The sequence below is a fragment of the Ferrimonas sediminicola genome, assembly GCF_005116715.1.
Lineage (GTDB): Bacteria > Pseudomonadota > Gammaproteobacteria > Enterobacterales > Shewanellaceae > Ferrimonas > Ferrimonas sediminicola.
In genome coordinates, this window is record NZ_SWCI01000001.1 from 566,039 (window position 1) to 621,583 (window position 55,545).

The following is a 55,545-nucleotide window of genomic DNA, read 5'->3' on the forward strand; positions in this document are numbered from 1 at the left end:
GAATCCCCATACCAGTACTGCCAGTGCCATGGCGATCAGGGCAAAGGTTTTGCTGTCATCGAAGGTGCGCTCATCCGCTCTGAATTGCTTGGCCAGTTTGAACAGGCCGAAGAAGCCGCAAAAGGTCAGGGTTGCCTCGATGATGATGATGGAGATAAAGCCCACCATGTGGATGGAGGGGGCGGTGATGGCTCGCCACATGATGTTGGGGCTGTTGTAGGTTGTGTCCATGGAGAATACATGGCGAACGAATTGCAGGTTGGACTCGGCGTCGGTGATGTTACCCAGGCAACCGATGGCGGCAATGGTCGTTACCGTCAGTACGATCATCATGCTGAAGAGGCGATAGGCGTAAGTGGTGTTAAACATGGGATACTCCTTGTTGAATAGTCGCAGCCACTATCGGCCCCTTTCGCTGCGGGAGATAGGTTGTCGGCGGGCATCTGAGAGTGGGCTGGAACAATTTCACCGTGATACGACTTTTTTTCGATTTGCCAAGAGATAGTGGGATCCTGGCACAGCTTGAAGTTGTGCGATGAAGGACTGCATCAGCGTGGCAAACAGGCCGTGAGTTACCGATTACAGCTGGGAAAGGGCAGATTCGATATGGGCGTGGGATGAGGCATCCAGTGGATGGCGCCACCTAAGGGTGTTGATCGCTTCGAAGAGCATGGTGTACAGGGGGAGAGGTTTGAGAGAGGGGTGCTCGTCACCGAGGATCGGTGTCGAGGAGAAGGCCATGGCGCCCCGTTGGATACAGAGTACGGTGTTCCGGCACAGGCTGATCTCCTTATCATGGGACAGCAACTCCCCCTGAAGCCTGGCCCGCTGTAAAAAACGGTTCGTCGCTTGACAGAAGGGGGTCAGTTGAGACTGCAGTTGATACTGACGCTCAGGGGATGCCTGCGCCGTAATTTGCGGGAGCTCCGCCAGTACCGAGAAGCCGGTGCTGAACCTGTTGGCGGCAATAAAGGGGATAAGGGTCAGGGCCAGCCAAGTCTCGGCGGGCTTGAGATTCAGACAGATTACCGAGGTGTGCATCACCAGCTGACGCTTGGTTTCTTTGGCCATCAAGGCGAGAAGCAGGTCCTCCCTGTTGGTGAAGTGGGTGTACAGGGCTCCCATACTGCAGTTGGCTCGCTTGGCGAGTTGGGAGAAACGAAAGGAGATCAGTCCCTCCTCTTTCAGCAGCTGAGCTGCCGCATCCAGCAGTGCCTCTTCCCGCTTCAGGTATTTCTCTGTCTTCTCCCGCATCGAACAATTGCCCCGTGAGTGATGGCCTACTCAATGATCGCAGATTTGCAGGCCGGGTTCAGAGGGGAGTCGGTGCCGGATTCACATTTCGCAACAACAAATCGAAAAGAACTCGGATTTTCTCCTCAATCGGTGAGCCTAAGTGGGTATCTGCCCCGTGTTGGGCAGCACCTCCAGAGCGAAAAAAGCCAGACTGGGGTAAGCGGAGTTAGGTGAAGCGGCCGGTGATGGAGGGGCTGTTCCGGGCGGCGAAGGTGGGGGTCGCCCAGGCCTCTGGCCGAGCGCGCAGCGGCTCCAAAACGAGAAAAGCCCCGCTCGGAGAGCAGGGCTTCAGGATGTGGTCGGTGATAGAGGATTCGAACCTCTGACCCTCTGGTCCCAAACCAGATGCGCTACCAGGCTGCGCTAATCACCGACAAATTTGTGTTTCGTTCTGGGTTGTTTGGGACCAGCTCTGGTCCTGCTCTTTCCCAAAACCGGGGATGCGCTATCAGGCTGCGCTAATCACCGATGTCGTTTCGTTCGCTAACCGAACTCAACGGCGGCCTATGATAGCGATTTTGGCTCGATGCGCAAGGGTTGTTTGTGGATATCGGGCTAAGTGGCGAATTTAACGTCCAATGTTTTTCAACCGTTAACGCTATATTTCATTGTGGAATTAAAAGTTCCAAACCGATTCTTTGTGGTTATTAAAGGGGGGGCTAAGCTGGTCGGGTATTGCAGAGGGAGAGCGTGGTGAGCCTGATATCTTTACCTAACCGAATCGGCCGGGTGGCCATCGTTGGCGCGGGTCCGGGGGACCCGGAGCTGCTGACCGTCAAGGCGCTCGGGCTGATTCAGTGCGCCGACGTGGTGCTCCATGATGCCCTGGTGAGTGAGCCGATCCTATCGCTGATCCATCCGCAGGCCGAGCGGATCGCCGTGGGCAAACGTTGTGGCCGCCACTCCATGTCCCAGGAGGAGATCAACCGGTTGCTGGTGGCTAAGGCCGCCTCGGGTGATCGCTCGGTGGTGCGGCTGAAAGGGGGGGATCCCCTGATGTTTGGCCGGGGCGGAGAGGAGATGCAGGCCCTGCGTGAGGCGGGCATCGACTACGAGGTGGTGCCGGGCGTTACCGCGGCCACCGCCTGTGCCTCCTATGGTGCCATCCCGTTGACCCACAGGACCCTCTCCCGGGGGGTTACCTTTGTCACAGGTCATGGCATGGGCGGTGAGCCCATCGCCGACTGGCACAGGCTGGCGCTTAGTCATCACACCCTGGTGATCTACATGGGGGTGGCGCGGGCCGGGAGCATTGCCGCCGGCCTGATGGCGGGAGGACTGAGCGCGGAGACCCCGGTGGCCATCGTCAGCCGTGCCAGCCAACCCCAGCAGCAGGTGGTGACCGGCCGCTTGGCGGGGCTCGAGCAGTTGGCGAAGGATCCCAGGGTGCAGACGCCCGCGGCCTTGATTGTCGGCGAGGTGGTGTCGCTGCACCACTCCCTTGATTGGTTCAGCGCCGACCTACTGGGGAGTGAAGTCGTCCAGCAGCAGTTTGGTTAATGCCGCGCAGTACTCCTCGTTGGCGGGCTCGGTGATCAGCCGGGCCAGTTCATCCCCCACCTGGGTAAAGCGGTAGTACCTCAGTCGAAGTCGTCCGCTCTTGGGGAGAAACGTCATGTTGTGTCCCTGGCAGCGGATCACCAGAGGGTGCTTGGGGGGGAGCGGGCCGGTTTCCAGTTCGGTGGCAAACAGCAGGCCGAGATCTCGCAGGGTGAGGATGGCGGAGTAGGGCAGTCCCTGACCGGAGAGGTTGAGGCTCTCCTGGCGGGCGGAACTGAGGCCACCGAAGCCCGCTTCGCGACGGTAGCCCGTCACCACCTTATGGCTGGGATCGCCATTGAGTTGGCAGGAGAGGGTCACGGTTCGGGCAAACTGCATCGCTTCCCGCTGGGTCATCCCCTTCAAGGTCTCCAGAGTCCGCAGTCCGAAGCTGCCCGGAAGGCTGAGTTCAGTGGCCAGGATCTGGGCCCAGAGCTTCTGCATGCTGGGGTGGTGGATCTGCTCGGCCAGCTGGCAGAACTGGAACTGCCAATCCGGATCCAGCTCCTTGTTGCTTACCGCGTTCCCCGCTAGGCCGATCACCTGTTTAATCACCGATTCCAGGTTGAGCTGCCTCTGCTCCTGCCAGTTCTTCAGTCGCACCTCGGTGCGTTGCGCCAGGGCACCCGAGGTGTCTGCGTCATTGCCAGTCAGGCCGATGCGTCGGGCCAGGGTCACGGCTTGCTGTCTCGCGGTACGGCTGCCCTCACGCTTTGGCGGAGCGGCGATGATCTTGTCAGTCATAGGCTCTGGTCTGTCTGGCGGGGAACAGGGCGCCCCAGCGTGTTTCGTTACCCGGTGCCGGTGCCGCCGGCAGACTCAGGGCGGCCAGCAGGGAGCACAGGCCGATCCCTGCCCCAATATAAAACACCAGGGCCGGAGAGTGTAGCCACATCAGCCCCAAGATTGCCGGGATGATGACTGCGGCGATGTGATTGATGGTAAAGCTGATTCCTGCAGTGGCGGCGATCTCGTCAGGGTCGGCGATCTTCTGGAAATAGGTCTTGATGGCGATGGCCAGGGCGAAGAAAAGGTGATCGATGACGTAGAGGCCCGCCGCCACCGTCGGGTGCTCCACATTGGCGTAGCTGACGAACACCACAATCAGGCCAAGGTACTCGACCATCAGGGTGCGGCGTTCGCCGATGCGGCCAATCCATTGACCGATACGTTTGGCAAACATCAGGTTGAACAGGTAGTTAATCAGGAACAGGGCGGTGATTTCGGCCACGGTGTAGCCGAACTTCTCCACCATCATAAAGGCGGCGAACACCATGAAGATCTGCCGGCGGGCTCCGGAGAGCAGGGTCAGCAGGTAGTAGAGGCTGTAGCGTTTGCGCAGCAACAGCCGCTTCTGTTGGGGAGCCTCCTCATGAAACTGGGGGAAGCGCACCAGGCAGTAGAGCGCCAACAGCAATCCCACCCCGCCCACCAGGGTGTAGACCCACTGGTAGGGCAGGCCCAAGGCGCTCATCAGCAGCCAGATACTGGCGTACCCGAGCAGGGCGCCTGCCGCCTTGACCGACAGCGCCTGTCCCATAAAGGCGGCGGTCTCCCCCTTGGGCAGCCACTGCAGGGTCAGGGACTGATTACAGGTCTCATAGTAGTGGAAGCCGATGGACATCAGCACCGTGGTGCAGTACAGCCCCAGGACCGAGGGAAACCACCCGGTCAGCGCGACGCCACCACAGAGCAGCAGCAGGCTGATTAGGGCAAAGCGCTGCTCCTTGATCACCAGCAACACCAGGATGGCGGTAAAGGCCAAAAATCCGGGCACCTCCCTGAGCGATTGCAGCATGCCGATCTCCTTGCCGGTAAAGGCGGCCACCTCAACCACGAAGTTGTTCAGCAGCACCTGCCAAACGGCAAAGACCAGGGACATGACGAAGGTCATCATCAGCAGCAACTGGGGGCGGGTGGGAGTCAAAAGTGTGAGTCTCATCGGCAATGGGTGGAGGGATCTATCCTAGGCGGTCGATGCGACTGGAACCAAGTCTTTTTTTAATTTGCTGAAAAGTAACATAAATTTGGATGTTGTGCGATCCAGTTGTTGCCTTGGCGTGGCGGGTTTGTCATCCCCCCCTCGTCGCGCTAGCATTAGGGGTATGAGACGCCTGATGCTCGCCCTTATCTCAACGCTGCTGTGCGGGTGCCTTGCTACCCCGACAGTTGCGCCAACGGCTCCCGTGCTGATGGACTCCGCCTTTACCCCAGTGGCGGGGGCGGTGACTGTTGAGCAGCTGTTCGCCCTGGATCCGGAGATGCGCCAGTTTACCGTCAAGGCGGGACGCGCCGGCAACAGCGACGCCACTCGCATCGAGAGGCTGGTGGAACTGGTGAGTGTCAAGCGGGGGTTCGAATACGACAACAGTGCCACCCGGGTTGCCGCGGAAACCTTCAGACTCCGCGCCGGAAACTGTATGTCCCTGGTGGTGATGACCGCCGCCCTGGCCAGGGAGCTGGATCTGGGGGTGCAGTATCAGTTGGTGAAATCGCCTCCCATCTGGGACCGGCGCGGAGGCATCTACCTGGTCAATGACCATGTGAACATCAAGCTGGAGCCGGGTCTGGGCTCCAGTGACTGGTCGGTGGTGGGGGGCAGCGGCCGGGTGATTGACTTTCTTCCCGGCAGCCAGGTACGCGGCTACCGTATCGTTCAACTGTCCGAATCTGAGATGCTGGCTCGCTTCTTTAATAACTTGGCGGCAGAGCACATGGTGGATGGCCTCCCGGATCACGCCTATCACTATCTGAAGCAGGCGCTGGCGCTGGATCCCACCATGGGCGCCGCCTGGAACGCCCTGGGGGTGCTCTACCGGCGCCAGGGACTGGAGAGGGAGGCCGAGCAGGTGTACCGCTACGTGATGGCGCTGGATGAGGACCCCTTCCACAGCATGCATAACCTGTCGATTCTGCTGGCCTCCCAGGGACGGCTGACCGAGTGGGCGCAGCTCCATCGCCAAATTGAGCTGAACCGGTTGCAAAATCCCTTCTATTATTACGATATGGCGGAAGCGTCCTACAACCGAGGCAACTTTACCCAGGCCCTAAGCCAGTACCGCAAAGCGGTGAAACTCGCGGACTACCATCACGAGTTCCATTTCGGGCTTTCCAGGGCCTACTTCCAACTGGGTCAGCTGGACGACAGTCAGCGGTCCCTCACCAAGGCCATGAAGCTGGCGCCCCGCAGCGACAAGGAGCGCTACCAGCTGAAACTCAGGGCATTCAACCACTAGGGGCGATGGCCCGGGGTCTGATCACCGAAGACAGACCATAAAAAAGGTTGGCCTTGGCCAACCTTTTTCTGCTGCCTGATGACAGGCTCAGTTCTGTTCCTGGTAACGCTTGGCAGAGGAGAGGATCTCCTCGCGGGCGGCGGCGGCGTCGGCCCAGCCGTCCACCTTCACCCACTTGTTGGGCTCCAGCTCCTTGTAGCGCTCGAAGAACTGGGTGATCTGAGCCTTCAGCAGGGCGGGCACGTCATCCACGTCCTGGATGTGATCGTACTCCTGGGTCAGTTTGCTGTGGGGCACGGCGACGATCTTGGCGTCTTCACCGGACTCGTCGGTCATGTTCAGCACGCCAACGGGGCGGCAGCGAATCACCGAGCCGGGTGCCAGAGGGTAGGGGCTGGGTACCAGCACGTCTACCGGATCACCGTCCAGGCTCAGGGTCTGGTTCACATAGCCGTAGTTGGCGGGATAGAACATGGGAGACTTCATGAAACGGTCCACAAACAGGGCGCCGCTGTCCTTGTCCACCTCGTACTTGATGGGGTCGTGGTTCGCCGGGATCTCGATGATCACATAGATATCGTCCGGAAGAGATTTACCCGCGGGCACGTGATTCAGGCTCATAGATTTTTCCTTAAACAGCCAGTGTGTTGATTGGGTCAGCCTTCGCTGTGGTAGCGCAGACAGGTGTCCACTTCATCTTTCGAGCCCAGGATCACCGCCACCCTCTGGTGGATCTGATCCGGTTGAATCTCCATGATGCGCTCATAGCCGGTGGACGCCTTGCCACCGGCCTGCTCCACCAGGAAGCTCATTGGGTTGGCCTCGTACATCAGACGAAGTTTGAAGGGTTTGGTTGGGTTCTTGGTGTCCTGAGGGTAGGTGAACAGGCCTCCTCGGCTCAGGACCCGGTGGACATCGCCCACCATGGCGGCGATCCAGCGCATGTTGAAATTGCGGCCCCGGGGGCCCTCTTTGCCCTGGACCAGGTCGGCGATGTAGCGTTGCATCGGCGCCTGCCAGAAGCGTTGGTTGGACATGTTGATGGCAAACTCGCCGGTTTCGGCCGGGACCTCGACACGCTCTTCGACCAGGATGAACTCGTCGCTATCGGGATCCAGACTGTACATCCGGGTCCCCTGGCCGGTGGTCATCGCCATCACGGTAGCGGGACCATACAGCATATAGCAGGCGCAGTTCTGACGGGTGCCCGGCTGCATGAAGGCCTGCTCGTTCACCTCACCCTCAGGGGCGGGCAGTACCGAGAAGATGGTGCCCACCAGAGAGTTGATGTCGATGTTGGAGGAGCCGTCCAGGGGGTCGAAGCACACCAGGTATTGGCCGTTGCCGTTGGCGGCCACCACCTCGGTCTCCTCTTCGGAGGCGATCCCCTTGACCAGCGGGTTGGCGGCCAGCTTCTGTTTGATCAGGTCATTGGCGATGATATCCAGCTTCTTCTGGGTCTCCCCCTGAACGTTTTCGGTTTCTGCAACGCCCAGCACTCCTGCCAGGGCGCCGCCACGGACCAGTCGGCTGATCTCCACGCCGCACTCGGCCAGGGTCAGAATCAGTTGTTGTAGCTCGGAAGTTAAGCCCTGTTGAATCAGGGACTCGTGTAGGCGTTGCATGCAGGGTCCTATCTTAATGATTGGCTGGATTAATTAACCGGCAATGATAGCGAAAAATGTGACGAGATGCAGCGTTAAACGCCGCTTAAGAGGGGACTACAGCGCGGTCTGCCCGAAAAAACCGAGCGAGTGAATTCTATTCGCTTGAGGCGGATAACAGTTTTGTTTATAACAGGTCGCCTAGGGATGGAAAGCCGGGTGATTGAGCACCGAAGAGAAAAGACACAACGAATTAGAATAGGGGTATGCCATCGTGTTTGGGAAAGCCAATAAGAAGAGCCGCTCCGGACTGACCTATTTCGCCCAATCCAGCCGACTGGAGGGCAGCCTTCACATCGAAGGGGACTGCGTCATTGACGGCCACATAGACGGGGAGCTTTCTGTGACCGGACTGGTGGTGGTGGAGAGTCAGGGTGAGATTCATGGTCGGGTAGTGGCTGACCAGCTCCAGGTGGAGGGGCGGGTGGAAGGCCGGGTTCAGTGTCAGAGGCTGACCATCAGCGCCACCGGTACCGTCGAAGGGGAAATTGTTACAGATAAAATCGAGATTTTTAACGGCGGTCAGTTTATCGGCACCCGGGTTAAAGAGGGGCCAAAGCTGCTGGAGAACAAGCAGGAGGAGGCCGAAGAGGTCTGATATCCTGCGTGAACCACCGGCATCCTCTGCGCCCCCCCGAGGGGGGCGGTTTGTGATTCCTACCGGTTTTGTGGACAATCCTGCCATTCAACTCTGCAGGATGACAGACCATGAAACCATTGATTCTGGCCGGGCTGACCCTGGTGTCTGCCCTGGCCCAGGCCCAACCGCTGACCCTGGAACGGATCGTCAGTGAGCCGGCACTGGCCGGTTCCCAGCCCTTCAAGCCGGCCCTCTCCCCTGACGGAAAACGGGTAACCTGGTTGGCTCCCCGTGAAGATGACATCGATCGCTTCGACCTGTGGCAGTACCGCCTGGACAACGGCCAGCGCAGCCGTCTGCTGGATTCAACCCTGTTCGAAGAGGGGGAGCTCTCCGAGGAGGAGAAGGCTCGCCGCGAGCGTCAGCGCATCTACGGCAAGGGGCTGCTGGAATATGACTGGGACAGCCAGGGCAAGGCGTTGTTGTTCCCCATCGGCGGTGACCTGTGGCTCTTCCGCCTGGATGAGGCCAAACCCCGTCAGTTGACCCGCACCGAGGCGTTTGAAACCGATGCCCGCTTCTCCCCCAAGGGCAATTACGTCTCCTTTATCCGCGATCAGGACCTCTACGTGATTGATCTGGCCAGTGGCCAGGAGCGGCGCCTGACCACCGGCGGCGAGGGTCCCATCAAGCATGGCATGTCCGAGTTTGTCGCCCAGGAGGAGATGGACCGGATGAGCGGCTACTGGTGGGCGCCTGATGAGCACGCCATCGCCCTGCTTGAGGTGGATGAATCCCCGGTGGAGCTGGTGATTCGCAACGAGATCTACGCCGATGGCATCAAGCTCACCGAACAGCGCTACCCCTATGCAGGCAAGGCCAACGCCAGGGTGCGGGTGGGTGTGGTCAGCCTGAATGAAGGCAACCTGGCCTGGGTACCCGGGGCCGAAGACAAGGGCGGCTACCTGCCCAGGGTCAACTGGCGCGCCGACAGCCGGGCCCTGACCTGGCAATGGCAAAGCCGGGACCAGCAGACCCTGCAGCTGTGGCAGTGGCTGCCGCAGTCCAACAAGCGCAGCCTGCTGCTGACCGAGACCAGCGACAGCTGGGTCAGTCTGGCCGATGACCTGCATTTCCTGAAGCAGCGCCCCGGGTTCATCTGGAGCTCCGAGCGCAGCGGTTTCCGCCACCTCTACCTGATGGATGCCGGCGGCAAGCTGGTGCGTCAGCTCACCGAAGGTGACTGGGCGGTGGACGCCCTGGAAGCGGTAGACGAAGCCGGTGGCTGGGTCTATTTCAGTGGCCGTAAGGACACTCCCGTCGAGCGTCACCTCTACCGGGTCTCCCTGGACGGGGGCAGGGTGGAGAAACTCAGCCGGCGCCAGGGTTTTCACGCCCCGGTGTTCAGCAAGGATGGTAGCGTCTACCTGGATCACTTCTCCTCCAACCGTCAGCCGCCCCAACTGAGCCTGCACAAGGCCAGTGGTGAGCGGGTCACCTGGATCGAGGAGAACGCCATCGACAAGGACCACCCGCTGGCCAGCTACTGGGCAGGGTGGACCCAGCCACAATACGGTACCCTCAAGGCGGACAATGGCATGACCCTGCACTACCGTCTGTTCAAGCCCCAGGTGGAGCCGGGCAAGCGTTACCCTGTGGTGGTGCGGGTCTATGGAGGCCCAGGGGCGCAAACGGTGAAAGACGCCTGGAGCCGCCACGATTACTTCACCCAGTACCTGGTGCAGCAGGGCTACGGGGTGTTCCAGCTGGACAACCGCGGCTCCACCGCCCGCGGCCACCAGTTTGAGAGCCAGATCTACCGTCACCTGGGCAAGGTGGAGGTTGAGGATCAGATCACCGGGGCTAAATTCCTGCGCAGCCTGGACTGGGTCGACGGGGATCGCCTGGCCATCTACGGCCACAGCTACGGCGGCTACATGGCGCTGATGGGCCTGTTCAAGGCGGGGGAGTATTTCGCCGCCGGTGTCTCCGGTGCCCCGGTGACCGACTGGAGCCTGTATGACACCCACTACACCGAACGTTACCTGGCCCACCCGGCGGACAACGCCGAAGGCTATAAGGTGTCGGCGGTGTTCCCCTATGCCAAAGATCTCGAAGGCCAGCTGTTCGTCTACCACGGCATGGCGGACGACAACGTGCTCTATCAGAACTCCACTCAGCTGTACAAGGTGCTGCAGGACGCCGGCAAGCTGTATGAGTCCAAGGATTACCCCGGTTCCAAGCACTCGATGCGCGGCAAGAGCGTCGGCCTGCACCTGATGGCCACCATCGAGGACTTCCTCAACCGGCGCCTGTAACGATGGGACAAAAGAAGCCGCCGAAAGGCGGTTTTTTTATCGCTGCTGATGGACCTGGCGGCGTGTCTTCCACCAGCGCCATCCCAGAGGCAGGATGATGCCTGCCACGGCCAGGTGGCAGGAGACCAGGGCCACTGGCGGCGGCAGAAAGATCAGGATGCCCACAAACAGGGCGAGGCCAATAAAGGGTGTCCACCAGGGGCCGGCAAACAGGAACACCATCAGCAGATAAGGAGCGATGAGCGCCATCAGCCCGGTAAAACCGTAAAGCAGGGCCAGGGTGGTGCTGTCCATCGCCGTGTCTGCCCTCAGAACATCAGCATGCGGTTGCTGTAGAGGATCAGTCCAATCAGGACCACGGGCAGCAGGTTGGCCAGCAGGGAGAACACGCCGCTGCTGCCCGCACCTTTGCGCAGGGCATTGAGGCTGCTGCCAATCCCCATCAGGTTGACCACGAAGCCGAGCATGGCCACCACCAGGGCGGCGATCATCGCCCATCCACCGGCACCGCCCATCATGTTGGCCACCTCCTCGGGAGTCTGGACGAAGACATAGGGGGCAAAGGCGACGAAGAAGGCGGCCAGGTACAGGGCCATGGCGATGCCGAAACGTTTCAGGCCGTGGTTGGTGGGGTTCACAGATCTCTCCCGCTGCTGAAAATCGAAAAAGCCGGGGCAGTGCCCCGGCTTTTTTAACAGGTAACTGAAGGGTTTATTATGCCTTGCGCAGGCTCACCATGACAACGGCAACCGCAGCCAGCACCAGGCAGTACCAGGCGTTGGACACCACCACCAGGGGGGAGAGTTTGAAGGTGGCGCCGGTCAGCAGGGCCTGAGCACCCCAGGGGATCAGACCCTGGGTGATGCAGGAGAAGATATCCAGCATGGAGGCGGCACGACGCTTGCGAACGCCGTGGCGCTGTGCCAGATCCTTGGCCACGGAACCGGTGATGATGATGGATACCGTGTTGTTGGCGGTGCACAGGTTGGTGGCCGACACGATGCTGGCCATCCCCAGCTCGGCGGCGCGGGGGGACTGCTCCTTCTTGCTGAAGCGGGCGATGGCGGCGGCGGCGTTATTGGCCAGCCAGTTGAGGCCACCCTGCTGCTTCATCAGGGCGGCCAGGCCTCCCACCAGCATGGAGAGCAGGAAGATCTCCTGCATGCCGGTAAAGCCGGCGTAGACGTCCTTACCCAGCTGCATGGCGCTGTACTCTCCACCGGCGATGGCGCTGACGCCAGCCAGCAGGATGCCGGCAGGCAGCACCAGGAACACATTCACACCAGCCACGGCCAGCACCAGGATGGTCAGGTAGGGCAGTACCTTGATCAGATCGTAGCTGCCTGCTTCCACGGCGCTCTGACCGGAACCCAGTACCAGGAACAACACGAAGGTGATGGCGGCGGCGGGCGCGGAAACGCGGATGTTTTCGCGGAACTTGTCCTTCATCTCACACCCTTGGGTACGGGTGGCAGCGATGGTGGTGTCGGAGATGATGGAGAGGTTGTCACCAAACATGGCGCCGGAGATCACCGCACCGGCCATCAGGGCTGGATCGATGCCTGCCTGCTGGGCGATGCCGTAGGCCACCGGCGCCAGGGCGCCGATGGTGCCCATGGAGGTGCCCATGGAGGTGGCAATGAAGCCGGCGATCAGGAAGAAGCCGGGCAGCAGCAGCGAGGCGGGGATCAGGGTCAGGCCCAGGGCCACGGTGGCGTCCACACCGCCGGTGGCCTTGGCCACGGAGGCAAAGGCGCCTGCCAGCAGATAGATCAGGCACATGGCGATGATGTTGTTGTCGGCGATGCCGGCAATAAACTGATCCAGGCTCTTGTCGATGGCCTGGCGGGCCAGGGCAAAGGCCAGCACGATGGCGGGAAGGATGGCGATCACCGGGGAGAGCTGATAGAAGGCGAAATCCGCCCCCAGGCTTTGGTGATAGAGGCCGGCACCCACGAAGGTGGCCAGGAACAGCAGCAGCGGAAGCAGGGCAACGGCGGAGCTGCTCTGGGGCTGGGCGGCGGTAAGGGTTTGGGACTGACTCATGCTATCTCTTATCTCTTGCAACCTGCGGCCATCCTGGTCTGCGGCGTGAACTCGACACCCCATGTCGAGTGGGCAATGGCCGCATTGTGTCGGATCTCCGCAACTGTGTCAATCTAGACGTCTAGACGTTTTGATGTTTTTGCATCTTGGTGGCCATAACTGATTGTTTTTGCCGCCATGGAGGCGCAGAAGGTACACTGACGCCAGTTTGATATCGGGATCTCGCCATGCACGTTCATATTCTGGGGATCTGCGGCACCTTCATGGGCGGCATCGCCCTGCTGGCCCGCAGTCTCGGCCATAGGGTCACCGGCAGTGACGCTAACGTCTATCCACCCATGAGCACTCAGCTCGAAGAGCTGGGGATCGAGTTGATCCAGGGTTTTGAGCCTGACCAGCTGGAACCGGAGCCGGACATCGTGGTGATCGGCAACGCCATGAGCCGGGGCAACCCCTGTGTGGAAGCGGTGCTGGATCGGGGGCTGAGATACACCAGCGGTCCCCAGTTCCTGTCGGAGTTTGTTCTGCCCCAGCGCTGGGTGCTGGCGGTTGCCGGCACCCATGGCAAAACCACCACCGCCTCCATGCTGGCCTGGTTGCTGGAGGACAACGATCTGGCTCCCGGTTTCCTGATTGGCGGGGTGCCACGGGAGTTCGGCGTGTCCGCTCGCCTGGGCGAGACCCCCTTCTTCGTGGTGGAGGCGGATGAGTACGACACCGCCTTTTTTGATAAGCGCTCCAAGTTTGTCCATTACCGTCCCCGTACCCTGGTGATGAACAACCTGGAGTTCGATCATGCCGACATCTTCTCTTGTGTGGCGGACATCCAGCGTCAGTTCCATCACCTGATGCGCACCGTGCCCGGCAGTGGCCAGGTGATCTGGCCCCAACAGGATGCCAATCTGGCCCAGGTGATCCAGATGGGATGCTGGAGCGAACAGGTGGTGATCGGCGAAGGAGGCTGGAAGGCGGTGATGCTCACCGACGATGGCAGCCGCTTCCAGGTGTGGCTGGACGGAGAGATTCAGGGGGAGGTGAACTGGGAGCTGATCGGCGAACACAACATCAGCAATGCCCTGGGCGCCCTGGCGGCGGCGCGCCATGTGGGGGTGCGCCCCGCCGACGGCATCGCCTCCCTGGGCCGGTTCCAGGGGCCTAAGCGGCGCATGGAGCTCAGGGGCGAGGCTAACGGGGTGCGGGTCTACGACGATTTCGCCCATCATCCCACTGCCATCCAGACCAGTCTGGCGGGGATGCGCGCCAAGGTGGGCCGCGGCCGGGTACTGGCGGTGCTCGAGCCCCGCTCCAACACCATGAAGGCCGGGGTGCACCAGGCGACTCTGGCGGCAGCCCTGAAGGACGCTGACGAGGCCTTCCTGCTGCAGCCGGAGGGGTTGCAGTGGGATCTGGCCGCCGCCATGGGGGACGCCCCGGTGCCGGTAACCCTGTCCGCCAGTGTCGAGGCGCTGGTGGCGGAACTGGTGAAGGGGGTCCGGGCGGGCGATACTGTGGTGGTGATGAGCAACGGCGGTTTTGATGGCATCCACGGCAAGCTGCTGAGCGCACTGGAGGCGCTGTAATGAAAAAGTGTGATCAAACTATCACTTTGGCCTTTACCGGTGCCTCCGGTGCCCCCTACGGGCTGCGGTTGCTGGAGTGTTTGCTACAATCCGGCCGCAAGGTATTTGTGATGATCTCCGCGGCCGCCCGGGTGGTGTTCGTTGAGGAGCAGAAGTTTGCCTTGCCGGGTAACCCCAAAGCCTGCGGTGACCTGCTCCGGGCCCATTTCGGAGTCAGCGAAGAGCAGCTGCAGGTGTTTGGCAAGGAGGAGTGGTTTTCACCGGTGGCGTCCGGATCCGCCGCTCCCCGGCAAATGGTTATCTGCCCCTGCTCCACCGGGACCCTGGCCGCCGTGGCCAGCGGTATGAGCAACAACCTCATCGAACGGGCCGCAGACGTGGTGCTCAAGGAGCGGGGCCAGCTGATTCTGGTGCCCCGTGAGACGCCATTTCACGCCATTCACCTGGAGCATATGCTCAAGCTGAGCCAACTCGGTGCCACCATCATGCCGGCGGCGCCAGGCTTCTACAACCAGCCCAAGTCCATAGAGGATCTGGTGGACTTTATGGTGGCAAGGATTCTGGATCATCTGGATATTGAACATCAGTTGTTGCCCCGCTGGGGCTATGGCAACCCTACAGACCCAAACAGAGAATAACTATGAAGCATACCCTGGAAGTGATGATCTCCGAGGCGGAGATCAACCAAGCCCTGGACAAGATGGCCGAGCAGATTAACCGGGACTACGCCGGTGTAGACTCCCTGCTGGTGGTGGGCCTGCTCAAAGGCTCCGTCATCGTCATGTCGGATCTGGTTCGCCGCCTGGACGGCAACGTCCATCTGGATTTCATGACCGCCTCCTCCTACGGTGAGAGCACCGAGTCCAGCGGCGACGTGAAGATCGTCATGGACCTGGCTCGCTCCATCAAGAACCGCCACGTGCTGGTGGTGGAGGACATCATCGACACCGGCCGCACCCTGTCCAAGGTGTTGGCGCTGCTGAAGTCCCGCGAGCCTGCGTCCCTGGCCATCGCCTCCTTCCTGGATAAGCCCAGCCGCCGCCTGGTTGACGTGGAGGTGAAGTACGTCGGTGTGGCCATTCCCGACGAGTTTGTCGTCGGCTACGGCCTGGATTACGCCGAAGCCTACCGTCAGTTGCCCTACATTGCCAAGGTGATCCCCGCCGAGGAGTGATTCCGGCCGCTGACTGACTCAAGGGCGCCCCGAGGCGCCCTTGCTGTATCTGCTCACTGTCTAGGTGAGTTTTACCGACAAACTCGCTTCGCGTAATCGCTTTTATCTTTTGGTGGCGGGGGTATAATGGCGGCCTGATCAGCTTGGAGCCGACCATGACCCAGCGCGTGCCAGCACTCGAAATTACCGACCTGAAAAAGACCTATCCCGGCGGAGTCAGAGCCCTGAAGGGGATCAACCTCTCCGTCGAGGCTGGGGATTTCTTCGCCCTGCTCGGCCCCAATGGCGCCGGCAAGTCCACCACTATCGGCATCATCAGCTCCCTGGTGAACAAGAGTTCGGGCTCGGTCAAGGTGTTTGGCCATCCCCTCGATACCGAGCTGGAGGCGGCCAAACGCCACATCGGCCTGGTGCCCCAGGAGTTCAACTTCAACCAGTTCGAGACGGTGAAACAGATCGTCGTCAACCAGGCTGGCTACTACGGCGTACCCCGGGCCCTGGCCGAGGAGCGGGCCAGGGAGTATCTGACCCAGCTGGAGCTGTGGGACAAGCGCGACACCCCGGCCCGCAACCTCTCCGGGGGGATGAAGCGCCGACTGATGATCGCCCGGGCACTGATGCACCACCCCAGGCTGCTGATCCTCGATGAGCCCACCGCCGGGGTGGACATCGAGATCCGCCGCTCTATGTGGGAGTTCCTGCGCCGCATCAACGGCCAGGGGGTGACCATCATCCTCACCACCCACTACCTGGAGGAGGCGGAGATGCTGTGTCGCAACATCGGCATCATCGACAAGGGGGAACTGGTGGAGTGCACCTCGATGAAGGCGCTGCTGGCCAAGCTCAGCGTGGAGACCTTCATCCTGGATCTGGCGCCGGGCAGCCCCGCTGCGGATCTGACCCCCTTTCCCTATCGTCGTCTGGACGCTCACACCCTGGAGGTGGACGTGGCCAAGGACGATGGGCTCAATGCGGTGTTTACCAAGCTGACCGAACAGAGGATCGAAGTGCTGTCCATGAGAAATCGGGCCAACCGGCTGGAGGAGTTGTTTGTCTCCTTGGTGGAGAATGGCCGTAAGGAGGAGCAGGCGTGAGTCACCCCCATTACATCGCCTTCAGCAGTCTGCTGCGCAAGGAGATCACCCGTTTTTCCCGCATCTGGGTGCAGACCCTGGTGCCGCCGGCGATCACCATGACCCTCTACTTCCTGATCTTCGGCAACCTGGTGGGCAGCCGCATCGGTCAGATGGGCGGCTTCAGCTACATGGAGTTCATCATGCCCGGATTGATCATGATGTCGGTGATCACCAACTCCTACTCCAACGTGGCCAGCTCCTTCTACAGCGCCAAGTTTCAGCGCAACATCGAGGAGCTGCTGGTGGCGCCGGTGCCCAATGTGCTGATCATCCTTGGCTACATCGGCGGCGGTGTGGCCCGCGGCCTGTGTGTCGGCGCCATCGTCACCGCGGTGGCGCTGCTGTTTGTCGATATTCAGGTGCACAACCCCTGGGTGCTGGTGTCGGTGGTGGTACTTTCGTCGGTGCTGTTCTCCCTGGCGGGGCTGCTCAACGCCATCTTCGCCAACAGCTTCGACGACATCAGCATCATCCCCACCTTCGTGCTGACGCCGCTGACCTACCTCGGCGGGGTGTTCTACTCCATCAGCATGTTGCCGGGGTTCTGGCAGGGGGTGTCCAAGCTCAACCCCATCGTCTACATGATCAACGCCTTCCGCTACGGTTTTCTCGGCAGCAGTGACATCGGTCTGGGCAGCGCCTTCGCGGTGATCCTCACCTTTGTGGCCCTGTTCTTTGCCATCGCCTACCACCTGATCAACAAGGGGACCGGCCTGCGTCATTGAGACTGGCCAGCGGCGGCTTCGGCTGCCGCAACCCCGTCGACCTCTGTTTGGGACCCTCTATGTACGACGCCAACTCCCGCAGCATCCTCTCCAACCAGCCCGGAGTCCATGAGCGCCTGCCGGCCCTGGTGCGCAAGCACCTGGCCGGCCCCTTCAGGAAGCCGTTTCACGACGCCACCCTGGAGACCTTCTACCGGATTCGCGCCTGGATCCGGGCCGATGGCCGGCCGCTGATCTTCGACTCCTGCTGCGGGGTGGGGGAGAGCACCGCCAATCTGGCCGGGCGTCACCCCGGGTCACTGGTGATCGGCATGGACAAGTCGGCCCACCGCCTGGGCAAGCATGAGGGCTACCGTCAGGAGGCGGACAACTACCTGCTGGCGCGGGTGGACCTCAACGACTTCTGGCGGCTGGCCGCGGCGGACGGCTGGCGCCTGAGCCATCACTACCTGCTCTATCCCAACCCCTGGCCCAAATCCGCCCACCTGCAGCGTCGCTGGCATGGGGCGGCGGTGTTCCCCTACTTGCTGATGCTGGGAGGTGATCTGGAGATGCGTTCCAACTGGCCCCTCTACCTGCAGGAGTTCGCCCAGGCCCTGAGCCTGGCCGGGATCGCTGCCCAGGTTGGCCCCCTGGCATTGGATGGGGAGGATCTGACCCCCTTTGAGCGCAAATACCGCCTCAGCGGTCAGCCCCTGTACCGGCTGACGGCGGATCTGAAGGAGTTTACTCTGCCCTGGCAACAGAGTTTGCACCTGCCGGCGGATCCCGCTAAAAGTTAGCCGGATTCGCTAATATCGGTCACTTGCCCTTGTTATCAATCTGTTTAAGTCTATGATTTTACATAGACACGGTTCTGGCATGGCTTTCGCAGACCCCTCCCTGAGAGGAGCGGTAACCCGGAAGGAGCAGCGTGATGAGCAGAGTGCAGCAGAAGTGGTTGGTGATCGGCGTTGGCATGAGCCTGGTGGTGGCCTCGGAGGGGGCGATCCTGTGGCTGGCAAGTCTCTGAGTTTCGGCTCCGTAGCGCGGGATGCCTAGGCGTCGACCCATAAAAAAGCGCCGCACCGGGCGACGCATTTCTGACTGGGGGTGATCCTGAGGATCAGGCCGCCTGGGTCGGAATGACGTTGGCGGTGCCCTTGATGTCGTTGTCCTGGTTGAGGTACACCAGCTGAGGCTTGTGTCCCTTGGCTTCCTCATCGTCCATCACCACGTAGGCACAGATGATCACCCGGTCCTGGGGCTTGGCCTTGTGGGCGGCTGCGCCGTTTACGGAGATGATCTTGGAGCCTCGTTCGCCACTGATGGCGTAGGTGCTGAAACGCTCACCATTGTCGATGTTGTAGATCTCAATTTTCTCGTACTCGAGAATGCCGGCGGCGTCCAACAGATCCTGATCGATGGCGCAGGAGCCTTCATACTCCAGCTCCGCGTGGGTAACGCGGGCCTGGTGCAGCTTCCCCTTCAACATGATACGTTGCATCTAGTTATTCCCTAATTACTTCTGGGTAAGATCCAGCCCCGAAGGGCGAACCGTCTACTTCGCCGCAAGGGCGATGGCTTGTCGGCCAGCACTCAGGGCACGACGACGCCCGGGAAAGCCTGTTCCCCTAGCGTCGCCGGGCGTGTTGAGTCAGGTTGTCACACCTTTTTAACCTGAGCACTATAGCCAAATCAGTCGGCCAGATCCACCCGCAGGTTGTCGATTAGCCGCGCCCGGCCCAGCTGGGCCGCCGCCAGGATCACCAGCTCCGAATCACCGGAGACGGCCTTATCCAGGTTGTGGGCGTGGCAGATGTGGATGTAATCGGTGCTGAAACCGGCGTTGTCCAGGCGCTGGGCCGCCTGCCGCTCCAGCTCGCCGAAGGCGATCCCCTGGTGCAGCTGCTCGGCCATCCAGTCCAGGGTGCGCTTCAGTTCCGGTGCCCGCTGGCGCTCCTCGGCGGTCAGGTAGCCGTTGCGAGAGCTCAGGGCCAGGCCGTCACTGGCGCGCACGGTGTCTATCCCCAGGACCTCGACGGGCATATTCAGATCCCGCACCATGGCACGGATCACCGCCAGTTGCTGGTAGTCCTTCATGCCGAACAGGGCCAGGTCGGGTTGTACCAGGTTGAACAGCTTGCACACCACGGTGGCGACGCCGCGGAAATGGCCGGGACGGCTCTCACCGCAGTAGCGCATGGAGATGCCGGGCACTTCCACGTAGGTCTGGTTTTCCAGCCCCTGGGGGTAGAGCAGATCCGGGGTGGGGGTGAACAGCAGATCGGCGCCCAGCTCAACCAGGGCCGCCTGATCCTGCTCCAGGGTGCGGGGGTAGGCGGCGAGGTCCTCGCCGGCCCCGAACTGCATCGGGTTGACGAAGATGCTGACTACCACCCGCTCCGCACGCTGCTTGGCCTCTTTCACCAGCAAAAGGTGACCTTCGTGTAGATTGCCCATGGTGGGCACAAAGGCGACGCTCTGGCCCTGGCTTCGCCACTGCTTCAGCTGTTGATGCAGCCGATGGATGTCACTGATGGTTTGCATGGGCTCTCCTTACTCGAAACCGTGTTCCGCGGCGGGGAAGATCCCCTCCTCCACCTCACGGACAAAGGCGGCGGCCGCCGCCTGGATGGTGCCGTGTTCCGTGATGTAGTTCTTGGAGAACTTGGGGATGTAACCACTGGTGATCCCCAGCACATCGTGCATCACCAGGATCTGGGCGTCGGTATCTGGACCGGCACCGATGCCAATCACCGGGATACTGAGGCTTTCGGTGATGTGACGGGCCAGGGCGCTGGGGATGCACTCCAGTACCAGCAGGCTGGCGCCGGCCTGTTCCAGGCCCTTGGCCTGCTCGAGGATCCGGTTGGCCTGCTCGCTGTCGCGGCCCTGGACCTTGAAGCCACCGAACTGGTGGACCGACTGCGGAGTCAGCCCCAGATGAGCGCAGACGGGGATGCCGCGCTCGGTCAGGCCACGGACGGTGTCCAGCAGCCACTCTCCCCCCTCCAGCTTCACCATCTGGGCGCCGGCCTGCATCAGGGCGGCGGCGCTTTCGAAGGCCTGCTCACGGGTGGCATAGCTCATGAAGGGCATGTCGGCGATGATCAGCGCCTTTTGGGCGCCGGCGCGGACACAGCGGGTGTGATAGGCGATCTGCTCCACTGTGACCGGCAGGGTATCCCGGTGGCCCTGAAGGACCATGCCCAGGCTGTCGCCCACCAGCATGACCGGTACGCCTTGGGATTCGAACGTTGCCGCGAAGCTGGCGTCGTAGGCGGTCAAGGAAGCAAATTTTTTCCCCTCTTGCTTCCACTTTTTGAGGGTGGCAGTGGTGATCGCTTTCATCAGATTGCTCATCAAATGCTCGATGTTGGATCGGAGTTTATATTCTAATGACGGCCCGCTTGCAAATGAGAAGGCTGTTAAGCTGGGCTGTCACCGCCTGAAAACAGGAGAAAATCCGGTTTTCTGTAAAGGGTCTGGGGAGGGCAGGCGGCCAGTAGGGTGGTCAACTGCCGGCCGTCGGCGAAGCGGTAGCCGGGATCGATCTCGAACAGTGGCAGCAGCACGAAGGCGCGCTCCGCCACCCCGTAATGGGGGAGGGTGAGGCGCTCGCTGTCGAGGCACTGATGGCCGTAGCCGATGATGTCCAGGTCCAGGGTACGGGCGCCCCAGCGCTCGTGCCGCTCCCGCCCGTGGGCCAGTTCGATGACCTGCAGGGCGTCCAGCAGCGCCAGGGGGGCCAGTTCGGTGTCGATGGCCGCCACGGCGTTGCAGTAATTCGGTTGTTGCATTCCCGCCATCGGCGGGCTGGTGTAGAGGGAGGAGGCCCGAACCACCCGGGTGCCCGGCAGACGGTGGATCGCCTGCAGGGCCGCGGCCAGGGTGGCCGGGGAGTCGCCCAGGTTGCTGCCCAGGGCGACGATGGCGCGGGTAGTCATCAGGCGTCCGGCTTACTCTGGCCGGCGGGCTTGCGCCGGCGGGGGCGGCGACGGCGGCGCTGGCCCCCGTCGGAGCCCAGGTTGCGTACCATCAGTCGACGGGCCTGGTCGTCGCCGTCCACGAACTTGGTCCACCAGCGGGCCAGTTCGGCCACCTCGCCACCCTCGGCTTCGCCACGCAGCACCAGGAAATCGTAGGCAGCGCGGAATCTGGGATGCTCGAAGGCGCGGAAGGCGCGGGCGCCGGAGCGTTTCTCCAGGCGGGACTGCATCTGCCAGATCTCCTGGGCGGGAGTGGAGAAACGGCGCGGCATGGAGATGGTCTTGCTCTGGGCGCTGACCACCTCGTTGCAGGCGGCGATCATGGCGTCGTAGTGACTCACCCCTTTGCTGGTGCGCTTGGCCATGAGGCTCTGCATGGGATACCACAGCATGGCCGCATAGAGGAAGGCCGGGGTCACTGGCTTGTCGGCGTTGACCCGGTCGTCGGTGTTGCGCAGCACCGCCTCCACCAGGCTGATGATCTTGTCGCTCTCCTCGCCGTTCATCATCTTGTCCTGCATGGGGAACATCGGGGCGAACAGGCCGAACTCGCGCATCATGCGGAAGTTTTCCAGGCCCTTACCGGACATGAACAGTTTAAGGGTTTCTTCGAACAGGCGGGCGGCCGGGATGTCGCCCAGCAGGGGGGCCATCTTGTAGATGGGCTTGGCGGCACTGGGATCAAGGTCGAACTCCAGCTTGGTGGCGAAACGGACCGCCCGCAGCATTCGCACCGGATCCTCGCTGTAGCGCTTGGCGGGATCGCCAATCAGGCGCAGGCGTCGCGCCTTGAGATCTTCCATGCCGCCGAAGTAGTCGCGAATGCTGAAGTCGCTGATGTCGTAGTAGAGGCCATTGACGGTAAAGTCGCGGCGTTCTGCATCCTCGTCGATGCTGCCGTAGACGTTGTCCCGCAGCAGGCGGCCGCTGTCGTCCTGCTTGGCGTGCTTGCTCTCCTCCTCGTGGTGGCCGCGCAGGGTGGCTACCTCGATGACGTCACGGCCAAACAGGATGTGGGCCAGGCGGAACCGGCGGCCCACCAGCCGGCAGTTGCGGAACAGGCGGCGCACCTGTTCCGGGGTGGCGTTGGTGGCCACGTCGAAATCCTTGGGCTGGTGACGCAGCAGCAGGTCGCGGACACCGCCACCCACCAGATAGGCGTCATACCCCGCCTTATGCAGTCTGTAGAGCACCTTCAGGGCGTTTTCGCTGATGTCTGAGCGTGACACCCCATGGGTCTTTCGGGGGTAGCTCTGCAGCTCGGGTTCTAACTGGATCTCTTGTTCCCGACTAACAAGTTTTTTCGCCAGTTTGGTCAGACGCTTAAGAATGGTACACCTCGACTGAATTTCAGGCTGTAAGGGTTGAAGGTATTATCGGCGCGCCATGATACCCCATCCCTGTCGAAATGATAAGCCGTAGCGGCGTTGTGGGCATGGAGGCGGTGCTCAGGCCGGCGACAACAGGATCTTTCTCTCCCTGGGCAGCCGTTCGAGGGAAAACTGGTTCACTGCCCAGGTCAATTGGGTGGCACAGGGCGCCCCGGACAACTCTGGCTCGGGTGCCAGTCCCAGGAAGGTCAGCGCCTGGCTCAGGGTACGCTCCGGGTTGTCCCGGCCGATGGCGGGGGCGTGGTTCTGCTTGGAGAGCTTGTTGCCGTCCGCCCACACCGCCAGCGGCAGGTGCAGGTAGTCCGGGGTCATCAGCCCCAGGATCCGCTGCAGGGTCTGTTGGCGCACCGTGGTCTCCAGCAGGTCGTTGCCGCGCACCACCTCGGTGATCCCCTGGAAGGCGTCATCGACCACCACCGCCAGCTGATAGGCATAGAGGCCGTCGCGGCGGTGGATGATAAAGTCTTCCTCGGCGAAACCGGTCTCTGTGGTGATCGGCCCCAGCAGCCTGTCCTCGAAACCGGTCACCCCATGGTCGTTGACCAGGCGGGTGGCGCAGCCGTTCCCCCGCAGTTGCCGGTGGCGGCAGTGGCCGTCGTAGAGCCCCCCCAGCTGTCGGATCCGCCTGCGCGGACAGTCACAATAGTAGGCCATCTCCTGCTCCATCAGCCGCTGGAGGGTGTCGTCATAGGCTTGATGGCGCTGGCTCTGGTAGAGGACGTCATCATCCCAGGTGAGGCCGAAGCGCTCCAGGGTACGCAGGATGTCGTCGGCGGCACCGGCCATCTCTCGGGGGGGATCGATATCCTCCATGCGCAGCAACCACAGGCCCTGCTGGCTGCGGGCCCTCAGCCAGCTGCCCAGAGCAGCCACCAGTGAGCCAAAGTGAAGTGGTCCGGAGGGGGATGGGGCGAAACGCCCGATGTAGTCTGTCATGGTGCTCTGGAATGGAAAACGGGAGCCTGGGCTCCCGTTTAGTCTGTCGGCTTAGCCGGCCATCTGTTTTTCTTTGATCTCGGCCAGGGTCTTGCAGTCGATGCAGAGGTCGGCGGTGGGGCGCGCCTCCAGTCGGCGAATGCCGATCTCGACTCCGCAGGACTCGCAGAAACCGAAGTCGTCCTCCTGGACCTTGATGAGGGTCTTTTCGATCTTCTTGATCAGTTTACGCTCACGGTCCCGGGTGCGCAGTTCGAGGCTGAACTCCTCCTCTTGGGCGGCGCGGTCCACAGGGTCAGGGAAGTTGGCGGCTTCGTCCTGCATGTGGTTCAGCGTGCGGTCTACCTCTTCACGCAGCATGGTTCGCCAGCCTTCAAGGATAGCCTTGAAGTGCGCCAGCTGCTTCTCGTTCATGTACTCCTCACCGGGCTCTTCGCGGTAAGGCTCCACATTGGCGTAGGCGAGTACACCGATCTTTTTCGCTTTGCCGTCCGGCATCACGCGTCTCCTGTCATTTCCAAGCGCGAGGCGTTCCTCAGAAAAAGTGGGCGGTATCTATAGCAGATCGCAGTTACCAAAGCAAACAGCGTCCGAACTTTCATACTGCTCCAGTTCCATTTTACCCGTATAACACCATTCATTAACCCTGACAAGCATTAGTCACAGGGTGAGATGCACGGGCAAAGGCCTCATCACAGTTATGCCGTCGGGAGAGATCTCGGTCCCTACGGCGTAGAACTCCACCCCCCGCCCGGCGGCCTCTCGGCACAGTGCGGCGTAGGCGGAATCGATATGATCTGCCGGGGAAACCTGGTCGATGCCGGTGTGCTGAACCAGAAACAGCAGGGCGGCCCGGTGACCCTGATCCAGCATCGCCATCAGCTCGCGAAGATGCTTCTGTCCCCGGGCGGTGACCGCATCGGGAAAGTAGCCCAGGCCCTGGTGCAACAGAGTGCAACTTTTTACCTCAATGTAACATGCTGGTTTACGTTTATCCTCCAGCAGCAGATCAATCCGGCTGTTCTCGACCCCGTAACGCACCTCCCTGCGCAGAGAGCCGTAGCCATCCAGTTCGGCGAGGATGCCCCTCTCCACCGCTTCCTGGGCCAGGGTGTTGGCGTTGGCGGTGTTGATGCCGATGAAGTGGCCGGCGGCGGTCTGGGTCAGCTCCCAACTGCAGGGGTATTTGCGCTTGGGGTTGTCCGAGGTGCTGTACCAGACGGTGTCCCCCGGGGTGGCGCAGCCGGTCATGGCGCCGGTGTTGGCGCAGTGCAGGGTGAAGACGCTGCCGTCCTCAAGCTCCACATCGGCCAGGAAGCGCTTGTAGCGCCTGATCAGGGTGGCGGATTTCAGCGGCGAGGTGAATTTCATCGGTGCTCCTCGATGTCAAACAGCGCATCGAGACGGAAGGTCTCGATGGGGTGGCCCGGGCTCTGGCTCACGGCCACCATCTTGGCTGCCACCTGATCACCAAGGATGGGACGGTAGCGGCGCAGGCCAGGAAGCCGGCACAGCAGCGGCATCACCAGGGCCGCCAGGGTTTCCCCCGGGCGGAAATCGCTGCGCTGCCCCAGCAGCAGCGACGGCTGGAACAGGCTGATGCGGTTAAAGGGCAGGGATTGGACTCTCTGCTCCAGCTCCCCCTTCATCTTCAGGTAGGGGGATCGGGAGTGGGCATCGGCGCCGCTGGCGGAGACCAGCAGGTAGTGGCCAACCCCCTGCTCCGCGGCCAGTTCGGCGATTCGCCACTGGTAGGTGACATCCACCTTGCGCTGGGCCTGGATCGACCCCGCCTGTTTCTTGGTGGTGCCCAGGCAGGAGAACAGCAGGTCGCCCCGCATCAGCTCGCCGTACTGGCTGAGGTGATCGAAGTCGATCACCCGGTTGTCCACCTTGGCACTAGGGTGAGGAGCCGGGCGGCGGGTGAGGGTGCGGATCTGGTCGATATTGGGGTGTCGACTCAACCGGTCCACCAGGGCCCGGCCGACCACTCCGGTGGCGCCGACGACGACGGCGGTTTGGCTCATGACTCAATCCTTAAGCAATTCCCGGCGGTTACGCCGGATGGGCCACAATGATACACTGCTACGGACAACAAAATGCAAGGGAACAACGCATGAGCAACTTTATGAAAGTGGTCCTGACCCAGGACAGTGCCCCCGCCCACTGGGGCGAAGCCACGGTGAGCTTCGAAGGCGATACCGCCCGGATCCATCTGGGCGAGGACGATCTGGCACGTCAGGTTCAGGGTGCCGCCCGCAAGTTGACCGGCCAGGGAGTCCGCCGGGCCGAGCTGAGCGGGGAGGGGTGGACCCCAGCCCTGCAGTGGCACTTCGCCAATGGTTTCCAGACCGCCAAACTGGATGCTGAGATCCGTTGGGCCGACGAGGCCGAACAGCTGGAGCGGCAATGGCAGTCCGCCAACTGGCTACGTGAGCTGGTGAACATGACCCCGGAGGACCTCAGCCCGGAGGCCCTGGCGGATCGGGTGGCCGAGAAGCTGACCGGCCTGGCGCCGGACAAGGTCAAGTCCAAGCAGTGGGTGGGGGAAGCCCTGCTGACCGCCGGCTGGGTGGGGATCCACGGTGTGGGCCGAGGCTCAGAGCGTCCTCCGGTGCTGCTGGAGCTGGATTACAACCCGACGGGTGACGCCCATGCCCCGGTGGAGGTGGCGCTGGTGGGTAAGGGGATCACCTTCGACTCCGGTGGTTACAGCCTCAAGCCCAGTGCGTCCATGGTGGCGATGAAGTGCGATATGGGCGGTGCTGCCACCGTGGCCGGAGCCCTGCACCTGGCCATCAGCGCCGGCCTGGATAAGCGGGTGAAGCTGTTCCTCTGCTGCGCCGAGAACCTGGTGTCTGGTCATGCCTATAAGCTGGGCGACATCCTGACCTACAAAGATGGTACCAGCGTAGAGATCGTCAACACCGACGCCGAAGGTCGCCTGGTACTGGCCGACGGCCTGCTGGCCGCCAACGAAGCGGGCGCCAAGCGCATCATCGATGCCGCCACCTTGACCGGCGCCGCCATGGTGGCAGTGGGGGACGACTACAACGCCCTGTTTGGCTTGCACGATGGTGCCTGTGGTGATGCGCTGGCCGCCGCCGAAGAGGTGGATGAGGGACTGTGGCGCCTGCCCCTGGCCAAGTTTCACCAGTCCAAATGTCCCTCCGCCTTCGCCGATACCGCCAACTCCAAGGCGCAGAAGGGCGGTGGCTTCGGTGGCGCCTCCAACGCCGCCGGCTTCCTCAGCCGCTTCGCCGGTGAGCCGGAGCAGGGCTGGCTGCATTTTGACCTGTCCGCCTGCTACTCAGATTCCGCCAACGGCCTGTGGGCCGAAGGGGCCACCTCCGTTGGGATGCTGACCCTGGCTCGATTGCTGAAGTAGCTCGGCCGGCACCACGACGCCCCGCCCTGTGCGGGGCGTTTTTTTGGGGTGTGTCTCAGGTGGTGCAGCCGGCGATGGCCAGCCTGAGATCCGGGCAGCACTCAACCCGGTTTCGACCATTCTGTTTCGCCTGATAGAGGGCCAGATCCGCCGCGGTCAGCAGTCGGATGGCATCGGCGTTCTCCGCATTGCAGCCGGCGACGCCGATGCTGACGGTGAAGGTCAGGGGAGTGGGGGGGGAGCGATCCTGTTCCGGCATCTTGACCCTGAGGTTGGCAATCGCCTTATGCAGCCGATCGGCCAGGGCCCGGGCTTCGCTGCCGCTGGTGTTGGGCAGTAGCACCGCCACCTCCTCACCGCCGTAGCGGGCGACAACATCGGCGTTGCGGGTGTGTTGAACCAGCAACTCCCCCAGTGCCCTGAGTACCTCATCGCCCACAGGGTGTCCGTAACGATCGTTGATCCCCTTGAAGTGATCGATATCCAGCATCATCAGGGTCAGGGGGCGCTGGGCCAACCGGCACGCCAGCACCTCCTCGCCCATGCGCCGGTCCAGATAGCGACGGTTGAAGATCCCCATCAGCGGGTCGGTGATCGCCTCTTTTTGCAAGCTGTAGACCTGCTGCACCACCTTAGTGGTCTTCAGAGACAGGGTGCAGACCAGCAGCACGAAGATGGCCCCGCCAAAAAACACCGTGGGCACCAGCATTTGGGTCCAGCCCCAATAGTTGCCCCAGTGAAGCAGGCTGAAGCAGGTATAACCCAGGATGAACATCAGGATCAGCAGGCGAAGAAACTGCCAGCGGCGGTGGAGCTGTCGATTGGGGAGGCGCTGCAGCAGCTCTCCCACCTTAACCGAAGCGATGGCGAGCATGGTGATTCCCAGGATCACCATGGTGTTGCCCATCAGGGGAAACAGTGTGCTCATCTGTGTGGCTCCGTCCTAGGGCACTGCCCTCCTGAATCCATCGTCCGTAAATTAAGTATTTGATTCTGTTAAACCGTTCACATATGTAAAGAAATTAATTGGGGCTGTGAACCCGGTCAAATGAGACCCTGAGCCAGGTGAGAGCCTGTCACGTTTCAGGGGCCTGCCAGCGTACCAGGGGGCTGTAGATCAGCTTGCCCATATCCCGGTGGGAGCGCATCAGCTGAATTTCGCTCAGCGCCAGGGTGACCGGAGCGGGCGGTGGCAGTTCGGTGATCTGGTGGACGCCGCGGAACAGGGTGACGTGGGGGCGAAAAGGGGCCCGGTGGCTGTGCAGGCCGTGCTGAGCGGCGTCCCGCCGCATTCGGGCCGCCAGCTGAGTCAGGGCGAGGGGGGACTGTTCACAGCCAAGGCATACGACGCCGGCCTTGGGAAAGTGCAGATAGCGGTCCAGGACCAGCTGCAGCCTGGGTACCTCCATATCCCGCCAACGTTCGATGAGCGCCTCCTTCTGCTTCTGGGTCACCTGCCCGAGGAACGCCAGGGTCAGGTGAAAGTTGGCGGCGGGCACCACCCGGCCCAGCTGACCCAACTGGGCCTGGTGCTTGATCAGGGCCATCTGGCTGCTGATGCCGATGGGCAGGGCGAAAAACAGTCGTTCGGCCATGGTGCTCTTCGATTGGACTCGGTTGAGGCCAGTATATGCCCCCGATTGGGGGAAAGCGACCATCCCCTTGGCCCGTCAGTGGCGGGCGGGTACACTGTGGCCCTTTACCCTAATGAGGAACGCCGTCCCCTTGTCCGCGCTGCCCATTGAGGAGGTGTTTGGCCCGTTGCGCCAGGCCCTGGCCTCCCACAACCAGATCATCCTCCAGGCTCCGACCGGAGCCGGTAAGTCCACCGCCCTGCCGCTGGCGATGCTGCAATGGCCTGAGATCGGTGGCCGGATCCTGCTGCTGGAGCCCCGGCGCATCGCCGCCCGGGCCATTGCCCGTTATCTGGCGGCGCAGCTGGGGGAGAGCGTCGGTCAGACCGTGGGGCTGAGGGTGCGTGGAGAGACCAGGGTGAGCCCGCAGACCCGGCTGGAGATCGTCACCGAAGGGGTGCTGACCCGGCAGATTCAGGGGGATCCCGAGTTGGCCGGGGTGGCCCTGGTGCTGTTTGATGAGGTCCACGAACGCCACCTGGCGACGGATCTTTCCCTGGCCCTGGCCCTGGAGGTTCAGGGGGGACTGAGAGAGGACCTGACCCTGATGCTGATGTCCGCCACCCTCGAGGGGCAGCAGTTCGAGCGTTGCCTGACCGAGGCGGCAAAGATCAGCAGTGAGGGGCGCAGTTACCCGGTTTCCCTGGAGTACCAGCCGGTGCCTCATGGGGAGCCCTGGGTCAACCACACCGTGGCCCAGATCCGCCGTCAGCTGAATCGCCGCGAGGGCAACATCCTGGCATTCCTGCCGGGGCAGGGGGAGATCCGCCGGGTCCAGGAACAGCTCCAGGAGGGGCTGCCCGCTCGGGTGCGGCTCTGTCCCCTCTATGGCCAGTTGTCCCCCAAGGAGCAGGATGAGGCGATTGCCGCGCCACCGGCCGGCTGGCGCAAGGTGGTACTGGCCACCAACATCGCCGAATCCAGCCTGACCATTGATGGCATCTCCGTTGTGGTGGACGCCGGCTGGCAGCGCCAGGCCCGCTGCAACCTGCGCAACGGCCTGACCCGGCTGGAGACGGTGCGGATCAGCCAGGGGGCGGCGGCCCAGCGCAGTGGCCGGGCCGGACGCCTGATGGCGGGGCACGGGGTGCGGCTGTGGAGCGAGGCGATGCAGCAGGGGTTAGCGCAGAGCGACACCCCGGAGATCCTGGGCGCCGATCTGACCCAGCTGGCCCTGGAGCTGGCGGCCTGGGGTTGCCGGGAGGCCGACGAGCTCAGCTGGTTGAACGACCCGCCGGCGGCCGCCATGGCCCGGGCCTGGAGCCTGTTGCAGCAGCTGGAGCTGGTGGATGGCAGCCATAAACTGACCCCCTTGGGCCGCCAGGTTCACCGGCTCGGCAGTGATCCCCGTCTGGGACATATGCTGCTTAAGGCCGCTGAGCTTGAGAGGGGGCTGGGGGTCCCCGGGCTGCAGAGTCTCGCCTGTGAGTTGGCGGCGCTGCTGGAGGAGGCCGACCCCCTGCGTGGTCGTAGGCCTGGGGTGGATATCGAGCTGCGCCTGGGCAGGCTGTCGGGACCGGCCCGGCAACAGGCGCAGAAGTGGCGCAGCCAGTTGGGGTGCGCCGATGCCGTTGCGTCCGGCGAATTTGCCGGGCTGTTGCTGGCGCTGGCCTACCCTGACCGCATCGCCCAGGCTCGGGGACGGGATGGCCGCTATCAACTCAGCGGCGGCAGTGGCGCGGCCCTGCCCGCCGACGATCCCTGGCAGGGCCGGGGTGAGCTGTTGGTGGCCGCCCAACTGTCCGAACGCCAGGGGCAGGGGGATGCACTGATCCATCTTGCCGCCCGGGTGGAGCTCTCCCGCCTGGCAGGGGCACTGCCTTACCTGTTTGAGACCCGCCGGGCTCAGCACCTGGATGGCAAGAGTGGTGAGTTGGTGGCGGAGAACCGGCAGATGCTGGGTTGCCTGACCCTGGCGCGCACGCCGTTGACCGACATCAGTGACGAGGACTATCGTCAGGCGTTGCTGGAAGCGGTGCGCCGCCAGGGATTGTCGTTGCTGCCCTGGAGCGATGCCGTCGACCAGTGGCGCCTGCGGCTGGCCCACGGACGCCGGCTCTGCCCCGACCTCGGCTGGCCGGATCTGAGCGACCCGGCCCTGCTGGCGGGGCTGGAGAGCTGGCTGGGGCCCTACCTGGATGGCTTCAAGCGCGTGGCACAACTCAAGAGTCTGGACCTGAAAGGGATCCTCCAGGCACAGCTGGACTGGTCCCTACAGCAACAACTGGATGAACTGCTGCCTACCCACTGGCAGGCCCCCACCGGAAGTCGGCTGAAGTTGTGTTACCACCCCGGCGGGGTGAAGCTGGCCGTGCGGGTGCAGGAGATGTACGGTGAGGCCGCCACCCCCAGGCTGGCCAGGGGGCAGCTGCCGCTGACCCTGGAGTTGCTGTCACCGGCCCACAGGCCGCTGCAGGTGACCGAGGATCTGGCCGCCTTCTGGCAGGGAGCCTGGAACGAGGTGAAGAAGGAGATGAAAGGGCGTTATCCCAAGCATCTGTGGCCCGATGACCCCGCCAACACCCAGGCAACAAGAGTGACCAAGAAGAGGATGCAACAGAAGTAGATGGCCAAAAACACCACATCCCGCCCCGCCAGCAAGGGGACGCGCACTAAGGCACCCGCCCGGAAACGATCCGCCTGCAAGCCCAGGTCAAAGCGCTGGGGCGGGCGGCTGCTGGGGATGACCCTCGTGGGGCTGCTGCTCCTGAGCGGCATTACCGCCGCCTACTGCGTCTACCTGGACCAGATCATCGCCGACAAGTTTGAGGGCCAGCGCTGGCACCTGCCGGCCCAGATCTATGCCCGTCCCATGGCCATCTATCCTGGGGCGCCCATCACCCATGCCCAACTGAAGCAGGAGCTGGCGCTTCTGGGCTACCGCAATACCGGCCATCCGCAGCGGGAGGGGGAGTTTGCCGTGGCCAAGGAGCGGGTCGAGCTGTACAAGCGCGCCTACGATGGCCCTGGGGGCTTCGAGCCGGCGCAGAAGGTGATGATCACCTTTAGTAATAACCGGGTCTCCCGGCTGCAGCGATCCAGCGATGGCCGTGACCTGGGGTTTGTCCATCTGGAGGCGTTGCTGCTGGATCGCATCGTCGCCGGTGATCGGGAGGACCGGCTGTTCATCCCCAGGGAGCAGATCCCGGAGAGCCTGGTCAATGCCCTGCTGCGTACCGAAGACCGGGAGTTCTACCACCATCACGGTGTGGCTCCGTTGGCCATTGCGCGGGCGCTGGTGGTCAACCTCAAGGCGGGCCGCACGGTTCAGGGGGGATCCACCCTGACCCAGCAGCTGGCGAAGAACTTCTTCCTGACCCGCGAGCGCTCCCTGTGGCGTAAGGTGCGAGAAGCGTTGATGGCACTGATCATCGATTATCGCTACGACAAGGACACCATCCTGGAGGCCTATCTCAATGAGGTCTACATGGGCCAGGATGGCAGCATCGGTGTTCACGGCGTGGGGCTGGCGGCCCGCTTCTACTTCCACCGTCCCATCGAAGAGCTGACCATCGGCCAGCAGGCCACCCTGGTGGCGATGATCAAGGGGCCCAGCTACTACAACCCCTGGCGCTTTCCCGACAGGGTGGCTCAGCGCCGGGACCTGGTGTTGAAGCTGATGCTGGAGGAGGGGTTGATCTCCCGCGCCCAATATCAGCAAGCGGCCGGGCAGGGGCTGGGAGTACGCAGTGCCAAATCCCGCCAGCGCCACCGGGTACCCGCCTTCATGCAGCAGGTACGCCAGGAACTGGCGAGCCGTTACGGACCCCAGACCCTGAAGCGTTCCGGCCTGAAGATCTACACCACCCTGGATCCCCTGGCCCAGCGCGCGGCCGAGAGTGCGGTCAGTCAGGGGGTGACGCAGTTGAGCCGTGACCGCAAGGATGACCGCCTTCAGGGGGCCATGGTGGTGGTGGACCGCTACCAGGGCGGCATTCTGGCGATGGTGGGTGACAAGGATCCCGATTTCAAGGGGTTCAACCGGGCCCGGGATGCCTACCGGCCCATCGGCTCTCTGGTCAAACCCTTTGTCTACCTGAGCGCCCTGGCTCAGCCTCAGGCCTACAACCTGGCGACACCGGTGAAGGATGAACCCATCACCCTGAAAAGCAGTGGCGGTATCACCTGGTCCCCGAAAAATAATGACAAGCAGTACCGCGGTCAGGTGTCCCTCTCCGAGGGGCTGGTACGTTCCTACAACGTGCCGACGGTCAACCTGGGGATGAACCTGGGGCTGGAGGCGGTGATGCAGACCCTGGAGGACGCCGGGTGGCGCGAGCCGATCAACCCGGTGCCCTCCCTGCTGCTTGGGGCGATGGAGGGGTCTCCCCTGGCGCTGGCCCAGATCTACCAGACCCTGGCCAATGGCGGCCGTCTCCAGCAACTGCACTCGGTGCGCCATGTGCTGGATCAGGACAACCTGCCGCTGGCGGAACACCGGGAGCGCAGCCGTCAGGCCCTGCCGGAAAGGGCGGTCTACCTGGTGAATAACCTGTTGACCCAGGTGGTGGCGCGGGGGACCGGCCACCGACTGGGACAGGCGTTCCCCGGGGTCACCCTGGCGGGGAAGACAGGCACCAGCTCCGATGGGCGCGACGCCTGGTTTGCCGGGTTCGATGACCGGGATGTGGTGATCACCTGGGTGGGCCGGGACGACAACGGCGCCGCCAACCTCTACGGATCCAGCGCGGCCCTGCCCCTGTATCGAGGCTACCTGGCCCAGCGGGATCCCCTCTCTTTGGTGTTGACGCCGCCGGAGGGGACCCTGCAGGGGTATTTCAATGACCGGGGAGTGGCGGTGGCCGAGGATTGTCACGGTGCCAGGGCGATGCCGGCGGATGCCGTCAGCTGGCCCAGTCCCTCCGGTTGCGATGGTGCCGGACGGGAGAAAAACTGGCTGGAGCGGATGCTGGGGTTCTAGGTGGGATCCCCGGCTGGCGGATCGGGCAGTTTTCTGCGCAGATCCTGCTCGACGATCGCCAGGGCCCTGAGGGCCATGGCGGGGTCAATGTCGTTACTCTCCAGCAGGTAGATCAGGTCCACCGCCAACTTAATCTCCTGGGGGGCGTCTTCCAGCGACATGGTGCTCTCCTATGGGGATGAACCCCTATTGTACGTGCAGTCGCGGTTCGGCAACAGCCCGGTGGCGACTACCAGGGGATCGGCTCGCCCCGCCAGTCCAGGTAACTCAGGGTGCCGTCAGGCACCAGGTCGTCGGTGACTTGGCGCAGGTGGCGGGCGGCCAGCTCCGGGCTGTGCAACTGCCCGGGTCTCAGTCGCCGCTGGAAGGGCTGGGACAAAGGGGTGTCCACGGTGCCCGGATGGTAGGCCACCAGTTTGACCCCCTTGGCCCGTCGGGCCGATTCGATAGCACAGCACTGCAGCAGCTGGTTGAGGGCTGCCTTACTGGCCCGGTAGCCGTACCAGCCGCCCAACTGGTTGTCCCCGATGCTGCCTACCCGGGCACTGAGAACGGTCACCACCACCCTGGGGTTGTCTCTCAGCAGCGGAATCAGGTGGGTCAGCCACAGCATCGGCACTATGGTGTTGCTGTGCATCAGCCGGGAGAGTGACGACTCACACACCTGTTCCAGCGCTTTCTCCGGGGACAGCTCATGGTCGTGAAGGCGACCGTTGCACAGAGTCACCCGGGTGACTTGTGCCGAACTGGGGCGAAGCTGCTCGGCCACCGCCGCCATGGCTGCCGGGCTGTAGTCGCAACTCAGCCAGGTCAGGTCGGGATGGGTGAAGGGGGCCGGCGTCGTGCGGCTGATGGCGATCACCCGGGTTTGTGGCAGCACCATCCCCTGGCGCACCAGGGCCTGCCCCAGGCCACCGCCGGCGCCAATCACCAGCTCCAGGCTCACCGATTCTGCTCCAGCCGGCACTGGCCACGTTCGCAGGGGGACAGGTCAAAGAGCCAGGCGGAGATGCGATGGCGGTGGCGGGCAAAGTGGCGGTAGCCCAGATCGGACAGCGGCCGCAGCGGCGGCCAGTGCAGCCACGCCACCCAATGACCTCGGCCTACCCTGTCCCAGGCGGCTAGGGTGACCTCCAGGCCGGTCAGCAGCCGTCCCCGCTCATCCACCCCGTGCAGTACCCTCTGGCACTGGGAGGGGGCCACTTGGAGAAAGCGCGGATGCCAGCTGGGGTCGTCAATATCCTCGAACGCCAGCCGGTTGAGCCGGTCCCAACGCCGCAGGTGATCTATCTCCCGGCGGCATAGGGGGCAGTGGTTGTCGACAAACAGGGTGAAGGGCATGGGCGCTCCCGATTCCAGAGAGGATGGTTCTCTCTGGATACGGAGCGCCTGGCCGGCCCGATCAGAGCAGATGCTGGGCGTGGAAGCGCAGATGCTCCTCCATAAAGCTGGCAATGAAGTAGTAGGAGTGGTCATAGCCGGGCTGGTGGCGCAGCACCAGGGGGTAGCCGCTGATCTCGGCGGCGGCCTCCAGCGCCTCGGGTTTGAGCTGCTCCGCCAGGAATTCGTCGGACTCGCCCTGGTCCACCAGGGTGGGCAGGAACCGCTCGGACCGCTGCATCAGCACGCTGCTGTCATGGGCCTGCCAGGCTTCCAGGCCGCTGCCCAGGTAGGCGTCGAACGCCTTGCGCCCCCAGGGGCAGTTCACCGGGTTGGTGACGGGGCTGAAGGCAGAGACGCTCAGGTAGCGTTCGGGGTTTTTCAGGGCGATCATCAGGGCGCCGTGGCCCCCCATGGAGTGGCCGCTGATGGCCCGCTGGTCGGTGACCGGGAAGGTGGCTTCCACCAGCCCGGGCAGCTCCTCGACCACGTAATCGTACATGCGGTAGTGGCGGTTCCAAGGGGGCTGGGTGGCGTTGATGTAGAAGCCGGCGCCCTGGCCGAGATCATAACCGGCATCGTCGGCCACCCCATCGCCCCTCGGGCTGGTGTCTGGGGCGACAATGGCCATCCCCAGCTCGGCGGCGATGCGCTGGGCCCCCGCCTTCTGCATGAAGTTCTCATCGGTGCAGGTGAGTCCGGACAGCCAGTAGAGTACGGGAACCGGGTTGGCCTCACTGGCCTGGGGCGGCAGGTAGATGGAGAAGGTCATGGTGCAGTTAAGGACGTCGGAGCGGTGGCGGTATCTCTTGTGCCAGCCACCAAAGCTCTTGTTAACGCAGATGTTTTCCAGGTTCATTGGGCTCTCTCTATGGCACAAAGCCCGGCCCCGACAGGGGCCGGGCCAGGCGTTTAGTTGTCGAAGTGGATGACGCTGCGGATGCTCTTGCCTTCATGCATCAGGTCGAACGCGTTGTTGACCTCTTCCAGACCCATGGTATGGGTGATGAAGTCATCCAGTTTGAACTCACCGCGCAGGTAGCGCTCCACGTACTCGGGCAGTTCGGAACGACCCTTGACGCCGCCGAAGGCGGAGCCTTTCCATACCCGGCCGGTGACCAGTTGGAAGGGGCGGGTGCTGATCTCCTGGCCGGCACCGGCGACGCCGATGATCACCGATTCCCCCCAGCCCTTGTGGCAGCACTCAAGGGCGCTGCGCATCACATGGACGTTGCCGATGCACTCGAAGGAGTAGTCCACCCCGCCGTCGGTCATCTCGACAATCACCTGCTGGATCGGCGTGTCGAACGCCTGGGGATTGATGCAATCGGTGGCCCCCAGCTTGCGGGCCAGCTCGAACTTGCTCTCATTGATGTCGATGCCGATGATGCGGGAGGCGCCGGCCATCTTGGCGCCGATGATGGCGGACAGGCCGATGCCACCCAGGCCAAAGATAGCCACGGTCGCCCCCTCCTCCACCTTGGCGGTGTTCATCACCGCCCCCATGCCGGTGGTGACGCCGCAACCCAGCAGGCACACCTCCTCCAGCGGAGCGTCCTTGTTGACCTTGGCCAGGGCGATCTCCGGCAGCACGGTGTACTCGGAGAAGGTGGAGGTGCCCATGTAGTGATAGATCGGCTTGCCATCCACAGAGAAGCGGGTGGTGCCATCGGGCATCAGCCCTTTGCCCTGAGTCTCGCGGATTTTCTGGCACAGGTTGGTCTTGCCGGATCGGCAGAATTTGCATTCGCCGCACTCAGGGGTGTACAGGGGAATGACGTGATCGCCCACCCGGACGCTGGTGACCCCTTCGCCCACGGACTCGACGATGCCGCCGCCTTCGTGGCCGAGAATGCAGGGGAAGATCCCCTCGGGATCGTCGCCGGAGAGGGTGAAGGCATCGGTGTGGCAGACGCCGGTGGCGATCATCTTGATGCGGACTTCGCCCCTCTGCGGGGGCATCACCTCGACGGTCTCCATGGAGAGGGGTTGGCCGGCGGCCCAGGCCACGGCGGCTTTACAGCGGATGGTTTGTGCAGTCATGGACTCTTCCTGTATGTCGGTGGGCACACCGGATGTGTGCTCAGATGGGCCCAGTTTAATCCTTGCCTTGAGGTTGATAATCCGCCAATTCATAAAATCACTTTTACTTATATGTAATAATTGGCGGATGAAACAGCGACACCACCGGCAGTATAGTCAGCCACGGCCGGGGGCGGGCTACGGGGATTGGGGAGAGTGCGATGAGCGAGTGGGCTGGAGTCAGTGAGTTTGTGGCGGTGGCGGAAACCGAGAGTTTTACCGCTGCCGGAAAGCGGCTGGGGATCTCCACCGCTCAGGTGAGCAGGCAGGTAAGTGCCCTGGAGGGCCGGTTGGCGGCCAAGCTGCTCTATCGCACCACCCGCAGGGTATCGTTGACCGATGCAGGCCGCACCTACTACCAGCACTGTCGCCAGGTACTGGAGGGGCTGGCGGAAGCGGAGCGGGCGGTGACCCAGCTTCAGGACACCCCCAGGGGGGTGCTGAGGGTGACCGCGCCGGTGACCTATGGCGAGCGTACTCTGGCTCCGCTGATCAACGACTTTGCCCTGCATTATCCGGACCTGGCGGTGCAACTGGTGCTGACCAACCAGAGGCTGGATCTGGTGGAGGAGGGGATCGATCTGGCCATTCGCCTGGGCAGGCTGGAGGACTCCAGCATGATGGCCCGTCGGTTGGCCAGTCGAAGCCTGCATGTCTGCGCCGCACCGCAGTATCTGGCTACCTATGGTGAGCCCCACTGCCTGACCGAGCTGGACCGGCACCGGTGCCTGGTCGGGACCATGGAGTACTGGCGCTTCCGCGAGGATGGGCGTTCCCGCAATGTGCGGGTCAGGGGCAGGCTGCGCTGCAACAGCGGTTGGGCCCTGACCGATGCGGCGATCAAGGGGCTGGGGCTGGCACAACTGCCCGACTATTACGTCAGGGAGCACCTGGCCAGCGGCCGGCTGGTGTCGGTACTGGATCACCTGGGCGAGCAGGGGGAGGGGGTCTGGGCGCTCTACCCCCATAACCGCCACCTCTCCCCCAAGGTGCGCCTGCTGGTGGATCATCTGACGGCGTCCCTGGCCGAAGCGCCGGATGGACAGGCTTCAGTCTCGGATGAATAATCCGACGGTGAATGCCCCTTGAGATCGGGACTCGGCGGGATATGATTCTGGGAAAGAATCTGATAGGGAGAGAGCCATGGCTTGCCATCGTATTGAGGAGTTGCTGGAGCTGCTGGCGCCGGTGTGGCAGAAGGAGCAGGAGCTGAACCTGATGCAGATGCTGCAGAAGATCGCCGACCAGGCGGGATTCAAGGGGCCGCTGACCGAGCTGACCGACGACATGCTGATCTACCAGCTGAAGATGGGATCCGCCGACGAGGGGGCGATGATCCCCGGTATCCAGAAGGACTACGTGGAGAACTACGACTGGAAGGCGGCGATCCTCAAGGCCAGGGGCATCGACGAGGAGTAAGCGCCCGCTCCGGTGCAGAGACGGCAGCCCATGGGCTGCCGTTTTTTGTTGGCGTAAAGCACTGCTTAACAAGATGATCTTCTTGCTGTTGTCAGGACTAAAGGGCAAGATGTTGCCCCTGTGATGCGCCATTGTTGCGCATTTTGGGGCGTACCATCACCCGGGTGAGTGGCCGCCCCGCTCTTCGGCCGCCATCTGTCCTGGCCGGCCTTCGCAACATGACAAGGAATTTGAATGCGAATAGCCAAGCTGCTTGTGGGGGTGCTCCTCACTCTTACCCTGGCCGGCTGCGCCAATACCAAGCTCAGTGCCAACAGGCTGCCCAAGGGGGTGAAGGTCAACAAGTCGGTGGTGCTGCCGGTCACCGTACCCCTGGCCTACTATCTGCCGCCGGCGGAGCTGGCCAACCGCTTCTATCTGGACTCCTGGAATGTCTGGCTGGAGCCGGGCAAGGCCCTGGAGGGCGGTGTCAAGGACGCCTTTGCCGCCTACTTTTCCGATGCCAGGCCGCTGGATCGGGATTCGGCGCTGCCCTATGGGCTACTGATCGACATCGATCCCAAGTGGCAGTTTGATGGTGGCAAGATCACCATGGTGCTGACCTACAAGGTGTATGATGCCGGGCATCGGCTGCTGAGAGAGGGCAGTCAGTCGCACTCGGCCTCCATGGGCAGCATCGGCAATGAGGCCGCCTGGTACAATGCCACCCTGAGGGCCAGCCAGCGGATGGTGGTGGATCTGCTGAATACCATCAAGCCCGACGCCCAAAGCCTCGTCGCCCGCCGTCCCATGAGCGAAGCGGATCCGACGCTGTTGGTCAACATGAAGGAGCCGGTGGCCACCGGCACCGGTTTCTACATCAATGCTCAAGGACAGGCGTTGACGGCCGCCCACGTCCTCAGGGAGTGCATGGTGGCCAAGGTGATCGTCGGTGAGCATGAACAGGATGCTCGCATCAGCGCCCGCTCCCCGCTGCTGGACCTGGCGGTGGTTGACACAGGTACCCGCACCCGGAATTATCTGCCGCTCCGCCGTGACACCGAGTTGTTGCTGGGGGAGCCGGTCACCAACGTGGGCTATCCCCTGCAGGGGATCCTGGCGGCCTCCCCCAACCTGACCCGGGGCAATGTCAGCTCCCGCACCGCCCTCAAGGGCTCGGTGGGGCTGTTCCAGTTCTCCGCGCCGATCCAGCCCGGTTCCAGCGGTGGTCCCGTGGTCTCCGATGGCGGTGAGCTGCTGGGAGTGACCGTCAGCACCATCAATCCCGCCAAGCTGATCGAATCCGGAGTGCTGCCCCAGAACGTCAATTTTGCCCTAAATGCCCGCTATGTAGAGAGGTTTCTTACCAAGCATCAGATCCCCTTTGTCCAGCGGCAAGCCAATCTGCAGGGGGATATCCGGGTGGCCAACCAGGCCGCACTCTCCTCTGTGATCAAACTGGTCTGTTACCAATAAGGAGGGAGTATGAGACACCTATTGATTGCCCTGGCCATGGCGGCACTCTCCGGCTTGGCCCCCGCCCAGGGGCGGGAGCTGCCCCCGATGATGTACCTGACGTCGCTGAACCTGGATAGCCTGCTGGAGAGCCTGAAGCAGAAACCGGAGTTCGCCCGGCTCAATGGTGAGCTGATCGGCAGTCCGCTGCGGCTGGTGGTCAGCCATGAGTTCGAGATGACCGCCGGCGGCTCCGCCGCCGGACTGACTTCGGCGATGCTGGCGGGGGGCTCCCTGGGCCTGCTGCCCGTGGTGACCAACAACGATCTGGTGATCACCTACGACATTCGGGTTCACAACCGCAGTGTCAGCAAATACCGCTTCCGGGAGAACTTCACCGAGGCCAAGAACATCTACGCCAATCAGGGCAATACCGCCCTGGCCAAGGAGGCGGCGGCCTGGGTGCTGACCACGGTGGATCCCTTCCTGGAGCAGATGAACGCCGATCCCAAGGTAGCCGAGTTGCTCGAGGAGTATCGGTTCTACTTCGGCGATCAGCCTCAGCCCTGAGGCTGGGCAGGCGCTGAGCAAACGGCAGGGGGAACGCCTCTGCCGTTTTTGCTTTATGGGGGGGGCTGATACACTGGCGTGATAACCCCAAGGAGACAGTAGGACCCATGCAAGGAACCCTGAAGAAGATGAGCAGCCGCCTGGCGGGCGTGGTGGAGTATGACCTGAGGCTGGGGGAGGAGAGCCTGCCCCTGAACTCCTACATCGGCAGGCACCTGACCCTGGAGTATACCGGCAGCATCTACTGCGACGCCTGTGGCCGCAAGACCAGCAAGAGTTTCTCCCAGGGACACTGTTTCCCCTGCATGAAGAAACTGGCCCGCTGCGACATGTGCATCATGAAGCCGGAGACCTGCCACTTTGCCGCCGGCACCTGCCGCGAGCCCGAGTGGGGCGAGGCCCAGTGCATGGTGCCCCACTACGTCTACCTCTCTAACACCTCCGGACTGAAGGTGGGGATCACCCGCCATACCCAGCTGCCCACGCGCTGGATCGATCAGGGCGCTACCCAGGGGCTGCCGATCCTCAAGGTGCGCAGTCGCTATATCTCCGGCCTGGTGGAGGTGGCCCTGGGGGAGTTTATCGCCGACAAGACCAACTGGCGGGCGATGCTCAAGGGCAACAACGAGGCTCTGGACCTGCGCGCCCAGGCCCACTGCCTGCTGCCTCAGATTCAGCAGCGCCTGCAGGCGATCACCGCGGAGTTCGGCGAGGACGCCATCGAGGTGCTGGACGAACCTGTGGTGGAGATCCACTACCCGGTGACCGAGTTCCCCGCCAAGGTCACCACCTTCAATTTCGACAAGACCCCCAGGGTGGAGGGGACCCTGCTGGGGATCAAGGGGCAGTACCTGATCTTCGACAGCGGGGTGATCAACTTGCGCAAGTTTACCGGTTACGAGGTCCGGCTCCTCTAAGCTGGGTCTGTTGACGCCGCCGCTACTTACCATTCCTTACACAGTGGCAGGCGATTTCATTGCCAAAGTAATTGATTTTAATCGGGCTTTATCTGAATATCGTGGGGACAACGAGTTCGGGGGCGGAGAGGGCTCCGCCCTGTCTTTTCAAGGAGTAGAACATGAAGAAGATGGTACTGGCCGCCCTGGTGGCGTCTCTGCCCATGGCGGCTTCCGCCAACTGGATTGTCGGTGCGGAGTATGCCCAGATGTCCGACGATGACATTGATCTGGGGGCGCTGGTGATCAATGCCGGTTTCCAGCATGATTATCAGAACGGCTTCGTGGTGACCCCCTCCCTGCACCTGGGATTCGGGGTGAAGGATGACTCTTTCGGCCCAGTCGATGTGGATCTCAACAGCCTTTACGGCGTCGAGGTTCGCGGTCAGTTCAACTTCGAACAGGGCGCCTATCTCTACCTGGCGCCCCGTTACACCAACTTCGATGTGGAAGCGGAGTTGGCCGGTAACAAGGCGAGCGAGGATGACTGGCAGTTTGGCGCCGCCGTGGGCCTGGGCTACCAGTTTACCGATGCCATGGCCGCCGAGTTCGGCTTTACCTCCTATGAGGATCTGGACCAGTGGTCCCTGGGGCTGCGTTTCAATTTCTAAGCCTCCGCAGCCACAAAAAAGCCGCCCATTGGGCGGCTTTTTGGATCATGGGCACCTCAGTCCTCGAAGGTGGCGTCCCAGTCACCGTAGTTCTCGTCGCCGGCGTAGATGGTCAGCTCGGGCTTGCTGCCCAGGGCGGCCTCGATGATCCCCGCCAGGCGTGCGGCTTCCTGCTCCACCTTGGCGTCCTTGGTGTAGAAGTGGATCGCCACGTGGTACTGGTTGTTGAAGTAGGCCAGGAAGGTGCCGACGTTGTCGTTGGCGGCGGCGAAGACCGCGTCATCCAGTTTGTCGAACTGTTCCAGATCGGCGGCGAAGCGGATGTGGATGCAGGTGGAGGCAAACTCGCCGATGCCCATCTTCTTCAGGTGACGGGGCTTGTGGTGGCGCTTCACTTCGGGTTTGGCAAATTCCGCGACTGGGATAATGTTCATGGGGCCTCTCTTCTGGGCACGGGAAGTTGAATTAGGGATCGCCTTGCGATCGGGTCGCTACTTTAACCAAGCTGGGGCCCGCAGGCAAGCGGCCCAAGGGGAAAGGCCGGGGCTTGCCCCGGCCCCTGGGCTCAGTTGAGTTCGGAGAAGAGCCGGGTCTGGAAGCTCTTCTCGCAGAAGTGGCACTTGAGGGTGGTGCCGGTGTGTTTCTCGGTGACGTAGAAACGGGTGGCCACGGTCTCGTGGCGGGTGATGCAGTTGGAGTTGGGGCAGCGCAGCACGCCGCCGATGGCATCGGGCAGCTGTACCTTGTACTTGTTAACCACCTTGAAGTCGCTGATCTCGTTGATGGTGGCTTCGCTGGCAAACAACGCCAGCTGGTTGGCCTGCTCCACGGTAAACACCGTGTTCTCCACCTTGATCAGGTCCTTCTTGCTGCTGTCGCCGCTGCGCAGGTTGAGGCCGACGGTGATCCTCTCATTCTTGTCGGTGAGCTGGAAGAACTTGAGGATGCGCACACCCATGCCTGCGGGGATGTGGTCGATGACAGTACCTTGCTCAATGGCTTCCACTTTCAGCTTGTTCTTGGACATGGTTTACAGCTCCTCCTTCAGCACCAGGGCCAGCAGTGACTGGCGGGCGTAGACACCGTTCTCCGCCTGCTGGAAGTAGTAGGCGTAGGGGGTGTGGTCCACATCTGTGGTGATCTCGTCGACGCGGGGCAGCGGATGGAGGATCTTCAGGTTCTCTTTCACCCCCTCCAGCATGGCCGCGGTCAGCACGTACTTGGACTTCATGTGCTGATATTCGGTGGGATCGAAGCGCTCCTTCTGCACCCGTGTCATGTAGAGCACATCCAGTTCCGGCAGCACCTGGTCCAGGTTTTCGACATGGGTAAATTGGATGCCGGCCTCGCTGAGCTCCTCACACAGATAGTCGGGCATCCTAAGGGCCTCTGGAGCCACAAAGTAGAACTGGCAGCCGAACAGGGAGAGGGCCTGGGCCAGGGAGTGGACGGTGCGGCCATACTTGAGATCGCCGACGAAGGCCACTTTCAGCCCCTCCAGGGTGCCCTGGGTCTCGTAGATGGAGAACAGATCCAGCAGGGTCTGGGTCGGGTGCTGGTTGGCGCCGTCGCCACCGTTGATCACCGGTACCGAGGAGTACTCGCTGGCCAGGCGGGCGGCACCCTCCTGGGGGTGGCGCATAAAGAAGGCGTCACTGTAGGAGGAGATCACCTGCACCGAGTCCGCCAGGGTCTCCCCCTTCTGGGCCAGGGAGGTGTTGCCGCCCGAGTCGAAACCGATCACCGTGCCGCCAAGACGCTGGACGGCGGTCTCGAAGGAGAGTCGGGTGCGGGTGGAGGCTTCGAAGAAACAGCTGGCGATTACCTTGCCGGCGAGCAACTGGGGTCTGGGGTCCTGCTTGATCGATTGGGCGGTGGAAACGATCAGTTCCAGTTCGGTTCGGGACAGGTCCGCAATAGAGATGATGTTCTTGTTATAGAGAGGGTTTGTCATGCTGATTCCCTAGGTATCGGCATTCACCGACGTGCCTGCAGGCCAGGCACAGCCGGAAGGCGATTATAGCAGCGTTCAGGGTTTAATCACACACCTCTGTGTCCCTTTCAGACCAGTTTAACCGTTTCATAAGCTCGGAATTTCTCTCGACGGCTGTGGTGAGCAGGATTCATCGTCCGGTCATCTGCCCGTCTTGTTGTTGTCATCTCGCTGGCGTCTGTTAGGCACTGAGATTAAGCAAGGAGAGTCTGCAATGGACAACGCAGTGGCTTTGGTTACCGGCGGAACCGGTGGCATCGGGACGGCGGTCTGCCGGGAGCTGGAACAACAGGGGTTCAAGGTGGTGGCGGGATGCCGTGATCTGGATAAGGGCCGGGTGTGGCAGCGGGCCCAGCGTGAGGCGGGCCACGACATTGAGCTGGTGGCGCTGGATGTAAGCGACTACGAGTCCTGTTTCCACGCCTACATCAGTACCGAGGAGGTCCATGGACCGGTGCAGGTGCTGGTGAACGCCGCCGGCATCACCCGGGACAAGGTGCTGAAGAAGATGACCCCGGATCTGTGGCAGCAGGTGATCGACACCAACCTGACCGGCACCTTCAACATGTGCCGCATCGCCGCCAGTTGCATGGCAGAGCGGGGCTATGGACGCATCATCAACATCAGCTCGGTCAACGGCCGCAAGGGGCAATTTGGTCAGGTGAACTACGCCGCGTCCAAGGCGGGGATCCACGGTATCACCATGTCCCTGGCTCAGGAGCTGGCGCGCAAGGGGGTGACGGTCAATACCCTGTCTCCCGGTTATGTGATGACCGAGATGGTGGCCAAGGTGCCCGCCGAGGTGCTGGAAAGCATCACACGGCAGATCCCGGTCGGCCGCCTGGGTACCCCGGAGGAGATCGCCCACTCGGTGGCCTTCCTGGCGGGTCGGCGCTCCGGTTTCATCACCGGCAGCGATCTCTCCGCCAACGGCGGCATGCACATGTATTGACCGGGCCACCTACGACAAAGGGCAGCCCTTGGGCTGCCCTTTTTGGGTTGGTGTCGGTTCGGATCAGCCGGCGATCTTGGCCAGCACCCGCTCGGCGGCGGCGATGGTGGCGTTGATGTCCTCGTCGCTGTGGGCCATGGAGAGGAAGCCCGCCTCATAGGCGGAGGGCGCCAGGTTCACCCCCTCCTCCAGCATGCCGTGGAAGAAGGCGTTGAACTGCTCCATGTTGCACCGGGTCACCTGGTCGTAGCGGGTGATCTTCTCCTCTGAGGTGAAGAACACGCCGAACATGGCGCCGACATAGTTGACGCTCATGGGCACACCGGCCTTGTCGGCGGCGGCCTTCAGCCCCAGGGCCAGCTTCTCGGTCTTGGCGGCCAGGGCCTCGTAGATGCCGGGTTCGCGCAGCAGTTTCAGCTGGGCCATGCCGGCAGCCATGGCAATGGGGTTGCCGGATAGGGTGCCCGCCTGGTAGACCGGGCCGGCGGGGGCCAGGTGCTGCATCACGTCGGCGCGGCCGCCGAAGGCGCCCACGGGCATGCCGCCGCCGATCACCTTACCCAGGCACACCAGGTCAGGACGGACACCGTAGTGGCCGTGGGCACCGGTCAGGGAGACGCGGAAACCGGTCATCACCTCATCGATGATCAGCAGGGCGCCGTGCTCGTCACACAGGGCGCGCAGGCCCTCCAGGAAGCCCTCTACCGGTGGGATGCAGTTCATGTTGCCGGCCACCGGCTCCAGGATGATGCTGGAGATCTGACCGGGGTTGGACTCGAACAGCGTCTTGACGGAGTCCAGATCGTTGTAGGTGGCGGTGAGGGTGTGCTTGGCGAAATCCGCGGGGACGCCCGGGCTGGTGGGTTCGCCGAAGGTCAGCATGCCGGAGCCGGCTTTCACCAGCAGGCAGTCGGCGTGGCCGTGGTAGCAGCCTTCGAACTTGATGAACTTGTCACGGCCGGTGAAGCCCCGGGCCAGGCGCAGGGCGCTCATGGTGGCTTCGGTGCCGGAGTTGGCCATGCGTACCTGCTCGACATGGGGCAGGATGTCACACACCAGCTCAGCCATCTCCACTTCGGCGGCAGTGGGGGCGCCGAAGGAGAGGCCGTTGTTGGCGGCCTGAACCACGGCGTCACGAATGGCAGGGTGGTTGTGGCCCAGAATCATCGGGCCCCAGGAACCCACATAGTCGATGTACTGCTTGCCGTCCACGTCGTACAGATAGGCGCCATCGGCGCGCTCGATAAAGACGGGAGTGCCGCCCACACCTTTAAAGGCGCGTACCGGTGAGTTCACACCGCCGGGGATGGTCTTTTGAGCCTGTTCAAACAGCGATTCGGAGCGATTCATCATTATCCTTCCTGGGTAGGGCGGCGGGCGCCCGCTAACGGTATTGAGTTGGTGATCCGCACCCTAGTGGGCGGATACCGGAAACTGTGTGCATGGTATCGACAAACGTCGGCCGATGACAGTTCCCCTGCAAAGGCGCAAGGGTGGCATTTTGTGACCTGGGTTGGCAAGGATCTCCTGCCGAGCTTGCGGGAGGGCTCACTTTCCTCCTTTATTGCAAGTGGTTGTGCCCGTGTCCCTCTCCAGGGGCGATCCTCCCTAGAAGTGCTTGGTCCTCAGCGCCTGGCGCAGCATGGACCAGGTGATCACTCCAACCGGGTGGTCCGGGCTGCTGTCGTAGATGAACACCGCCTTCTGCCGGTTGCGGTTGAGCAGCTTGTGCACTTCCGCCAGGGTGGCAGTCATCGGCAGGGGAAAGGCATCGGTACGCATCAGCGGGGTATCGTCGTCGTAGTTGGCGTGCAGGGTCACCAGCTCACAGCGGTCGCTGTGGCGCAGCAGCAGCCGCTGCTGATCGGCATCGCTCATCAGTTTCAGCAGATCTTCGTCGCTCTGGTTTGGGGAGCCGATGACAAACTGACGGTCGGCCAGGGCCATTACCCCGGTTTTCTGCAGTCCCGCCTCCGTGGGGGAGACCCGGTACTCCAGCCCCATGGCATCGAGCTGGCTGAGGAAGATGGAGCGGGAGCCGAACACCGAATAGGCCAGCAGGTAGGCGGGCAGAGTGACCAGCAGTGATGGCAGAATGATGGAGGCGTTCTGGGTCAGCTCCAGCAGGGCCAGCAGGGCGGCCATGGGGGCATGCAGGCACACGCCCATCATCGCCGTCATCCCCAGCACCGCGTACAGGGGGACATAGGGTTGGAGCTGGGGAAACATCGGCGTCAGTCCCCAGGCGATCAGGCTGCCGAGAACGGCGCCGATGCCGTAGAGGGGGCCGATGATGCCGCCGGGTATCCCCAGGCCGATGGCTGCCCAGGTGGCCAGGATCTTGGCCCCCAGCAGGGCCAGCAGCAGCAGCAGCCCAGGATGGTCGCCGAGGGCGATGGCCACGGCGGCGTGCTCGGTGCCCAGGGCCTGGGGTAATTGCAGGCTGATGAGGGCGGTGAAACCGCCTGCCAGCAGCAGCTTCAGGGTCACCGACCAGCGTTTGCTGACATGGGTGATAAAGAGCAGCCCGTGGCTGAAACCGGCGGCCATGCCGCCGATGAGCAGCCCGGTAAGCAGCAGCAGCGGATACTGGGCCACCGGAAACACCTCGACGACGAGGTGGTCATAGAGGTGGATGTTGCCGTAGACACTCTGGGTGATGACACTGCCGGTGACCGAGGCGATCAGGATCGGCAGGAAGGTGTGGATGCGGTATTCCCGCAGCACCACCTCCAAGACGAACAGCACCGCTGCCAGCGGAGAGTTGAAGGTGGCGCTGATGCCGGCGGCGATGCCGCAGGAGGCCAGCACCGACAGGGCGTTGTCTGGCAGGTTCCAGCGGCGGGCAAAGCCGGTGGCCACCGCCGCGCCCAAATGGACCGCCGGCCCCTCCCGGCCGACTGAGAAGCCGCTGGCCAGGGCGATCACCGCGCTGGCGAACTGGTTCATGGCGCTGCCCAGCGGCAGGCTGCCGTAATGAACCTTGATGCGGTGGATCACGTAGGCGATGCCCAGGCGGCGATATTTGCTGGCGGTGAAGGCGGCAATCAGGGCGATGGCACCGGCGCCGGCCACGGGAAGAAGCGCTCGCCACATTGGCGGCAGGTCGCTAAAATCGTCAGGGCTGTTCAGGATCAGCCCCTGGCCGAGCTCGATCATAAACCGAAACAGCAGCAGGAACAGACCTGCTGCCAGACCCACCAGCAGACCCAGCAGGCAGAGATGCACGCTGAGTTTGGCTTGGGACAGGGTCTGGGGGCTGTTGCGGAACATGGTAAAAAGGGTCATTTCAAGTGACTAAAGCTTAACAATAATCAAGACGTTTCACTATGCAGAATTGGAAACATCGCTGGCACGCTCTCAAACATTATGAACAGCAGTTCCATCCCAGGGGGCTGGTGCTCCTGCTGATACTGGGGCTGGCGGTGTCCTTCGGCTACCTGCTGTCACTGCCGCAACAGCTGATGCAGGGCGGGCTGCGTAATGAACTCCAGGCTCAGATCTCCCTGCAGCAGGAGCGGATCCGTTCCCTGATCGAGTCCGGGGCGGCCCTGGAGATCGATCTTCAGACGGAGCGCCAGTCACAGGCCGATACCGTGGCGATGATGGCCACCCTGCAGGGGCAGGTGGACCGGCTCAACACCGAACTGATCTTCTACCGCAACATCATGGCGCCGGAGAAGAGCGCAGACGGGGTGGTGATCCATGAGCTTGCGATGGAGCAGATCGGCGACAGCGACCATTACAGGTATAAGTTGGTGCTGACCCAGCAGAAGAAGCGCAGAGGCTTCTCCAAGGGCCGGGTGGCGGTGAGTCTCCAGGGCAGTCGCAACGGCAAGCCGGTGACCTACAGCCTTACTGACCTGGGGGTGGAGGCGAAGACCCTGAGCTTCTCCTTCCGCTACTTCCAGGAGCTGGAAGGGGCCTATCGTCTGCCGGAGGGGTTCGTCGCCGACCAGGTGCAGGTGAGGGTAAGTCTCAGCGGCAGCAGCAAGGGGGGAACCACAGAGCAAGTTTACCCCTTCCTGGAGTTGACCGGTGTCGGGTTTGAAGAGGAAACTTCCGCCGCCAACGGGGAGAAAACTTGAACCTAACACTCGGGTATTGGATAATCCGCGCCAGAGTGTCGTTTTCGAGGTAACCAATGACAGCTGCAGCAGAACAAGCCATGCCCATCCAGTTTTCCGATGCCGCCGCACTGAAGGTGAAGGGACTGCTGGAGGAGGAGGAGAACCCGAACCTGAAACTGCGGGTGTACGTCACCGGCGGTGGTTGCAGCGGTTTCCAGTACGGTTTTACCTTCGATGAGAAGGTGAACGATGGTGACACCACCATCGACAAGGAGGGGGTTACCCTGGTGGTGGATCCCATGAGCTTGCAATATCTGGTCGGCGGCACCGTGGATTACACCGAGGGGCTGGAGGGCAGTCGCTTCTTCGTCAACAACCCCAATGCTACCACCACCTGTGGTTGTGGTGCCTCCTTCTCCATCTGAGCCATCGACGCGACCCAGGGGCGCCTCAAGGGCGCCCGTCAGACACCGATCCCCCGCCCTCTGGCGGGGGATGTTGTTTGGGGCACTTGTTGTTCCCCGGTAACCCTGGCAAACCCGCCGCCACCCCCCTCCTGCGTCCTGGTCAAGCTTCCGTCAAGCGCAAAAAAGGACTGTGCCTTAAATAATTGTTGTTCACCAACCAACCCTACTCTTGTTGCGCTTAGCAAGAGCCTGTAAATCTTCTTTAAGGAGAAGATCAGGAACCCGCGCCTGTCGAAATCAGTATCGAGCATGGAGAGATCCTGGGGGCCCCATAACACCCTGGCAAACACAGCCTCTGGATACCGGCATGACCGTGCTGGAGGAAGTCGTAGAGGGTTGAATCCACTCTGTAGGAACCTGAAAATTACTCCTGAGCCTTGCAACCAGGTGCTCCCTGTACCACAGGAACAATCGTCACCCTGACGCACGTCAGGGTCCGGTGTCTGTTGAAACGAGCACCAATTCCCCATTCATGTTTGAGTGTGTCATGACATGGGTTAGCCCGGTAAAGCCAAGGCATTGCCTAACTTTAACAGCTCACTCAGACACAGCCCAAACAAGGCGCCCCGGGGGCGCCTGCTCTCTGAATCGGTTAACGCCGCAGCCTGCGTCCCAGCAGGGGCAGCAGCATCAGGGTGAACCACCCCAGGCTGCCGCCACCGCCGGAGCTGGAGCCGCCGGTGCTGCCACTGCCGCTGTTGTCGGCGATGGTGATCGATCGGGTGATGGTCTGGCTCTGCTTTGCTGCGTCGGTCATGGTCAACTGAACTTGGTAGGTGCCCGCCGAGGCATAGGTGTGGCTGACGCTGGCGCCGCTGGCGTCGCTGGCGCTGCTGTCATCTCCGAAGTGCCACTGGTAGCCGTAGGGCGCCAGGCCACCGCTGACGTCGGCGCTGAAGCTGACGCTGTTGCCATTGATACTGGCGTTGATGCGGCCGGAGAGTGGCTCGATGGCTTGCTCGCGGACCTCGACCTGGCGGCTGCTTTCCAGCATCTGGCCCGCCTCGTCGATGACGGTTAGGGTCAGGGTGTAGGTGCCGTCGGCCGGGTAGGTGTGGCTGATGGCGGCGGTGTGGTACACCTTGCCGTCACCGGTCTCCCAGGTGTAGCTGGGGCTGCCCTGGCCGTTTTCCGCCGTGGCCTGGGCCGTGAGGCTGAGGGCGTCGGTGGCGTGGGTCAGTTCGGTCAGGGCAAAGGCGGTGCCGCTGTAGCTCAGCGCCACGGTGGCGGTGGCCGAATCGTCGGCCTGTTCGGTGACGGCCATCTTCAAACCCATCTTGGGCAGCACCAGTCCCGACTGGGGCTGGCCGGGGGCGCTGTAGTCCAGGGCGTCGTCAAACAGTGAGACCGGCTCCAGGCTGGGATCGTTGTAGACCGACTTCTGGGCGAATCGGCTGAAGGCGGCGTCCTTGATCTGGATCTGGGTGCCCTGGTCGGGGATCAGTATCTGGTCCGCGTCCACCACCCCGGTAAAGCCGTAGCCTGGGTGAGGGCCGACGTTGTTGTCCGAGTAGGCGCGGTTGTAGTACCAGACTAGCACCCCGGGATCATAGGGGCTGACGGCCAGGCCGGCATCGTTGTTGACAAACTGGCGCAACTGAATGAAATAGCCGTGGCCGGCGCCGGGCAGTTGATCGGTGATCCGCGCGAAGCCGTCCAGAGTCATCGCCTGGGCGGTTTCGGCGCTGCTCTGCCAGACGGGGGTGTCGCCGTTGCTGATGGCCAGGTCGTCGGCAACGAAGCCGTAGCCGCCGGCAGATTCATCGGTGACATACCTCATGGACAGGGTGATCTCCTGGCCGGCGTAGTCGCCGAGATCAAAGCTGAGGGTGACCCAGCCGGCATCGCCCTCGGCATCGGCGAGATCGGCGGAGTTGCCGGTGTAGTGGGCTCCCAGGTTGGCGTAGACCGTATTGATGGCAGTAGCGTAGCTGCCGGAGAGGGGGGCGCCGTTGACCAGCACCTGCAGATAGTCGTACTCCTGTTCTATTTGCCAGTGGGCCTTCATAGTCAGGGTCGGCCTGCCGGCCGGCAACGTCAGCGTCACCTGGGCGCTGTGGCGCAGGTCGTGACCGGCACCTGAGTAGTACTGCAGCTTGCCGCTGTAGGGGGCATGGAAACTTTCCAGCTTGGGGGGCAGCGGCAGGGTCAGCTGGTTGGTACCGATGTGGTTGACGGCGCTGACCAGGGTGTGGCTGCTGGGGGTGCTGCTCAGTTGGTCCAGCTCCAGGGCCTGGTTGTTGATCCAGTTGCCGCCATAGCGGTTCTGCAGGTAGTCCCGGGCCCAGGCGCTCATGGAGGAGGGCTGGCTGCCGGCCGGGTTTCCGGTCCAGCTGCCGCCGGACATCAGCGACCACAGACCGACCGGGGAGCCGTGCTCGCTGTAGTCGGTGTCATACTCATCGGGTAGGCCCAGATCGTGACCAAACTCGTGGGTGCAGACGCCGGCGGCGGCATCGATGGGCTGAATGGTGTAACCGAACACCCGGTAGCTGCTGTCGGGAATCTGCTTGGGCAGCCGGCGGTCATCGAAGACGAAGTAGCGGTGAGACCAGATGGCGTCTTTGCCCAGGTAGCCGCCACCGGCCTCCTCACCGATGCTGGAGTGGAACACCATGATGTGATCGATGATGCCGTCCGGTTCATCGACGTTGCCGTCGCCATCGATGTCGTACTGATCCTCTTGGTCAAACTCCGCCAGGTTGACGTCACCGCGGGCCACCAGCTTGGAGATCGCTTCGAACACCAGATCGCCCACAGGACCGTCGTTGTCTTCACCGACGGGACCGCCGTAGTAGGCGGCGTTGTGATCGGCGCGGACCCAGTCGAACACCTTGCCGCCGAAGTCGAAGCTGCCGCCGGACTCCTCGGTATAAAACTGGCGGGCGGACTGCAGGGTCTGGCCGGTGGGGCCGGGGAAGCCGTTGCTGGAGAACAGCAGCTTGTCGTAGTGAGCGGCCGTGTAGCTGGGGTAGTACATGTCGGTGTCTGCCACCGTCAAACGGTTGTCGTCATGGGGCAGGTCGGGGAAATCCACCAGGATCCCCAGTACCTTGACCGACTTGCCACTGTCTTGGGCGTAGTGAGGCAGTGCCACCGCCTTGAGCCCGGTGGACTTAGACAGAGGCCGGGCGGCGATCGGCGCCAGGGAGACCCCCTTGACCCTGGTGTCGGAGTTGAAGGCTCCGGAGGTGAATTTCCGCAACTTGGCGTCGATCTGCTCCCGGGTCGAGACGTCGTCGATCTCCCCCCGTTTGGTCATCCAGTACTCGATGCGTTCGTGGTTGATCACCCCGGGATCGGCCAGTTGCACCGGCCGTGGGGCCGCCAGCAGCGAGGGGGTTACGCCCGCCGCGATAAGGGCGGCGGTCAATACACTGAGTCTTTGCATAGGGTTCCCTAAATTGCTATCCATGGTCCTGGCCCTGGCCGGGACCCCATCTGTTGTCTCGACGGTGACCGGGGACGGGACTCTCCCGAGGTCCCCGGAGCGATTGCCGAGTTGTGTCGTCCTGCTGAGGGTAAAGGAGAACAACTTCCTGTTTTTATTCGGTTACCAGTGTGAGCTGCAGACACTGGCCTGTATGGAGTCTCATCACTTTGTGGTCGAATTTACAATTAAATCACGCGTTAGTGTATCTTAAATTAATATAAAACAAAGATTTGTAGTGAGGGTGTGACAATTGCTTACATAGCTGAAACGGTCAATCCGGGAAAAAGGAGTGTGCCAATGACGGGGTATCTGTCGTTGCCTCAGTGGCCCGGTGGCCTGTCTCGCCGGCCCTGGTCCTGTTACCCGGTGCGGGACCGCCGAGATTGAGATTGGCTCGGGATGGGCAATGAGGCGCGGACAGGGGCGGCGTCAGTGTCATCCCTGGGTGGGATGGCCGGTTGACGTCGTGATGTTGAGGGGAGCCTCTGGCCCGGTGGGGCGCTCCGCCAGGGTCCGACCCCGTCTCGAGCAGGGGCTATCCGGCCGGGGTCAGGCTGCCCAGCACCGCCGGGCGCCGGGCGCCGGTGGCCGAAGGCAGGTTGCCGGGCAGGCCCTCCACATGACGCATCGCCAGCCAGGCGAACGCCATTCCCTCCACCCACTGGGGGGGGACACCCAGGGCGTCGGTGGTCTGAATTCTGTGACGGGGCAAGGCTTGGCCCAGTTGGCGCACCAGCTGACCGTTGAAGGCGCCGCCGCCGCAGAGGTAGAGGTCACAGTCGGGACTCAGCGCCAGGATCTCCCTGGCCATGGTGTCCACGGTGAACGCCAGCAGGGTGGCCTGGATATCCTCAGGGGCCAGGTTCATAAAGGGCTCCAACTGGTAGTTGAGCCAGGCCTGGTTGAACAGCTCTCGGCCGGTACTCTTGGGGGCGGGCTGGGCAAAGTAGGGGTGGCTCATCAGGCGCTTGAGCAGTTCGGGCTGGACGCGGCCCCGGCTGGCCATGGCACCATCTTTGTCATAGGGTTGCTGGATATGCTGGCGGGCCCAGGCGTCCATCAGGGTGTTGCCCGGCCCGGTATCGAACCCGAGAACCGGCGTATTGTCGCCCGGCAACCAGGTGATGTTGGCGATGCCGCCGATGTTGACGATGATCCGCGGCTTGTCGTCGCTGAACAGGGAGAGGTGGAAGGCAGGAACCAGGGGGGCCCCCTGCCCCCCCAGGGCGATATCCTTGCGACGGAAATCTGCTACCACATCGATGCCGGTTTCCACCGCCATGGTGTTGGGATCCCCCAGCTGCAGGCTGAAGCCGTTGAGGCCTTCGGGTTGGTGGCGCACCGTCTGACCGTGGCTGCCGATGGCGCGGATATCCTCAGGTGCCAGGCCGCTTTTGGCCAGGAGCCCGTGCACCGCCTGGGCAAAGGCCCGGCCCACCTGGCGGTCCACATGGCCGAGTCGGTTAACCTCATCCTCTCCGGTGCTGCAGAGTCGATGCAGCTGTTCCAGCAGGTGGGGGTCATACTCATGGGTATGACTGGCCACCATCACCGGATGACCGCTCTGAAACTCCACCAGCACCGCATCGATGCCATCCATGCTGGTGCCCGACATCAGGCCTATGTATCTGCTCATTGCATTGCCACCATAACTTGCTGACGGTGTTTCAGCAGCGCCAGCTGCTCCTCGGCCCGGACCAGGAAAGCGGCCCTCTCCTTGCGGGCGATGTCCGCCGCTTCCGGCAGCGTGACCTTGCGGGGATTGCGATGTACGCCGTTGACCAGGAACTCGTAATGGAGGTGGGCCCCGGTGACCCGGCCGGTGGCACCCAGCAGACCGATGGTCTGCCCCTGACGCACCCGCTGACCCTGTTTCACCTTGCGTTTGCTCAGGTGCAGGTACTTGGTGACGTACTTGCCACCGTGCTGGATGAAGACGTAGTTGCCATTGAGCTTATTGTAGGCCGACCTGGTCACTTTGCCGTCGCCGGCCGCCATGATGGGGGTGCCCACCGGGGCCACATAGTCGGTGCCGTTGTGGGGGCGGACCCGCTTGGTAACCGGGTGCAGCCGCCTTGGGTTGAAGTTGGAACTGACGTAGTTGAACTGCACCGGCGCCCTCAAAAACGCCTTGCGCATCGCCTTGCCCTTGTCGGAGTAATAGTTGCCGTCACTGTGGCGCACCGCCCTGAAGGTGTCTCCCTGATTGGTGAACTCCGCCGCCAGGATCTTGCCGTCGGAGACATAGTGACCATCGATAAACTCCTCCTCGTAGAGCACCGCGAAGCGGTCTCCCTGGCGGATGTCCAGGGCAAAGTCGATGTCCCAGCCGAAGATGCCGGCCAGGCTCATGATCTGGTTGGGGCTCATGCCGGCGCCGATACCGGCGTTCCAGAAGTTGCTGTCGATCACCGCCGAGGCGAAGGCGGTGCGCAGCTCCACCTCCTTGCTTTCCATCCACTCCCGGTAGCCGTCGCCGTCGGCGGCGATCAGCAGGGTGGTGCGGGCGTCGATGGCGTATTTCAGTTGCTTGAGATCGCCCAGTGCATCGCGTCCCAGCAGGATCTCCTGGCCGGGCATCACCTTGGTGAGCCGTTTGCCGGCTTCACTCAACTGGGTGATGCGGTAAAGCTGCTGGGGGCT

Annotated in this window: 55 protein-coding genes and 1 tRNA gene (2 of these 56 only partly in view); 22 read left to right on the plus strand and 34 right to left on the minus strand. The window is 62.6% G+C overall.

All coding sequences use genetic code 11. From position 1 onward, the window contains the following. From FCL40_RS02600 to FCL40_RS02610, 3 genes are all read right to left on the minus strand, one after another. Window positions 1–369 carry the 5' portion of a DUF2165 domain-containing protein gene (locus FCL40_RS02600; protein WP_136851045.1) on the minus strand. It extends 129 nt beyond the left edge of the window, so only the first 369 of its 498 coding nucleotides appear in the window; its start codon is at window positions 367–369; its stop codon lies off the left edge, out of view. A gap of 210 nt (window positions 370–579) precedes the next feature. Then, window positions 580–1,254, minus strand: a complete 675-nt coding sequence (locus FCL40_RS02605) for a TetR/AcrR family transcriptional regulator (RefSeq protein ID WP_136851047.1) — start codon at window positions 1,252–1,254, stop codon at window positions 580–582. 338 nt (window positions 1,255–1,592) lie between these two features. Further along, window positions 1,593–1,669 (minus strand) — tRNA-Pro (locus FCL40_RS02610). Between the two features lie 320 nt (window positions 1,670–1,989). Between FCL40_RS02610 and cobA the strand changes: the two genes are divergently transcribed. Next, window positions 1,990–2,796, plus strand: coding sequence for a uroporphyrinogen-III C-methyltransferase (cobA, locus tag FCL40_RS02615; protein ID WP_136851049.1), 807 nt, complete (start codon window positions 1,990–1,992; stop codon window positions 2,794–2,796). Here cobA and FCL40_RS02620 read toward each other — a convergent pair. After that, complete coding sequence (locus tag FCL40_RS02620) at window positions 2,758–3,579, minus strand: TIGR03899 family protein (RefSeq protein WP_136851051.1); 822 nt, start codon at window positions 3,577–3,579, stop codon at window positions 2,758–2,760. The two genes, cobA and FCL40_RS02620, sit on opposite strands and share 39 nt — an antisense overlap. Then, on the minus strand, window positions 3,572–4,777 hold the full coding sequence (locus tag FCL40_RS02625) for an MFS transporter (RefSeq protein ID WP_136851053.1): 1,206 nt from the start codon (window positions 4,775–4,777) through the stop codon (window positions 3,572–3,574). The genes FCL40_RS02620 and FCL40_RS02625 overlap by 8 nt, the downstream gene beginning before the upstream one ends. 250 nt (window positions 4,778–5,027) lie before the next feature. Here FCL40_RS02625 and FCL40_RS02630 point away from each other — a divergent pair, with 250 nt between their 5' ends. Then, entirely contained in the window at window positions 5,028–6,071 is a 1,044-nt protein-coding gene (locus FCL40_RS02630; RefSeq protein ID WP_169306977.1) for a tetratricopeptide repeat protein, read from the plus strand. An 87-nt stretch (window positions 6,072–6,158) separates the two neighbouring features. Here FCL40_RS02630 and ppa read toward each other — a convergent pair whose 3' ends face one another. Together ppa and FCL40_RS02640 are read right to left on the minus strand one after the other, a co-directional pair. Continuing rightward, window positions 6,159–6,692, minus strand: coding sequence for an inorganic diphosphatase (ppa, locus tag FCL40_RS02635; protein WP_136851058.1), 534 nt, complete (start codon window positions 6,690–6,692; stop codon window positions 6,159–6,161). A gap of 35 nt (window positions 6,693–6,727) precedes the next feature. After that, window positions 6,728–7,696, minus strand: coding sequence for a class 1 fructose-bisphosphatase (locus FCL40_RS02640; protein WP_136851060.1), 969 nt, complete (start codon window positions 7,694–7,696; stop codon window positions 6,728–6,730). A gap of 253 nt (window positions 7,697–7,949) precedes the next feature. Between FCL40_RS02640 and FCL40_RS02645 the strand changes: the two genes are divergently transcribed. Together FCL40_RS02645 and FCL40_RS02650 are read left to right on the plus strand one after the other, a co-directional pair. Further along, entirely contained in the window at window positions 7,950–8,333 is a 384-nt protein-coding gene (locus tag FCL40_RS02645; RefSeq protein ID WP_169306978.1) for a bactofilin family protein, read from the plus strand. A 110-nt stretch (window positions 8,334–8,443) separates the two neighbouring features. Further along, window positions 8,444–10,633 carry a S9 family peptidase gene (locus tag FCL40_RS02650; RefSeq protein WP_136851064.1) on the plus strand — a complete coding sequence of 730 codons (2,190 nt, stop codon included), beginning with the start codon at window positions 8,444–8,446 and terminating at the stop codon, window positions 10,631–10,633. A 36-nt stretch (window positions 10,634–10,669) separates the two neighbouring features. On the opposite strand, the gene FCL40_RS02655 is transcribed toward FCL40_RS02650, so the two are convergent. From FCL40_RS02655 to FCL40_RS02665, 3 genes are all read right to left on the minus strand, one after another. After that, a complete protein-coding gene (locus FCL40_RS02655; protein ID WP_136851066.1) occupies window positions 10,670–10,927 on the minus strand; it encodes a hypothetical protein in 258 nt (85 codons plus the stop codon). 14 nt (window positions 10,928–10,941) lie between these two features. Continuing rightward, on the minus strand, window positions 10,942–11,271 hold the full coding sequence (locus FCL40_RS02660; RefSeq protein ID WP_136851068.1) for a hypothetical protein: 330 nt from the start codon (window positions 11,269–11,271) through the stop codon (window positions 10,942–10,944). A gap of 76 nt (window positions 11,272–11,347) precedes the next feature. Then, window positions 11,348–12,679, minus strand: coding sequence for a Na+/H+ antiporter NhaC family protein (locus FCL40_RS02665; protein ID WP_136851070.1), 1,332 nt, complete (start codon window positions 12,677–12,679; stop codon window positions 11,348–11,350). 227 nt (window positions 12,680–12,906) lie between these two features. Between FCL40_RS02665 and mpl the strand changes: the two genes are divergently transcribed. The 6 genes from mpl to trmB all read left to right on the plus strand — a co-directional run bounded on the left by mpl (window position 12,907) and on the right by trmB (window position 18,076). Next, complete coding sequence (gene mpl, locus FCL40_RS02670) at window positions 12,907–14,259, plus strand: UDP-N-acetylmuramate:L-alanyl-gamma-D-glutamyl-meso-diaminopimelate ligase (protein WP_136851072.1); 1,353 nt, start codon at window positions 12,907–12,909, stop codon at window positions 14,257–14,259. Beyond that, window positions 14,259–14,897, plus strand: coding sequence for a flavin prenyltransferase UbiX (locus tag FCL40_RS02675; RefSeq protein WP_136851074.1), 639 nt, complete (start codon window positions 14,259–14,261; stop codon window positions 14,895–14,897). Before mpl ends, FCL40_RS02675 begins: the two co-directional genes overlap by 1 nt. Window positions 14,898–14,899: 2 nt before the next feature. Beyond that, the gene (gene hpt / locus FCL40_RS02680) at window positions 14,900–15,433 is read left to right on the plus strand and encodes a hypoxanthine phosphoribosyltransferase (protein ID WP_136851076.1); all 534 of its coding nucleotides are present in this window, start codon (window positions 14,900–14,902) and stop codon (window positions 15,431–15,433) included. A 167-nt stretch (window positions 15,434–15,600) separates the two neighbouring features. Continuing rightward, window positions 15,601–16,527 carry an ABC transporter ATP-binding protein gene (locus tag FCL40_RS02685; protein ID WP_205729077.1) on the plus strand — a complete coding sequence of 309 codons (927 nt, stop codon included), beginning with the start codon at window positions 15,601–15,603 and terminating at the stop codon, window positions 16,525–16,527. Beyond that, the gene (locus FCL40_RS02690) at window positions 16,524–17,294 is read left to right on the plus strand and encodes an ABC transporter permease (protein WP_136851080.1); all 771 of its coding nucleotides are present in this window, start codon (window positions 16,524–16,526) and stop codon (window positions 17,292–17,294) included. The genes FCL40_RS02685 and FCL40_RS02690 overlap by 4 nt, the downstream gene beginning before the upstream one ends. Window positions 17,295–17,353: 59 nt before the next feature. After that, entirely contained in the window at window positions 17,354–18,076 is a 723-nt protein-coding gene (gene trmB, locus FCL40_RS02695; protein WP_136851082.1) for a tRNA (guanine(46)-N(7))-methyltransferase TrmB, read from the plus strand. 323 nt (window positions 18,077–18,399) lie between these two features. Here trmB and panD read toward each other — a convergent pair whose 3' ends face one another. The 9 genes from panD to FCL40_RS02740 all read right to left on the minus strand — a co-directional run bounded on the left by panD (window position 18,400) and on the right by FCL40_RS02740 (window position 25,619). After that, window positions 18,400–18,780, minus strand: coding sequence for an aspartate 1-decarboxylase (gene panD / locus FCL40_RS02700; protein ID WP_136851084.1), 381 nt, complete (start codon window positions 18,778–18,780; stop codon window positions 18,400–18,402). 191 nt (window positions 18,781–18,971) lie between these two features. After that, the gene (panC, locus tag FCL40_RS02705) at window positions 18,972–19,823 is read right to left on the minus strand and encodes a pantoate--beta-alanine ligase (protein ID WP_136851086.1); all 852 of its coding nucleotides are present in this window, start codon (window positions 19,821–19,823) and stop codon (window positions 18,972–18,974) included. A 9-nt stretch (window positions 19,824–19,832) separates the two neighbouring features. After that, window positions 19,833–20,627, minus strand: a complete 795-nt coding sequence (gene panB, locus FCL40_RS02710) for a 3-methyl-2-oxobutanoate hydroxymethyltransferase (RefSeq protein ID WP_136851376.1) — start codon at window positions 20,625–20,627, stop codon at window positions 19,833–19,835. Window positions 20,628–20,704: 77 nt separating this feature from the next. Next, window positions 20,705–21,223: a 2-amino-4-hydroxy-6-hydroxymethyldihydropteridine diphosphokinase gene (gene folK, locus FCL40_RS02715; protein ID WP_136851088.1), complete on the minus strand. Its 519-nt coding sequence runs from the start codon at window positions 21,221–21,223 to the stop codon at window positions 20,705–20,707. Beyond that, window positions 21,223–22,494: a polynucleotide adenylyltransferase PcnB gene (gene pcnB / locus FCL40_RS02720; RefSeq protein WP_407644131.1), complete on the minus strand. Its 1,272-nt coding sequence runs from the start codon at window positions 22,492–22,494 to the stop codon at window positions 21,223–21,225. The genes folK and pcnB overlap by 1 nt, the downstream gene beginning before the upstream one ends. A gap of 219 nt (window positions 22,495–22,713) precedes the next feature. Then, complete coding sequence (gene gluQRS / locus FCL40_RS02725; RefSeq protein WP_136851092.1) at window positions 22,714–23,592, minus strand: tRNA glutamyl-Q(34) synthetase GluQRS; 879 nt, start codon at window positions 23,590–23,592, stop codon at window positions 22,714–22,716. A gap of 51 nt (window positions 23,593–23,643) precedes the next feature. After that, the gene (gene dksA / locus FCL40_RS02730) at window positions 23,644–24,090 is read right to left on the minus strand and encodes an RNA polymerase-binding protein DksA (RefSeq protein ID WP_136851094.1); all 447 of its coding nucleotides are present in this window, start codon (window positions 24,088–24,090) and stop codon (window positions 23,644–23,646) included. Between the two features lie 162 nt (window positions 24,091–24,252). Then, window positions 24,253–24,963, minus strand: coding sequence for a DNA/RNA nuclease SfsA (sfsA, locus tag FCL40_RS02735; protein WP_136851096.1), 711 nt, complete (start codon window positions 24,961–24,963; stop codon window positions 24,253–24,255). Continuing rightward, entirely contained in the window at window positions 24,960–25,619 is a 660-nt protein-coding gene (locus tag FCL40_RS02740) for an NAD-dependent epimerase/dehydratase family protein (RefSeq protein ID WP_136851098.1), read from the minus strand. The genes sfsA and FCL40_RS02740 overlap by 4 nt, the downstream gene beginning before the upstream one ends. An 89-nt stretch (window positions 25,620–25,708) precedes the next feature. On the opposite strand from FCL40_RS02740, the gene pepB reads away from it, so the two are divergent. Beyond that, a complete protein-coding gene (pepB, locus tag FCL40_RS02745) occupies window positions 25,709–26,980 on the plus strand; it encodes an aminopeptidase PepB (protein WP_136851100.1) in 1,272 nt (423 codons plus the stop codon). A 55-nt stretch (window positions 26,981–27,035) separates the two neighbouring features. On the opposite strand, the gene FCL40_RS02750 is transcribed toward pepB, so the two are convergent. Together FCL40_RS02750 and thpR are read right to left on the minus strand one after the other, a co-directional pair. Then, window positions 27,036–27,908 (minus strand): GGDEF domain-containing protein, encoded by an 873-nt coding sequence (locus FCL40_RS02750; RefSeq protein WP_136851102.1) that lies wholly within the window; start codon window positions 27,906–27,908, stop codon window positions 27,036–27,038. A gap of 148 nt (window positions 27,909–28,056) precedes the next feature. Next, the gene (gene thpR, locus FCL40_RS02755; protein ID WP_169306979.1) at window positions 28,057–28,575 is read right to left on the minus strand and encodes an RNA 2',3'-cyclic phosphodiesterase; all 519 of its coding nucleotides are present in this window, start codon (window positions 28,573–28,575) and stop codon (window positions 28,057–28,059) included. 130 nt (window positions 28,576–28,705) lie between these two features. Between thpR and hrpB the strand changes: the two genes are divergently transcribed. Then, on the plus strand, window positions 28,706–31,180 hold the full coding sequence (gene hrpB / locus FCL40_RS02760; RefSeq protein WP_324614058.1) for an ATP-dependent helicase HrpB: 2,475 nt from the start codon (window positions 28,706–28,708) through the stop codon (window positions 31,178–31,180). After that, window positions 31,181–33,535 carry a penicillin-binding protein 1B gene (mrcB, locus tag FCL40_RS02765; RefSeq protein ID WP_136851108.1) on the plus strand — a complete coding sequence of 785 codons (2,355 nt, stop codon included), beginning with the start codon at window positions 31,181–31,183 and terminating at the stop codon, window positions 33,533–33,535. It abuts the gene before it with no gap. Here mrcB and rsmS read toward each other — a convergent pair. The 5 genes from rsmS to FCL40_RS02790 all read right to left on the minus strand — a co-directional run bounded on the left by rsmS (window position 33,532) and on the right by FCL40_RS02790 (window position 36,958). Next, entirely contained in the window at window positions 33,532–33,696 is a 165-nt protein-coding gene (gene rsmS, locus FCL40_RS02770; RefSeq protein WP_136851110.1) for a pleiotropic regulatory protein RsmS, read from the minus strand. The two genes, mrcB and rsmS, sit on opposite strands and share 4 nt — an antisense overlap. 68 nt (window positions 33,697–33,764) lie before the next feature. Further along, a complete protein-coding gene (locus FCL40_RS02775; RefSeq protein ID WP_205729070.1) occupies window positions 33,765–34,481 on the minus strand; it encodes an SDR family NAD(P)-dependent oxidoreductase in 717 nt (238 codons plus the stop codon). After that, window positions 34,478–34,876: a thiol-disulfide oxidoreductase DCC family protein gene (locus FCL40_RS02780; protein ID WP_136851114.1), complete on the minus strand. Its 399-nt coding sequence runs from the start codon at window positions 34,874–34,876 to the stop codon at window positions 34,478–34,480. The genes FCL40_RS02775 and FCL40_RS02780 overlap by 4 nt, the downstream gene beginning before the upstream one ends. A 61-nt stretch (window positions 34,877–34,937) precedes the next feature. Then, window positions 34,938–35,774 (minus strand): S-formylglutathione hydrolase, encoded by an 837-nt coding sequence (gene fghA, locus FCL40_RS02785; protein WP_136851116.1) that lies wholly within the window; start codon window positions 35,772–35,774, stop codon window positions 34,938–34,940. Between the two features lie 53 nt (window positions 35,775–35,827). Continuing rightward, window positions 35,828–36,958, minus strand: a complete 1,131-nt coding sequence (locus tag FCL40_RS02790) for an S-(hydroxymethyl)glutathione dehydrogenase/class III alcohol dehydrogenase (RefSeq protein ID WP_136851118.1) — start codon at window positions 36,956–36,958, stop codon at window positions 35,828–35,830. A gap of 200 nt (window positions 36,959–37,158) precedes the next feature. Between FCL40_RS02790 and FCL40_RS02795 the strand changes: the two genes are divergently transcribed. The 6 genes from FCL40_RS02795 (at window position 37,159) to FCL40_RS02820 (ending at window position 41,987) form a co-directional block, all read left to right on the plus strand. Further along, entirely contained in the window at window positions 37,159–38,064 is a 906-nt protein-coding gene (locus FCL40_RS02795; protein ID WP_136851120.1) for a LysR substrate-binding domain-containing protein, read from the plus strand. Between the two features lie 76 nt (window positions 38,065–38,140). Next, complete coding sequence (locus FCL40_RS02800) at window positions 38,141–38,416, plus strand: YihD family protein (protein ID WP_136851122.1); 276 nt, start codon at window positions 38,141–38,143, stop codon at window positions 38,414–38,416. Window positions 38,417–38,650: 234 nt separating this feature from the next. Further along, complete coding sequence (locus tag FCL40_RS02805) at window positions 38,651–39,871, plus strand: S1 family peptidase (RefSeq protein WP_136851124.1); 1,221 nt, start codon at window positions 38,651–38,653, stop codon at window positions 39,869–39,871. Window positions 39,872–39,880: 9 nt separating this feature from the next. Continuing rightward, window positions 39,881–40,420, plus strand: coding sequence for a hypothetical protein (locus FCL40_RS02810; protein ID WP_136851126.1), 540 nt, complete (start codon window positions 39,881–39,883; stop codon window positions 40,418–40,420). Between the two features lie 107 nt (window positions 40,421–40,527). After that, a complete protein-coding gene (locus tag FCL40_RS02815) occupies window positions 40,528–41,337 on the plus strand; it encodes a DUF2797 domain-containing protein (RefSeq protein ID WP_136851128.1) in 810 nt (269 codons plus the stop codon). Window positions 41,338–41,498: 161 nt separating this feature from the next. Then, on the plus strand, window positions 41,499–41,987 hold the full coding sequence (locus FCL40_RS02820; protein WP_136851129.1) for an outer membrane beta-barrel protein: 489 nt from the start codon (window positions 41,499–41,501) through the stop codon (window positions 41,985–41,987). A gap of 56 nt (window positions 41,988–42,043) precedes the next feature. On the opposite strand, the gene FCL40_RS02825 is transcribed toward FCL40_RS02820, so the two are convergent. The 3 genes from FCL40_RS02825 to pyrB all read right to left on the minus strand — a co-directional run bounded on the left by FCL40_RS02825 (window position 42,044) and on the right by pyrB (window position 43,941). Next, window positions 42,044–42,421, minus strand: a complete 378-nt coding sequence (locus FCL40_RS02825; protein WP_136851131.1) for a hypothetical protein — start codon at window positions 42,419–42,421, stop codon at window positions 42,044–42,046. A gap of 131 nt (window positions 42,422–42,552) precedes the next feature. Further along, a complete protein-coding gene (gene pyrI / locus FCL40_RS02830) occupies window positions 42,553–43,014 on the minus strand; it encodes an aspartate carbamoyltransferase regulatory subunit (protein ID WP_136851133.1) in 462 nt (153 codons plus the stop codon). Between the two features lie 3 nt (window positions 43,015–43,017). After that, window positions 43,018–43,941 carry an aspartate carbamoyltransferase gene (gene pyrB / locus FCL40_RS02835; protein WP_136851134.1) on the minus strand — a complete coding sequence of 308 codons (924 nt, stop codon included), beginning with the start codon at window positions 43,939–43,941 and terminating at the stop codon, window positions 43,018–43,020. A gap of 253 nt (window positions 43,942–44,194) precedes the next feature. Here pyrB and phbB point away from each other — a divergent pair, with 253 nt between their 5' ends. After that, entirely contained in the window at window positions 44,195–44,932 is a 738-nt protein-coding gene (gene phbB, locus FCL40_RS02840; RefSeq protein WP_136851136.1) for an acetoacetyl-CoA reductase, read from the plus strand. A 63-nt stretch (window positions 44,933–44,995) separates the two neighbouring features. Here phbB and hemL read toward each other — a convergent pair whose 3' ends face one another. Together hemL and FCL40_RS02850 are read right to left on the minus strand one after the other, a co-directional pair. After that, a complete protein-coding gene (gene hemL, locus FCL40_RS02845) occupies window positions 44,996–46,282 on the minus strand; it encodes a glutamate-1-semialdehyde 2,1-aminomutase (RefSeq protein ID WP_136851378.1) in 1,287 nt (428 codons plus the stop codon). A gap of 258 nt (window positions 46,283–46,540) precedes the next feature. Beyond that, the gene (locus FCL40_RS02850; RefSeq protein WP_229360255.1) at window positions 46,541–48,220 is read right to left on the minus strand and encodes a chloride channel protein; all 1,680 of its coding nucleotides are present in this window, start codon (window positions 48,218–48,220) and stop codon (window positions 46,541–46,543) included. A 41-nt stretch (window positions 48,221–48,261) separates the two neighbouring features. Between FCL40_RS02850 and FCL40_RS02855 the strand changes: the two genes are divergently transcribed. Together FCL40_RS02855 and erpA are read left to right on the plus strand one after the other, a co-directional pair. After that, entirely contained in the window at window positions 48,262–49,020 is a 759-nt protein-coding gene (locus FCL40_RS02855; protein ID WP_136851138.1) for a DUF6776 family protein, read from the plus strand. A gap of 56 nt (window positions 49,021–49,076) precedes the next feature. Continuing rightward, window positions 49,077–49,427 carry an iron-sulfur cluster insertion protein ErpA gene (gene erpA, locus FCL40_RS02860; RefSeq protein WP_136851140.1) on the plus strand — a complete coding sequence of 117 codons (351 nt, stop codon included), beginning with the start codon at window positions 49,077–49,079 and terminating at the stop codon, window positions 49,425–49,427. Window positions 49,428–50,061: 634 nt separating this feature from the next. Here erpA and FCL40_RS02865 read toward each other — a convergent pair. The 3 genes from FCL40_RS02865 to FCL40_RS02875 form a co-directional block, all read right to left on the minus strand. Next, complete coding sequence (locus FCL40_RS02865; RefSeq protein ID WP_169306980.1) at window positions 50,062–52,860, minus strand: immune inhibitor A domain-containing protein; 2,799 nt, start codon at window positions 52,858–52,860, stop codon at window positions 50,062–50,064. Window positions 52,861–53,437: 577 nt separating this feature from the next. Then, the gene (locus FCL40_RS02870) at window positions 53,438–54,538 is read right to left on the minus strand and encodes an anhydro-N-acetylmuramic acid kinase (RefSeq protein WP_136851144.1); all 1,101 of its coding nucleotides are present in this window, start codon (window positions 54,536–54,538) and stop codon (window positions 53,438–53,440) included. Further along, window positions 54,535–55,545, minus strand: the 3' portion of a protein-coding gene (locus tag FCL40_RS02875) for a peptidoglycan DD-metalloendopeptidase family protein (RefSeq protein ID WP_136851146.1). It continues 315 nt past the right edge of the window; only the last 1,011 of its 1,326 coding nucleotides appear in the window; its start codon lies beyond the right edge, outside the window — the gene reads right to left on this strand; its stop codon occupies window positions 54,535–54,537. Before FCL40_RS02875 ends, FCL40_RS02870 begins: the two co-directional genes overlap by 4 nt.

What these genes read in the sequence shown, in the direction of transcription:
- FCL40_RS02605 (WP_136851047.1), bottom strand. Translation starts at nt 1,254, where the DNA reads ATGCGGGAGAAGACAGAGAAATACCTGAAGCGGGAAGAGGCACTGCTG.
- FCL40_RS02620 (WP_136851051.1), bottom strand. Translation starts at nt 3,579, where the DNA reads ATGACTGACAAGATCATCGCCGCTCCGCCAAAGCGTGAGGGCAGCCGT.
- FCL40_RS02625 (WP_136851053.1), bottom strand. Translation starts at nt 4,777, where the DNA reads ATGAGACTCACACTTTTGACTCCCACCCGCCCCCAGTTGCTGCTGATG.
- FCL40_RS02630 (WP_169306977.1), top strand. Translation starts at nt 5,028, where the DNA reads ATGGACTCCGCCTTTACCCCAGTGGCGGGGGCGGTGACTGTTGAGCAG.
- ppa (WP_136851058.1), bottom strand. Translation starts at nt 6,692, where the DNA reads ATGAGCCTGAATCACGTGCCCGCGGGTAAATCTCTTCCGGACGATATC.
- FCL40_RS02640 (WP_136851060.1), bottom strand. Translation starts at nt 7,696, where the DNA reads ATGCAACGCCTACACGAGTCCCTGATTCAACAGGGCTTAACTTCCGAG.
- FCL40_RS02650 (WP_136851064.1), top strand. Translation starts at nt 8,444, where the DNA reads ATGAAACCATTGATTCTGGCCGGGCTGACCCTGGTGTCTGCCCTGGCC.
- FCL40_RS02655 (WP_136851066.1), bottom strand. Translation starts at nt 10,927, where the DNA reads ATGGACAGCACCACCCTGGCCCTGCTTTACGGTTTTACCGGGCTGATG.
- FCL40_RS02665 (WP_136851070.1), bottom strand. Translation starts at nt 12,679, where the DNA reads ATGAGTCAGTCCCAAACCCTTACCGCCGCCCAGCCCCAGAGCAGCTCC.
- mpl (WP_136851072.1), top strand. Translation starts at nt 12,907, where the DNA reads ATGCACGTTCATATTCTGGGGATCTGCGGCACCTTCATGGGCGGCATC.
- FCL40_RS02675 (WP_136851074.1), top strand. Translation starts at nt 14,259, where the DNA reads ATGAAAAAGTGTGATCAAACTATCACTTTGGCCTTTACCGGTGCCTCC.
- hpt (WP_136851076.1), top strand. Translation starts at nt 14,900, where the DNA reads ATGAAGCATACCCTGGAAGTGATGATCTCCGAGGCGGAGATCAACCAA.
- trmB (WP_136851082.1), top strand. Translation starts at nt 17,354, where the DNA reads ATGTACGACGCCAACTCCCGCAGCATCCTCTCCAACCAGCCCGGAGTC.
- panD (WP_136851084.1), bottom strand. Translation starts at nt 18,780, where the DNA reads ATGCAACGTATCATGTTGAAGGGGAAGCTGCACCAGGCCCGCGTTACC.
- panC (WP_136851086.1), bottom strand. Translation starts at nt 19,823, where the DNA reads ATGCAAACCATCAGTGACATCCATCGGCTGCATCAACAGCTGAAGCAG.
- panB (WP_136851376.1), bottom strand. Translation starts at nt 20,627, where the DNA reads ATGAAAGCGATCACCACTGCCACCCTCAAAAAGTGGAAGCAAGAGGGG.
- folK (WP_136851088.1), bottom strand. Translation starts at nt 21,223, where the DNA reads ATGACTACCCGCGCCATCGTCGCCCTGGGCAGCAACCTGGGCGACTCC.
- gluQRS (WP_136851092.1), bottom strand. Translation starts at nt 23,592, where the DNA reads ATGACAGACTACATCGGGCGTTTCGCCCCATCCCCCTCCGGACCACTT.
- dksA (WP_136851094.1), bottom strand. Translation starts at nt 24,090, where the DNA reads ATGCCGGACGGCAAAGCGAAAAAGATCGGTGTACTCGCCTACGCCAAT.
- sfsA (WP_136851096.1), bottom strand. Translation starts at nt 24,963, where the DNA reads ATGAAATTCACCTCGCCGCTGAAATCCGCCACCCTGATCAGGCGCTAC.
- FCL40_RS02740 (WP_136851098.1), bottom strand. Translation starts at nt 25,619, where the DNA reads ATGAGCCAAACCGCCGTCGTCGTCGGCGCCACCGGAGTGGTCGGCCGG.
- pepB (WP_136851100.1), top strand. Translation starts at nt 25,709, where the DNA reads ATGAGCAACTTTATGAAAGTGGTCCTGACCCAGGACAGTGCCCCCGCC.
- FCL40_RS02750 (WP_136851102.1), bottom strand. Translation starts at nt 27,908, where the DNA reads ATGAGCACACTGTTTCCCCTGATGGGCAACACCATGGTGATCCTGGGA.
- thpR (WP_169306979.1), bottom strand. Translation starts at nt 28,575, where the DNA reads ATGGCCGAACGACTGTTTTTCGCCCTGCCCATCGGCATCAGCAGCCAG.
- mrcB (WP_136851108.1), top strand. Translation starts at nt 31,181, where the DNA reads ATGGCCAAAAACACCACATCCCGCCCCGCCAGCAAGGGGACGCGCACT.
- rsmS (WP_136851110.1), bottom strand. Translation starts at nt 33,696, where the DNA reads ATGTCGCTGGAAGACGCCCCCCAGGAGATTAAGTTGGCGGTGGACCTG.
- FCL40_RS02780 (WP_136851114.1), bottom strand. Translation starts at nt 34,876, where the DNA reads ATGCCCTTCACCCTGTTTGTCGACAACCACTGCCCCCTATGCCGCCGG.
- fghA (WP_136851116.1), bottom strand. Translation starts at nt 35,774, where the DNA reads ATGAACCTGGAAAACATCTGCGTTAACAAGAGCTTTGGTGGCTGGCAC.
- FCL40_RS02790 (WP_136851118.1), bottom strand. Translation starts at nt 36,958, where the DNA reads ATGACTGCACAAACCATCCGCTGTAAAGCCGCCGTGGCCTGGGCCGCC.
- FCL40_RS02795 (WP_136851120.1), top strand. Translation starts at nt 37,159, where the DNA reads ATGAGCGAGTGGGCTGGAGTCAGTGAGTTTGTGGCGGTGGCGGAAACC.
- FCL40_RS02800 (WP_136851122.1), top strand. Translation starts at nt 38,141, where the DNA reads ATGGCTTGCCATCGTATTGAGGAGTTGCTGGAGCTGCTGGCGCCGGTG.
- FCL40_RS02805 (WP_136851124.1), top strand. Translation starts at nt 38,651, where the DNA reads ATGCGAATAGCCAAGCTGCTTGTGGGGGTGCTCCTCACTCTTACCCTG.
- FCL40_RS02810 (WP_136851126.1), top strand. Translation starts at nt 39,881, where the DNA reads ATGAGACACCTATTGATTGCCCTGGCCATGGCGGCACTCTCCGGCTTG.
- FCL40_RS02815 (WP_136851128.1), top strand. Translation starts at nt 40,528, where the DNA reads ATGCAAGGAACCCTGAAGAAGATGAGCAGCCGCCTGGCGGGCGTGGTG.
- FCL40_RS02820 (WP_136851129.1), top strand. Translation starts at nt 41,499, where the DNA reads ATGAAGAAGATGGTACTGGCCGCCCTGGTGGCGTCTCTGCCCATGGCG.
- FCL40_RS02825 (WP_136851131.1), bottom strand. Translation starts at nt 42,421, where the DNA reads ATGAACATTATCCCAGTCGCGGAATTTGCCAAACCCGAAGTGAAGCGC.
- pyrI (WP_136851133.1), bottom strand. Translation starts at nt 43,014, where the DNA reads ATGTCCAAGAACAAGCTGAAAGTGGAAGCCATTGAGCAAGGTACTGTC.
- pyrB (WP_136851134.1), bottom strand. Translation starts at nt 43,941, where the DNA reads ATGACAAACCCTCTCTATAACAAGAACATCATCTCTATTGCGGACCTG.
- phbB (WP_136851136.1), top strand. Translation starts at nt 44,195, where the DNA reads ATGGACAACGCAGTGGCTTTGGTTACCGGCGGAACCGGTGGCATCGGG.
- hemL (WP_136851378.1), bottom strand. Translation starts at nt 46,282, where the DNA reads ATGAATCGCTCCGAATCGCTGTTTGAACAGGCTCAAAAGACCATCCCC.
- FCL40_RS02850 (WP_229360255.1), bottom strand. Translation starts at nt 48,220, where the DNA reads ATGACCCTTTTTACCATGTTCCGCAACAGCCCCCAGACCCTGTCCCAA.
- FCL40_RS02855 (WP_136851138.1), top strand. Translation starts at nt 48,262, where the DNA reads ATGCAGAATTGGAAACATCGCTGGCACGCTCTCAAACATTATGAACAG.
- erpA (WP_136851140.1), top strand. Translation starts at nt 49,077, where the DNA reads ATGACAGCTGCAGCAGAACAAGCCATGCCCATCCAGTTTTCCGATGCC.
- FCL40_RS02865 (WP_169306980.1), bottom strand. Translation starts at nt 52,860, where the DNA reads ATGCAAAGACTCAGTGTATTGACCGCCGCCCTTATCGCGGCGGGCGTA.
- FCL40_RS02870 (WP_136851144.1), bottom strand. Translation starts at nt 54,538, where the DNA reads ATGAGCAGATACATAGGCCTGATGTCGGGCACCAGCATGGATGGCATC.